The following is a 51,559-nucleotide window of genomic DNA, read 5'->3' on the forward strand; positions in this document are numbered from 1 at the left end:
TGCGCCCAGATAGGTTGCCATGGTGCGCTGCCCATCTGGCGTAACCATAACAATGCAACGTGCTGTTGGCAGATTATCAAAAACCTGCGTGTTCAACGGTGCAGATGGAAAGGTAATGCCATTGCCACGCATATCTTCGGTAAATTGCTTACCTGCATCATCGCGCGCAACTTTGCCCAGATAAGCAACGCGTGCGCCAAACTGAGCAGCCACAACACAGCTATTTGCCACAGAACCACCGCCCATAATCTGTTCTGGAGCAAGAAGAGCCTGCAATGTGTTAGCACGGTCAGCATCAATCAGCGTCATGCTGCCGGGGGTTAAGCCTTGTTTTTGCAGAAAAGCGGGTTCTACACGGGCAAGAATATCCGTAATGGCATTACCAATGCCGAGGATGTCATATTTTACATCTGAAACAGTCATGATAGCGGCAGATTTTCCTGAAAAATTTCACATACCAGCTGTTTCGCTACAGTGCTGCCATAAAAAGGGCAACACTAGGGCTTATGGAATGCTTGCCGCAGAACCGCCTGGCTGTATAAGAAAATAAGCACATGGCGAGACGGTTTGATGCGGGCGGGTGCTTGAGCAGTGGGGCCCGTCCAATAGTGAACAGCCAGCAAGGCGGGGGATTTTCTTGTTTAAAAGACGTAAGCCCGAAGATAATCGGCCATCTGAGCAGTCTGGTTCCGCCAGTCAGGCGGGCGCGCAGCGTTCCGCTGGCGGGTTTGGTTCCATTTTTTCTTCTAATCCAGCGGGAACGCCAGCAAAACCTGCGCCCCGCCCTGAGACAGATACAGTAAAGGAGACCTCATCCATGGGTCGTGCGCCTCTTCCTTCCGGTTCCCCTCTTCCTTCCGGTGCTGGTATGCCGCCTTTTCCGGGTGCGGCAGCAGCGCGTGGCATGCCGCAGCAACCTCAGCAGCCTAAAAAGGATGAGCCGGAACAGCGCACTTTGGTGGTTGGGCGTGGCATTAGTGTGCAGGGAACGGTGCAGGACGCAGAACGCCTTGTGGTTGAAGGCACTGTTGAATCCAGCATGATTACGGCCAAGGAACTGGTGGTTAAGCCCGGTGGCTTGTTCCGCGGTGGTGTGGAAGTGGAAAATGCAGAAATTGCTGGCACTGTTGATGGCACGCTGACCGCTCGTGGTAGCTTGACACTACAGGGCAGTGGCCGCTTGCTTGGCAAGGCAGCCTGCCACCGCCTGAAGGTTGAAGATGGTGGCCAGATTACTGGTCAGTTGGAAATGCTGAGCGGTGATTCTGCTTCTAAGCCTTCTTCAGCAGCGCCCGCACCAGAAAAGCCAGCAGCAGCCGAAGGCTGATTATAACGCCCCTGACTTGCCCCTGAAGGCTTATTTTATAAGGCCTTCAGGGGATGGGGTTTATTGATTTTAGAAAAATAAGATTTAGGCGACGTTATCGCGCCTGTCGCGCAGCCTTACATAGGCAATCTGCGCATGTTCCTCACAATATGGTTTGCCCGGTATCGGGGTGGCACCACAAAAATGGAAGCCCGGTGTGCCTGGGTCTCCGATCGGCCAGCAGCAAGATGGGCCACGGCGTTTTTGTGGTTCTGGATCAGAAATACTGCGCAAAGGGGCCTTGGGCTTGCTTTTGCTTGAAGCCGCAGGTTTTTCCTTTTTTGCAGGTTTTTCTTCTGCCGCAGGGGCAGCGGTTGCAGCCGGTGGTGTAGAACGTGCAGGAACTGGCAGTGCAGATGGCTGTTTTTCTGTTTCACCCATAGGAAGTGCTTCGGCCTGTTTTACAGGCTGGGCAGGTGCTGCCGTTTGTGCCGTAGCCGGAGTGGCTGCTGCGGGAGTATCGGCCTTTTCTGCAGTTTTGGGCTTGGCATTCCGTCGAATGGGGGATGGCCGTGGCGGCAATCCCAAACGATGCGCCTTTCCGACAACCGCATTTTTGGTGATGGAAAGACGCCTACCAATTTCTGCCGTTGAAAGACCTTCCGCCCATAATGCCTTGAGCTGGGCGATAATTTCTTCGGTCCACTCCATTTACGGCCACCTTACTATAAATATTGCATCGTTCACGGGTAAAATACCACGCTTTCAGTCAAGGATATATTACGGTGATGCCCGTTTCATCTCAAGAAGAAAGCCTGCAGGACAGGATGCACCATAAGAATAAGTTGGGTAAGGCGGCTAACCCTGCTTGTTTGGAGTATCTGATGTTCCCAGTAAATCATCTGTCAGGGTGATGGAAGATTGTGTGGGAGGAACAAGATGAATGGGTTTGTGGCTGAAGGCCTTCCAGCCCACAAATAGGATGATGGCCAGAATAGGAATACAGGCCACAGAGAATGATCCTGTTGGGTAATCAAATGCCATAAGCACAATGATGCTGCAAAAAAACAAAATGGTTGCCCAAGATGTAAATGGCGCACCTGGCATGGCAAATCCGGTAGGGGCAATGCGGCCTGCGTTGATGGCTTGCCGTAGCTTGATCTGGCTGAGCAGGATAAAGCACCATGTGCTGATAATCCCCAGAGAGGCCAGATTAAGAACAATTTCAAAGATTTGCGAAGGCAGCAAATAGTTCAGAAAAACGCCAACAAGATAGATACCTACAGTTGTGAGAATGGCGGCAGAAGGAACGGATTGTTTGCTCATATGCGTAAGGTAACGCGGAGCGGAGCCATTAAGTGCCAGAGCGCGTAGAACACGACCGGTGGAATACAGGCCAGAGTTCAGGCTGGAGAGCGCTGCCGTAAGCACCACAATGTTCATAATGGAATCCACGCCCGATATACCCAGATGGGAGAAAAATGTCACAAATGGGCTGGTGCCTGCCTGATAAGCAGACCAAGGCAGCAGAAGAACCAGCAGAGTAACAGTGCCAACATAAAAAATAGCAATGCGCCACATTACGTTATTGATGGCAGTGGGCAGAACGGTGCGCACATCCTGACATTCACCAGCGGCAGTACCGATCATTTCTATACCTGAATAGGCAAAAATAACCCCTTGAGTGAGTGCCAGTGCAGGCAAGATGCCATGAGGGAACAAGCCGCCATGCTGTGTAATCAGGTTCAAACCGGTTGTGTGATGATCTATGGGTACACGCAGGCCCAAAATAGCGCTTCCGATAATCAGAAAGAGAACCAGCGCTACAATTTTGATAAGGGAAAACCAGAACTCCATTTCCCCAAACCATTTCACGCCAATCAGGTTCATGCCAGTTATGAGCAAGAGTGCCAGCATGGCAAATACCCATTGGGGCATATGCGCAAAAGTGCCCCAGAAGTGCATGTAAAGCGCTACGGCGGTGATATCGACAATGCCTGTCATAGCCCAGTTGAAAAAAGACATGGCACCAGCAATGTAAGATGCCTTGGGGCCTAGAAATTCTAAGGTATAGGAAACAAAGCTACCGCTGGTTGGGTGATACATGACCAACTCACCCAAAGCACGCAGCATGAGAAAACAGAAAATCCCGCATACCAAGTAAATAAGAGCCAACGAAGGCCCTACTGCTTGCAGACGTCCACCTGCGCCTAAAAACAAGCCAGTACCAATAGCGCCCCCAATGGAGATCATCTGAATCTGCCGTTTATTGAGAGCGCGATGATAACCTTCTGATGTATGTGATGGCGTTGCGTGCGGAGTGGAGGTTTTGTCGGGCATACAAACATTCCATGCAGATAGAAATTCTGTACTTTCACAATAAATTGAAAATACAGAATCAATTTATACAGAAATGCAAAAGGTTATCTAAGTTCTTGCATATCAACCGTTATTTTAACGCAACATATAAAATCTGCGCTGTCAATCCAGCTTATAGGTAGAACCTTATCTTACGGAAGATTTGAGAAGATTTTGCCGTGTGAAATGTCCAACCCGAATTGTTCACCTTCAGAAATTTCTGTTGGCATTGGTGTTGTAATATCAAGTACCTTTTGGGTGGTCTGCACAGCATAGTGATACAGCCCATTGGGGTTGCGGCTGCGAGAAAGAATATGAGCAGCACCTTTGCCGCTTACAAACAGCACATCGCAAGGGCGGATAAATACTGTTGTTTTGCCAATCTTGTCAGTTACCGGAAATGGCAGGGCATCAGTATTTTCAGGGATAAACTGCCCATTCTGTATTTCTCCTGCAAATTCCAGTGTTTCACCCAGAAACTGCATGACAAACGGTGTTTGCGGAGATGTGTTGAGCGTGCCGGCATCAGCATCCTGCACAATGCGGCCGTCTTGCATGACTACAAGTCTGTCTGCAATATCCAGGGCTTCTTCATGATCGTGCGTAACCAGAATGGTAGTAAGCCCCAGCTTATCATGCAGTTCTCTTAACCAGCGGCGGATGGTGCGGCGTACAATCGGGTCCAGTGCTCCAAATGGTTCATCCAACAGGAGCAGCTTAGGTTCTGTTGCAAGAGCGCGTGCCAAGGCAACGCGTTGCCGTTGCCCACCAGAAAGCTGATCTGGACGGGCATCTGCCAAATGTGGAAGTTGAATAAGTTCCAGAGGATCTTGTACGCGGGCTGCAATAGCTGCGCGATCTGGGCGCTGCTTGCGTGGTAAAACATCAAGCCCAAAGGAAATATTGCGCGCCACACTCATATGCCTGAACAGTGCATAGTTCTGGAAAACAAAGCCAGTTTTACGTTTTGGAAGATCAGAATGACCGATGGGGAGGTCATCAATCAATAACTGCCCTTCATATACTGGGGAGAGGCCGCCAATAGCGCGGAGTAAAGATGTTTTGCCAGCGCCAGAAGGGCCAACCAATGCAATAAAGGCACCGTCTTCAACTGTCAGATTAATATCATCCAAAATCTTGCGGGAGGAACCAGGAGCATATTGTGTAAAAGAGTGCAGGTTAACGCTCATGAAGGCTGTTTCCTAAAAGAATGCTCAAATATTGTGCGAAGCAGAACTGTGCTCATGGCACATAGGGCAAGAAGTGCGGCCATGCTGAAGGCGGCTACTGTTTGGTATCCATTATAAAGTGTTTCGATATGCAGCGGCATCGTTTCTGTAACGCCTGGGATATGGCCTGAAACAACAGAAACGGCCCCAAACTCACCAATGGCACGGGCAGTGGTAAGCAGAATGCCAGATAGTAGCGCCCAGCGCGCATCTGGCAGGGTAACTTGCCACAAGGTTTGCCAGAAATTTGCACCTAGCAAAAATGCCGCTTCTTCTGCATCGCGTCCTTGTTGTTCCATGTAGGGCATAAGAGTGCGCGTGACATAAGGGAAGGTAACAAACAGGGTGGCCAGCACGATGCCAGGCACAGCAAAGGCAATTTGCATATTATGGGCAGCTAACCAATTGCCCCACCAGCCTTCCTGCCCAAACAGCAAAAGCCATATCAGGCCAGCAATGACGGGAGACACGCTGATAGGAAGCTCTATCAGCGTGATGAGAAAGCGTTTGCCCATAAAAGAATATTTTGTCAGGCACCATGCTGCGGCAATACCGCCGAGAGTGTTTGTAACGGTAACAATTACAGTAACAAACGCGGTTAACCGCATAGCAGACAGAGCGTCTGGTTCCAGCAATGCAGATACGGCAGCATGTACCCCTTGCCTGAGTGCTTCTGTAAAAATGAGCACAAGCGGTAGCAGAAGCATAAGCAGCACAACAGCATAACTGCACCCGCAGAGAATAAGGCGGCTTATGGAAAAGCGCGTGGTTGTCATTTGACATCTTCCATAACAAGCCCGCGTGAAACGCGTAGACGCAAGAAACTTACACCTCCTAGGCAAATCAAAGCGGTTAGCAGCAGCATCACAGCAATAGTTGTTGCGCCAGAATAATCGAATTCCTGCAGGCGCATAACAATGAGCAGGGGGACGATTTCACTGCGGAAAGGCTGATTGCCAGCAATAAAAATAACGGAGCCGTATTCACCAATGCAGCGGGCAAAGGCTAACCCAAACCCGCTTAATGTTGCGGGAAGAATGGCTGGTAGAATGACACGGTAAAATTTCTGAAAAGGTGTAGCCCCAAGCAAGAAGGCTGCTTCTTCTACCTCTGATGGAAAATTCTGTAATACAGGCTCAATAGTACGTACCAGAAACGGTAGGCCCACAAACATGAGGGCAATGACAATACCGGTTGGCGTAAAGGCTACTTGTAGGCCTGCATGTACTAACAGCTTTCCCATCCAGCCATTGGGTCCGTACAAAGTGGCAAGCGTAATGCCTGTTACTGCTGTGGGGATAGCAAAAGGTAGATCAATGCATGCATTGATGATTTTGTAACCCGGTGGACGAAGCCTTACCAATGTCCACGCCAACAAAATGCCTAAGGGCAGATCAAGCAAAGCAGCAAACAGCGCACAACCAAAGCTGACACGAAAGGCTGCAAATACCCGGGTATCATGCAGGGTTTGCAAGATGGCAGCCGTACCATCCTGCCAAGGGCGTACAATAAGGGCTAGCAGGGGCAGAATAACAAGCAATCCTACCCATAAAAGCGTGATGCCAAAGGTAAGCGGAAAGCCGGGCAGAGTATGGCGGCGCAGAAAAAACATAGGCAAGCAGATAAATCCATCGTGGAGGCACGTTATACGTATGATTTGTTTTGAAAATGGAATATGCCATGCGGCATACTCTGTGGGTCAAACCATGCTGGGTCTTCAGAGCCTTTCCTTACGCTGATGTTATTAAAACCTATCCCATCGCTGGAAATAACAAAATACGAAAAATATACGTGTTAAAAGTTTTCTGCGATTCTGTAGGGTTATGATCGGTGATGGAAAAATTTTTATAAGCGAGGAATTTTTATTAGTATATTGATTAATAAAGAAAAATTAACATGCACAAATTTTTGTTGTTAAAAAAAATAACCATTTTTCATGGTTTATTATTGCGCGGTTGTGTGTTTGCTCATAATGTCTCCCAAGTTACAACGCGTCAGAATCACAAAGGGTGATGCGCATATGTATCCGGTTTGTTTACGAATGTGCTGTGCGGTTCGATGTCGTGCAGCCAAGGCGCCTAAATATGCGCCTGTTTTCTTTTTCTGATCTAGCCGGATAATAAGTTGCCGGCTGGGTGTGTTCTTTATCCAGAGGCATTCAAATGCTGGAATCTCAGATTATCGAAGTAAATGGTACTTTTTTAGGTACTGTTATTCTGGAAGCAGACCGTTCTACGCGTCGTTTTTATGCGGCGCATGAAAGCGTAAAATCTTTACATAACAGCAGATTTACGCAGACAGATAATCCAATGTTGTCTGTTGCGTGCGTGTTTCGTCGTGTTGGCCAGGGGCGGGGTAGTATGCACGCTTAAAAATTAGGTTTGTGTATATTGCCACGGCCTAGTCTATCTATTGTATGTAAGCAGTAATAAAAACCTTTCTAAACAGTGTTTTATGTTTTGACAGGAAGGGGTGCTGCAAGCTAAATAGTTCTTGGTTCGAAATAATATACGTAAAATCGTATTCAAGTAAAACAACAAGTATTTCCCATGTGGGTTAAAAACAACCAAAGGGGTTGTTGGGGGCGCTTAATGACTGGTTCCGTTCGCTCTGGTTTTTTGCTGACAACAGCCATATCAGGTCTGTTTTTTCCATGCGTATTACATGCAGAAACATCAGAGGCTGAAGTTGCGGCCTTGCGGCGTGAAATGGCCATGATGCGCCGTGACATGCAGGGTGAAATTCATCGCCTGCAAATGCGTGTTGCACGGTATGAGCACGTTGCACAGGGTAAGGGAAATACCACCAAGGTAGTATCATCTGGTGCCTCACCCCCACATCTTGTGGCTGCTGGGCCAGAAGAGCCCCAGCCTGTGTTCGCAGAAGAACCTTCTCGCCCCGTGCATCATGGCCCCCGCACCGGGACGGAAGCGCACCCGGCTTTGCCTGAAGGCCCTGTTGCTTCGTGGGCAGAGTTCAAGGCTGCTTCGGCAAAGAAAGAAACAGTTCATATTGGTGGCATTCAAGTTGGTTTTCCAAAAGGGCGGCCAACTATTGCTTCAGATGATAAAGCCTACGCATTTTCCATTGGTTTGCTGGCTCAGGAAGATGTGGGCGGTTTTTTTGGCATGTCTCCACGAAATGGAGAAACCAAAGGCAATTTCAATTCATTAACACAAAATGCACGTCGCCTGCGGCTCTATCTTTCTTGGAGATATAAAGATTGGGTTGTTAACGTAACGCCAGATTTTGGATCCAGCAGTGTTGATGGAACTGTTGGCTTGTTTGAAGCAAATCTGAACTATACGGGGTTGCGGAATACAACGCTAACTGTTGGGTATTTTCAGCCGCGTATGGAAGAAGAAAGCGCGGAACGTTCAGGAGCTTTCGAGTTTCTGGAACGTCCAACTATTGTGGATCTGGTACGTAACCTTGCTGGTGGTGTGGCACGCTTTAGTGTTGGTGGTGAACATTACGAAAAACGTTGGCTTGTGTCAGGATATTTCACGGGTCAGAAATTTGGGGACCGCTCCAAGGATACTACGATAGTTGATAGCCAGACAGGTGCAGTTATCCGCGCGGCTGGTCGTCCTTATGTTTCAAAAGATATAGATGTGCATGTGGGTGCCGGGGCAACTTCTGTATTCAAGGTTAATGAAAACAGCAGCGACCGCCAGTTGAAATTGTCCGACAACATGGAAGTGCCACTGGGTGAAACCAGTCTGCTCACATCAGGAGCACTTACGGATGTTGCGCAAATCTGGGCTGCCGGCCCCCAGTTGGCTTTGCGTTGGAAGCGCTTTTTGCTGAAGGGTGAATACTACCATATTGGCGTGCAGCGTGATCATCAGGCACAAACAGTTCACCTCCCATCTTTGGGTTTTGATGGGTGGTATGTGGCTGCAAACTATACAATTTTGGGCACACCAAGATCTTATAGTGAGAAAACAGCAGCGTTTACCACACCCGGCGTAACGTATGACTTTGATCCGGCAACCGGCCACTGGGGCGCGCTGGAAGTAAGTGGGCTCTGGAGTGTGACAGACTTGTACGGTACGGAAAATCAGGGTGGAGAAGGCGTTAACGGCAACCAGTAAACAGTCTGGCAGGGTGGTTTCAACTGGTATCCTAATAGGCATATCAAGGTGATGTTGGATTACGCACACTTTATTGTCACGCGTTCCAAGGGTGTATCAGGTGGCGTTAATCTATTTGGGCGCGATGGAAATGCAGTTGTTGGCCGTGTGCAGGCGGCATTCTGAAAAACTGGTTTGAAGGTCTCATAATCATGAAAAACAAAGACTTTTCTCTTTCTCGTCGTCGTCTGCTTGTTGGAGCCGCGGCTTTAGGGGGCGGCGCCTTTTTGGGTATGCATGTGCAACAAGCACAGGCTGCCTCTTTCAACCTTCTGAATGTATCTTATGATCCAACGCGTGAGCTGTATGCTGAAGTAGACAAGGCTTTTGCAAACACATGGCATCAGGCACACCAGGAAGATAGCGTGACTGTTAAAACAGCGCATGGGGGATCGGGCGCACAGGCGCGTTCTGTGCTGGAAGGTGTGCCAGCAGATGTGGTCACATTAGGCTTGGCCTATGATATTGATTTACTTGCACAGAAAGGCCTGATTGCTACAGATTGGCAAACACGTTTGCCGCATAATTCTACACCTTATACAAGCACAATCGTTTTTCTTGTGCGCAAGGGGAATCCGAAAAACGTTAAGGACTGGCCAGATCTTGTGCGTGATGGTGTGCAGGTTATTACACCTAACCCCAAAACATCTGGTGGTGCCCGTTGGAATTATCTGGCCGCGTGGGGATGGGCGTTGCATCATAATAATGGCTCAGAAGATGCAGCAAAAACTTATCTAAAAAGCTTATTCAAGCATGTTCCCGTTTTGGATACCGGAGCACGCGGTGCAACAAACAGTTTTGTACAACGCCATCTGGGTGATGTTTTGCTGGCGTGGGAAGACGAAGCATTGATGGCCGCTCGAGATATCGGGCCAGATCAGTTTGATATTGTTGTACCTTCACAAACCATTCTTGCAGAACCTCCTGTTTCTTTGGTGGATAAAAATGTAAAGGCACATGGCACAGAAGATGTTGCCAAAGCATATCTGGAGTTTTTGTTTTGTCCAGAAGGGCAAAAAATTGGTGCCAAACATTATTTCCGTCCGGTAGATCCGGCAGTGTTGGCGGAATATGGGCAGGTGTTTCCGAAGGTGGAGACATTTGATGTTGCAAGTCTTGGTGGATGGACAAAACTGCAAAAAGGCCATTTTTCAAATGGCGGTATTTTTGACAGTCTTTATAGATAATTTTGCAGGTATAGAAAGAATTTTTGATATTATATGAAGGATGGCGCTGGCATGTATTGCTGGCGCCATGCTCGTGGGGAAACGCCGCTCCATTTGCGGAATGCTCTGCTGAACGCGCTGGTTTCAGAATATCCCAATAATCTGGCAATCTGGCTTATGTCATGCTCTGGTTGTTGTAGAAAAACACATGCCTGTTTATAGCGCGTGGTTTCCATCAAATCAGAATAAGATATTCCAAGGTCAGCCAGCCGCCTTTGCAGAGTCCAAACCGGCATATTCATGCGTGTAGCTAATAGGGTGAGATGCCCACCTTCTGGTAAAATCTCCTCAAGTGCTAACAAAACGTGCTCTTTAAAAGACATGTGCGGATGAGGTGTACTGTGCCCGTTGCGGGCGAGTGAGATAAGAGACGCTTTTACAATTTCCAGTGTATGCGGTTGTGCATCCGGCATTGCGTGTTCCAAACCAATATCGCGGAAAACAAGCGCATTGGTAGCACGGTTAAAACGAACGGTTGCCTGAAAGGCATCTTGGTGCTCGTGTGCCTGTTCGGGTTGCGCATGTGCAAAATGCACTTCTTCAGGCTGCCACGCAGGCCCTAAAGCATAGCGTAACACATTGCAGAACATGCCTAACGTAAGTTCTGCATCTTGCCGGCGTTCTGTAATGGTTGGATCTGTAATAGCGTATTCAAGCTGTAATAGATTGCCTTGCCTTACAAGGCGCGTGTGCGTACAGCTTTGATGATAAATAAAGTGCGTTGCAAGATTATGAATGGCTTCTTTTACCGTGGGTGAAAGAAGCGCCACAAACCCGATCAGCCCCAATGTTTGCGGTTGAAACTGCTGCCCAAACCACAGACCCAGATTGCCATGCTGTGTTTCTTTTGCTGCTTCAGTAAACAGGCGGCAATATGCGTTCAGGCTCAGCATATCTGTGGGCAGGGCTAATTTGCCCGGAGCCAACCCCGCTCGGCCAGCAATGCGGTCAATATCGCCCCCATGGCTTGTAATAAAGCCTTCTGCGCCAGAAGCGGCGGCGGCCATAACGCCAGAGGCAGAAAAGGCGAGCAGGGGAGACATTGCAATCCTTTGTCTGAAGCGAGTGTGTGATCTGCAGCCTTCTTTGTTATGAAATGTTAAAAATATGTAGCGAGCAGTCAAGTCGCAAATCATTTCCATATGATATCATTCCGAAGTAGATATGATTTTAATGCATGCAGAAAGTGAACCCTATCTCTTTCACGTGTAGCTAAGGAGTTCCTTCAATGGTGTATCGTTGCACTCTGGGGGGTGAGACATACAGCTTCGATGATCTGAAAACGTTGCTGGCAGTTGCATCATCCGAACGCTCGGGAGACCAGTTGGCTGGTGTTGCAGCACAGTCTGATGTGCAGCGTATTGCCGCACGTTATGCCTTGGCCGATCTACCATTGCAGACCTTTTTGGACGTTGCGCTTGTTCCATATGAGGAAGATGAGGTGACGCGCCTTATTATGGATACGCATGATAAGGAAGCCTTCGCACCCCTGGCGCATATGACAGTTGGGCAGTTTCGGGATTGGCTGCTCTCGCACGAAGCTGATACCGCAACACTGGCTGCCGTTGCGCCGGGTATCACGCCAGAAATGGCTGCGGCAGTTAGCAAGTTGATGCGCAATCAGGATTTAATGAGTGTAGCGCGCAAAATTCGTGTGGTCACAGGTTTTAGAAATACTATTGGTTTGGAAGGGTGTTTGTCTTCCCGCTTGCAACCTAATCATCCCACGGATGATCTTAAGGGAATTGCTGCATCAACACTGGATGGTTTGCTGTACGGTATGGGGGATGCTGTTATCGGCATTAATCCGGCTACAGATAGTGTGGCAAATGGCATGGCCTTACTGGACATGTTAGATCATGCGCGCCAGCGTTATGATATCCCTACCCAGACTTGTGTGCTTACGCATGTGACCAATACACTGGAAATTATGAATAAGGGCGGGGCGGTAGATCTGGTTTTTCAATCTATTGCGGGCACACAAAAGGCGAATGAAGGGTTTGGGATTAACCTTTCTATTCTGGCAGAAGCGCAAGATGCTGCGGTAGCGCTTAAGCGTGGCACTGTTGGCCAGAATGTCATGTATTTTGAAACGGGTCAGGGTGCGGCTCTTTCAGCTAATGCGCATCATGGTATGGATCAGCAAACAGCAGAGGCACGGGCCTATGCTGTTGCGCGTGCGTATAATCCCTTACTGGTAAATACAGTTGTTGGATTTATTGGCCCTGAATATCTGTACGATGGAAAGCAGATTATCCGTGCTGGTTTGGAAGACCATTTCTGCGCCAAGCTGTTAGGTGTGCCAATGGGGTGTGATGCCTGTTACACCAACCATGCTGAGGCCGATCAGGATGATATGGATAACCTGATGGTGCTTCTTGGCACAGCGGGCATTACCTTCCTGATAGGTGTGCCGGGCGCTGATGATGTGATGCTGAATTATCAAAGCCTTTCGTTTCATGATATTCTGACATTGCGCAATTTGTTGGGTCTAAAGCCTGCTCCAGAATTTGCTGCGTGGTTGGAGCAAATGGAACTGTACGATAGCAAGCACAACCGCATGCGGGAACTTGCACCGGGGCAAACCCGCCTTGGGCAGTTGGTAGGTGCCGCATGACAGATAAAAAGCTGCTTTTTACAGGCGCAACGGCCCCGGAAAAACGTGAGGGCTGGCAAGGATTGCGCCAGTTTACACGGGCCAGAATTGGTTTAAGTCGTTCTGGAAATGCACAATGCACAAAAGATGTTTTGGCATTTCAGGAATCTCATTCCAAGGCGCGAGATGCTGTGCATATTCCTTTGGATATTGCGCATTTACAGGCAGAAATGGGAGATACCCCTGTTATCTGTGTTTCCAGTCAAGCCCCAGATCGGCAAACTTATTTGCGCCGTCCAGATCTAGGGCGCAGGTTGAATGCTGAATCACTTGCGGGTTTGTCTCATGGGGCATGGGATGTGGTGTTTGTTGCGGCTGATGGACTGTCTTCTATCGCAACACAGAAGGAAGCCTTGCCGCTGTATCGGGCTATGTGCAAGCGGTTGTTAGGGTGGCGTATTGCACCTTTGGTTGTGGCAACGCAAAGCCGAGTAGCTCTGGGTGATGAAATTGCCCAGAAAATGGGTGCAAAAATTGTTGTTATGATGATTGGGGAGCGCCCCGGCCTAAGTGTTGCTGACAGTATGGGAGTGTATCTGACATACGCGCCTTATGTCGGCTGTCCAGATTCTTCCAGAAACTGTCTTTCAAATATTCATACATATGGTCTTTCTACGTCTGCTGCTGCCGACAAACTCACTTGGTTGATGCAGGAAGCCATGCGTTTGAAAGAAACAGGAATTGGTTTGAAAGATTCTTCCCCAGAGAATGGAATAATCGAAAATACACCGAAAATTTCTTGATAATTCTCTGACACAAAAGGATGTACTGAAGCATGGGCGAGGGTTCAACGCATCTCAAAAAATCTCTAAGCACGTTCCATTTATGGGGTATTGCTGTTGGTCTGGTTATTTCCGGGGAATATTTTGGCTGGAGCTATGGCTGGGGCACCGCTGGAACTTTAGGGTTTTTGGTAGCCACAGTTTTTGTGGCCATTATGTACACTGCTTTTATCTTTAGTTTTACAGAACTAACCTGTGCTATCCCACATGCTGGTGGCCCATTTGCTTATAGTTTTCGTGCATTGGGGCGCTGGGGTGGTTTGTTGGCAGGACTTGCCACGCTGGTTGAATTTATTTTTGCACCACCAGCTATCGCATTGGCTATTGGTGCGTACCTGAATGTGCAGTTTCCCAACCTCTCCCCTAAAGTTGCGGCATTGGGAGCATATTTGGTGTTCATGACACTGAATATTGTGGGTGTGCATATTGCTGCAACATTTGAATTGTTTGTAACAATTGCAGCTATTATCGAGCTTCTTGTGTTTATGGGAGTCGTTGCTCCTGCATTTTCATGGCACAATTTTCTTCAGAACGGCTGGGGTATTGCTCCGCATTTTGGCTGGACAGCTATGGGCGGCATTTTTGCGGCCATCCCATTCGCAATCTGGTTCTTTTTGGCCATTGAAGGCGTTGCCATGGCGGCAGAGGAAGCAAAAGATCCGCGGCGTTCTATCCCTATCGCTTATATTGCGGGTGTGCTTACGCTTGTTTCATTGGCGTTTGGTGTCATGCTTTTTGCTGGCGGTGTAGGGGACTGGCGAACCCTCGCTAATCTGAATGATCCTTTGCCTCAAGCCATGAAGGCCGTAGTGGGCAGCAACAGCGGGTGGTTGCACATGTTGGTGTGGCTTGGGCTGTTCGGGCTGGTTGCCTCTTTGCATGGTATTATCATGGGGTATGGCCGGCAGATCTTTGCATTGGCACGCGCAGGATTCTTGCCTGCTGTGTTGGGCAAACTGCATCCGCGTTTCAAAACGCCTTATACGGCCACGTTGGCTGGTGGCAGCATCGGGATTGCAGCTATCTTTTCGGATGATATTATCTCTATCAACGGGCAGTCTTTAACTGCCACATTGGTAACCATGTCTGTTTTTGGTGCTTTGACCATGTATTTGCTAAGCATGGTAAGCCTGTTTCGCTTGCGCCTGAAAGAACCAGCTTTGTCTCGCCCTTATCGGGCACCATTGTACCCGGTTTTGCCAGCAATTGCGTTGCTGGGTGCCATTGTTTCACTTGTGGCGGTTATCTACTACAATCTTACAATATTTTTCATATACGTTGGGTTTATCGCGATTATTACGTGTCTTTTCATGGCGTTTTCGCGCAAACCACAATCAGGCCTTTAATGCCGTTAGAGATTATACGATTAAAGCGTTTCTAGATTAGATTGTATTGGTCATTTACTGCAGTGTTAGAGCCCTTTTGGAAATTCACGGATGAGCGTTTCGGCGTAGCATGAGGCTTCCCATGGCGATGTGGATCATGGCCTCTGCGACGTCGATCCGCTGTTCGTAGTCCTTCACAAGGCGACGCCAGCGGATCATCCAACCGAAGGTCCGTTCCACAACCCACCGACGCGGCAGGATTTCAAACCCTTTTGCTGTCTCTGACCGCCGGATGATCTCGACTGTGAAGTCGAGAAAAGTGGCCTTATCCATCAACTGGAGGCGGTCATAGGCTCCATCGGCAAACAGGTGCTTCACCCAAGGCCAGCGTTTACGAATGGCATCAAGGATCATCTGTCCTCCTGCACTGTCCGAAATATCGGCTGTTGTCAGCTGGACCAGGAGAAGGCGGCCATCCGTATCAACTGCGATGTGACGTTTCCGACCGACGATCTTCTTGCCTGCGTCATAACCACGTGTCTTTGCGTGGGGTGCCTTGATACTCTGGCTATCAATGACACCACCCGATGGACTGGTTTCGCGTCCTGCCGCTTCACGATCGAGCATCAGACAGACATCATGAATGGTCTGGAACAGGAAACGGCGCATCAGCCTGCGGAACCACCAGTAAACCGTTTGCCATGGGCCAAAATGAACCGGAAGCATCTCCCAACCGCAGCCTGAGCGCACGAGATAGCGCAGAGCATTGATGATCTCACGGAAATCGGTTGTCCGTTTCCGACCACGCCGGTTCGCAGGGGGCATCAGAGGCGCTATGCGCTCCCATTCCTCATCTGTCAGATCAGACGGATAGCGTTTCGTCTTGCGTGTAATTCCGGCCATGCGGCCTCGTTGTGCTGGCGTCCACATCCTGCCTTTGAATCACGCTCAAAACCTCTTGAAAACCTATCATAGCGAATTTCCAAAAGGGCTCTTATAACGTTTGGATATATTCAGGCGTTATAACATATTTTATTTTTAATCACTTTATTCTTGCGTAAATGAGAATGTAAATGCATCTCAAGCCTTGCATGTGGTGTCATGCAAAGGCATATAATCACGCAAAAGTGATCATGACACGACAAGATGCAGGCTGCTATGCCGGAAGTTCCTACGGCGTGTCGTCAGTTAAGCCCTGAGAGTGGCACGTGAGGGTTGTACTTTGTGTCTGCGTGTGCTGACTGTTTTCCCGTTTTTTTGGGGAGACAGACAGATGCGGCGCTATAGTTTACGCGATGACCAGTGGGAGCGGATAAAGGATCTTCTTCCTGGTCGAGAAGGCTATGTCGGCGGCACTGCGGTGAACAACCGTCTGTTCGTGGAGGCGGTGCTGTATCGCTATCGCGCGGGTATTCCATGGCGCGACCTTCCTGCCCGTTTCGGTGACTGGAAAAACGTGCACCGGCGTCTGCGCCGCTGGTGTGAAAGCGGCGTCATCGAACGGATATTTCGTTATCTGGCCGCTGATTACGACAACGAATACATGATGATCGACAGCACAATTGTCCGAGCGCATCAGCATAGTGCCGGAGCTCTCAAAAAAGGGGCACGGATCAGGCCATCGGACGATCACGAGGCGGGCTAACTACAAAGATCCATGCCATCTGCGACGCTCTGGGCAATCCAGTGGAACTCGGCATCACACCGGGACAGGATGCCGATATCACCCAGGCAGAACCACTTCTGGAAAACATCGAACCGGATGCTTTCCTTGCTGACAAGGCGTATGACGCGGACAGGTTGATCGATCGGCTGATACAGCGCGGGATTACCCCGGTCATCCCGCCAAAACGCAACAGAACGACACGACGGAAAACCGATTTTTCTCTCTACCGCGAACGGAACCTTGTTGAGAGGTTCTTCAATAAACTCAAGCAGTTTCGCGCTATCGCAACCCGCTACGATAAACTGAAATCGACCTTCCTCGCAGCCGTGCAGTTCGCCTCAATCATCATCCTGCTTAACTGACGACACGCCGTAGAGTCCGGTAGGATTGTTGCGTTTCAGGCAAGCCAGATATGAATATAGTGTTTGACAAGCCGCAGATTTATGCAAGAAACAGGACTAAAATGATCTTGTTTGCGCGGTTTTGAATTGTATTCTGAATGGCTTGCATTGTTCAGGTAAAACATGTGGTTTTTTGCAGGTACAGGGTGAGTAAGATGTTATTTTAAAACAGTATCTGCAGATGTTGGAGCAACGATTATTTCAAAATTTCTTAAAAGGATTCCCTAATGAAGCGGGAAGTCAGTAGTTTAACCCATGCTGCTGTTGTGGGTGTGCTCATAGGGCTGTCAGGATGCGATCAGAAGGCATCTACCCCTGAAATGCCGCCGCAAAGTGTGCAGGTTCAGGTTATGAAAAAGCAGTCTGTTGCGGTGCATACCACTCTTCCCGGTCGTACGGATGCTTTTGAAATTGCACAGGTTCGCCCGCAGGTTACAGGTGTTATTGAAAAGCGGCTGTTCCGTGAAGGCGCTGATGTTGTTGCAGGCCAGCAGCTGTACCAAATTGATCCTTCACGTTATAAAGCGGTATATGACACAGCGCGTGGGCAGTTGGCAGAAGCTCAGGCTGCCGAGGTTACGGCGCGTGCCAAGCTGAATCGCTATCGTGGGCTTGTACAGTCTCATGCCATTAGCCAGCAGGATTTCGATGATGCTCTGGCCGCGGAAAAGGAAGCTCAAGGGCGTATCCTAAATGCACAGGGGCAGGTAGAAAGCGCACAGGTGAATCTGGGCTATACAAAAATGTATGCGTCCATTTCCGGTCGGATCAGCCGTACGCTGATAACCGTTGGCGCGTTGGTTACGGCAAACCAGACAGACAATACGGCCATTATCACGCGGCTGGATCCTATATATATTGACGTTAATCTACCTGCCATCACGCTGTTACGCCTTAAGCGCGAACTGGCGGAAGGACGTATTCAACGGCAGGAAGATGGCAAGGTTCCGGTAAAGGTCACGCTGGAAGATGGCTCTGTCTATGAACACACAGGCCAGATGGCGCTTTCTGAAGTGAACGTGGATACCGCTACGGCCACTGTTATTGTACGTGCCATCATGCCGAACCCGGATAAAATGTTGCTGCCTGGTATGTATGTACATGCCCAGTTGGATGAGGGCGTGGACCCCGCCGCCCTTGTGGTGCCGCAGGATGCCGTAACACGTAACACACATGGTGACCCGCAGGTATGGGTGGTTAAACCCGACAACACGGTTGATCTACGCCAGATCACCACTGGGCAAACCATTGGCACCAGTTGGATTGTGACATCCGGGCTGAAGGAAGGCGAACGCATTGTTGTGGAAGGGCTGCAAAAAGTAACGCCCGGAGCTAAGGTTGATCCGCATGAAGAGGCCCCACAACCTGCAGCCAATGCCGCCAGCCCCGTAGATCAGAACTCTCAAAAGAGCCAGTAACCAGCATGAGCCTTTCACGCTTTTTTATTGATCGGCCAATTTTTGCGTGGGTGATCAGTCTTATTATTATGCTGGTTGGGGGGCTGTCCATTTTTCGGCTGCCTATTTCCCAGTACCCCAGCATTGCGCCGCCGCAAATTGCCATCAGTGTGACGTATCCGGGTGCTTCGGCTGATACGGTGAACGATACTGTTGTGCGCCCGATCTTGCAGCAGATGTTCGGTCTGGATCATTTGGAGTACATTTCGGCGCAGTCTTATGCCTCGGGCCAGATGGAAATTGATCTGACCTTTGCGCAGGGGACAGACCCCGATATTGCGCAGGTACAGGTACAAAACAAGCTCCAGCTTGCGCAGCCAAAACTACCAACAGAAGTCACTGCTCAGGGCTTGAGCATTACCAAGGCAGTTAAGAACTTCATGCTCGTGGTGGCTTTTATTTCCACCGATGGCAGCATGAACGGCGGTGATATTGCTGATTATGTGGCGTCCAATATTTCAGACCCGCTCAGCCGTGTGTCCGGCGTGGGTGATCATACGCTGTTTGGTTCTGAATATTCCATGCGTATCTGGATGGACCCGGCCAAGCTGTTCAACTACGGCCTGACCGTAAGAGATGTTGAAACAGCCATTCAGACCCAGAACATTCAGCTTTCATCCGGTGAGCTTGGTGGTTTGCCTGCCACCAAGGGTATTCGGTTGGACGCCACTATTATTGGCCCGCAGCGTCTGACATCTCCGGAAGAGTTTGAAAGAATTCTGCTGAAAGTGCAGCCTGATGGTTCTCAGGTGCGTATTCAGGATATCGCCAAAGTTGAACTTGGGCCGCAGACTTACAACACCAATTCCTATTATAATAACATGCCGGCTTCCGGTATGGCGCTTAAGCTGGCACCGGGTGCAAACCAGATTGCAACAGAAGCCGCAGTGCGTGCTCAGTTGCATGAGTTGGAACAGTTTTTCCCGCCGGGTTTGAAAACCGTTTATCCGCTGGATACCGAACCGTTTATTACGCTTTCTATTGGGGAGGTGGTTGAAACACTGCTGGAAGCCATTGGCTTGGTCTTTTTGGTCATGCTGGTGTTTTTGCAGAATTTCCGTGCCACGCTTATTCCCACCATTGCGGTACCTGTTGTGTTGCTGGGTACGTTCGGGCTGCTGAATCTTTTGGGGTATTCTATCAATACACTTACCATGCTGGCCATGGTGCTGGCTGTTGGCTTGCTGGTGGATGATGCCATTGTGGTGGTGGAAAACGTTGAGCGTGTGATGACGGAAAAGCAGCTTTCTCCGCGGGAAGCTGCCCGTGTTTCCATGGATGAAATCTCTGGCGCGCTGGTGGGTATCGTGCTGGTTCTGTCTGCGGTGTTCTTGCCTATGGCGGCGTTTTCTGGGTCCGTCGGGGTTATTTACCGGCAGTTTTCTATCACCATTGTTTCGGCTATGTGGCTTTCCGTGTTGGTGGCTATGGTGCTTACGCCAGCTCTGTGCGCCACCATGCTAAAGCCGGGGCAGCATGAAAAAACCAAAGGCGTGGCCGGGTGGTTTAACCGCAATTTTACAAAGCTAACCAACGGCTACCTTGGTGGCGTAAACTATCTTCTGCGGCATTTTATGCTGGCAATGGGGGCTTTTGTTCTCATTACAGCCATTGTGGTTGTTCTGTTTCTACGGGTGCCCGGTGGCTTTTTGCCGGATGAAGATCAGGGGCTGATTTTTGGGCAGATCACCATGCCGCCCAATGCTCCCATGGAAAAGACAGCCGAGATTAACCACGCTGTTGCAGATTATATTCTCAAGACAGAAGCTGATTCTGTTGAATCCGTTTATTCTGTAAACGGGTTTAACTTTGCTGGGCAGAGCCAGAACTCTGGCGCGTTCTTTATCCGTTTGAAGGATTGGTCTGTCCGCCCCAAAGCATCACAATCTTCTGCTGCTATTGCCATGCGGATTATGATGCACTTTTGGGGCAGCCCCAAAGCGCAGATTCTGGCCTTTAACCCGCCAGCCATTCTTGAGCTAGGTAACGCAACGGGCTTTGACCTTGAGTTGGAAGACCGTGCGCATTTGGGCCATCAAAAACTTCTGGAAGCTCGCAATATGGTGCTGGGCATGGCTGCTCAGGACCCAAGCCTGCTGGCGGTACGTCCGAATGGCATGGAAGATGCTGGCCAGTACCATCTGGATATTGACCGGGAAAAAGCAAACGCTCTTGGCGTAACAATTGATGATATCAATACCACTATTGAAGGGGCATTGGGGTCTATTTACGTTAACCAATTTACGCGGAACGACCGTGTAAAGCAGGTATATATCCAAGGCGTTGCCAGTTCCCGTATGCAGCCGCAGGATCTGGATAAATGGTATATCCGCAACTTTACGAACACATTGGTGCCGCTTAATGCTTTTGTAAGCGCCCACTGGATTTCTGGCCCCCAGAAGGTTGAAAACTATAACAGCTTCAATGCTTTTGAAATTTTGGGGCAGCCTGCCGCAGGTTACAGTTCTGGGCAGGCACTGGCGACAATTACCAATATCTTGAAAAAACTGCCTGCAGGTATTGGCTATGAATGGACTGGTCTGTCTTTCGAACAGAACGCGTCTGGGTCTTCTACAGGGCCGCTTTATGCTCTGGCTATGATTGTTATTCTGCTGTGTCTGGCAGCGTTGTACGAAAGTTGGGCTATTCCGCTGGCGGTTCTTCTGGTTATTCCGCTGGGGGTTGTTGGTGCAATTATTGCAACGTTGATGCGTGGCTTGGCGAACGACGTCTATTTCCAAGTAGGGCTGCTTACGACTGTTGGGTTAGCTGTTAAGAACGCCATTCTGATTGTTGAATTTGCCAAAATGGGCTTTGAGCAAGGCAAGACCTTGGAAGAGGCCGTTCTAACCGCTGCGCGCGAACGTTTGCGCCCGATTTTAATGACATCCATTGCCTTTGTGGTGGGGGTATTCCCGCTGGCTATTGCATCCGGGGCAGGGTCTGCCGCGCGTGTTGCCATTGGCACGGCTGTGGTAGGCGGTATGGCTTCGGCAACGTTGCTGGCTGTTTATTTTGTGCCTGTGTTCTTTGTGGTTGTTCTTCGGCTTTTCAAGGTGAAGCGCATTAATGAACGCACAGACCCACACGCCCAGATTATGAATTCTGACGGACACGAGTAAAACTATGACGCATTTTTCCGCATCACGTCAGTCGCGCTTGTATCGTCAGGTTGCATGTTTCGCAGTGTCTGTCGGGCTTTTGGGTGGCTGCACCATGATACCCAAATACAAGCGACCACAACCGCCGCTTGCACAAACATGGGCAGATTATCAGCACACAGATAATGCCATGTTGCAAAAGGCTGCATCCGATATCGGCTGGCGGGACTTTTTTATAGACCCGCGTTTGCAGCAGCTGATTACAATTGCCCTGCGTGAAAATAGAGATATCCGGCAGGCTGCGGCCAGCATTGTAGAAGCTCAGGGGCGTTATGATATCCAGCATGCAGGCCTGTTCCCCAGCATTGGGGCAACAGGTGGGCCGATGTATCAGGCCCCATCAGATGCTGCGGGTTTGAGCTTTGCACCTGGTTTGGATACAGCCCAGACAGGTACAGGCATGGCGCGTAATCCATTCCGTTTCTATCAGGGGGGAATTGGATTTTCGGCCTACGAAATTGATATTTTTGGCCGTATCCGCTCCCTTAGCCGAGAGGCGGCAGAAGAAACGCTAGCCCAGCAGGAAAACCTGCGTGGTGTTACCATCAGTATTATTGCACAGGTTGCTAATGCCTATATTGCGTGGCTAGGCGATAAGCAGGACGTCGTACTTGCGCAAAACACGCTGAGCAGCCAGCAAGGCACATTGCAGCTAATCCAAGATAAATATAACCACGGGGAAGCTGATCTGCTGACTGTCCGGCAGGCAGAAACGCAGGTTGCACAAAGTGCTGGCCTGCTGGCTGATTCTCAAAGAAGGGTGGAGCAGGATGAAAATCTTATCAGCTTGCTGATAGGGGCACCCATTCCTGCAAACTTGCCGCCCCCTTCCAATTTGGGGCAGCAAACTGTTCTGGCGGATGTACCTGCAGGTTTGCCGTCTGACCTTCTGAATCGTCGGCCGGATATTGCGCAGGCTGAACATGATCTGTTGTCTGCGCAGGCGGATATTGGTGCAGCGCGTGCAGCGTTTTTCCCGCGCATTACACTTACGGCCAGTGATGGTATTTCCAGCTTGCAGTTTCATAAACTGTTTACATCTGCGGCAACCACTTGGGGCGTTAACCCAACCATTCAGATTCCCTTGTGGACATGGGGCCAGAATTCAGGAAACCTAAAAGCTTCCAAAGCGCGTCGGGATAGCAAAATTACGGCTTACGAAAAAACAGTGCAGACAGCATTTCGGGAAGTTGCAGATGCGCTGGCTGGTAGAAAGGCGTATTTGGATGAGCAGAAAGAAGTAGATGCCTTGGTAAGTGCTTCAGGGGATGCTTATCGTCTTGCAAAAATGCGTTACGAAGCAGGGATAGATTCCTATTTAACAACATTGGAATCGCAGCGAGCCTATTTGCAGGCACAGCAAAATCAAATCTCAGTAGATGTATCCAGATATCAAAATCTGGTCACGCTTTATCGTTCAATGGGTGGTGGCTGGAAAGAAAAAGGATAATTGGATATTTGAAAAAACGGCAAATAAAAAGCCGCCCTAAAGGGCGGCTTTTTACAGCATCAAATGCAGCTTAAAGCAATTAGATTGCTTTAATGCTTACTGCAGATGCCTTGCCGTTACGGCCAGCTTCGAGCTCGTAAGAGACCTGCTGACCTTCGGTAAGGGTATGCATACCGGCGCGCTCAAGCTCAGAGATATGAACGAACGCGTCCTGTCCCCCATTGTCCGGCTGAATGAAACCAAAACCCTTTGTAGGGTTAAACCATTTTACGGTGCCTGTTGCCATAACAAGGCTCCTTTTTTACAACTGCGGTCGTGTACAAAATACACACGAAATCATAACTTTTAAGGAGAAAAACTGACGCAACATGCGCCGATGACTCAGATAAAAGCATCCGCTTGCGCTATCAATGTGCGCAAAACAAAAGGAATGCAAGGATAAACTGATGGCTACCAAAAATTAAATTATTATTCCCAAGCCAACACGCTGTATAATAACACTTTTTAGTATTTTTATTTTTGAATTTATAAAATTAAATAAAGTGTCTGCATAAAATTTGAAGCAGATACTATTTATGTTTCAGGATGGTGGATGGGCCAGACGATCATTCCTGATATAGACGGAAGATCCCGCACGCATTTGGGTATAATCTGTGTGCAGAATATCAACCACGCAGGACATGAACTTTTTTGGATCATGCACACCCCAAATAACCCAGCTATCAAAATAAATGGCTGGAGGTTTATCTTTGGGTAAATCAACACATAAATCGCGATCATACCCATGCCACGGGTGGGCGGCGTAATCCGCTTCCCATGGGAGATACGCATGATATTTCTTTATGGGTAAACGGTGGGCCAGAAGATATACATCAGGGCTATACGGAACAGCCAAAATCCATTCATCGGGGCGTGTATAGGCACGAATGGTTCTGGCAAAATCAACAGAGTCATTTTGCGTCAGATGCCACCCAGCGGCGTGTCTTTGCGCCAGTGTCTGCCCCCAAGGAGAAGAGAGGGCGTGTTGGGAGACTAGAAATATTCCTCCAACGCTACCAAATGCTAAGAGCGATAAAATATTAGGGCGATTTTTTAAGCAGGCTGTGGCCGTCAAGCTTGCCAAAGCAAAAGCGGCCATAAGGAAAGCTCCGTTTTGAAAGACATCCATACCTCGTATCTGAAGTGTCAGCAGACCGCAGATAGCTAGAAGGGCACAGAGTTTATAGGTGCTTTTCCAGATAAGAAGAAAACTACCGAGACCAATGGTGATGACAGGCAGTGTTTCTAGAATGCGATCAGGCGCAAAGGAAAGCGCCATGCCGTGCAGAAAGGCATCTATGCCAAAGGGAATGTAATGCACATACCATTTTTGGTTGGCGATAATATGGAAAGCAATCATGCCACCAATATCACCATAGAGCGCGAGCCATAATGCCATAACCAAACAGGCACAAAGGCACCCCAGCGTAATTCCTTTTATGGTTTCTTTGTAAGCTGAGCGATGAAACAACCAAATCAGGCAAGGAATGGCGTAAAAGAAAATGGCGAGTGGACCAAACGCATAGGCTGCGAAAGGCAAAAGTGCTGTGGCAAAACCACCACAAAAAGCCTGAGGCATAGATACAGACTTATTAAGACATAGTGGCACTACAAAAGTAGCCATGCTGATAACAGTTAATGCACCGCCAATGGGCCAATAACTATCCAGATTAAGGCCTTGTACAGTCCAGACAGATGCAATGCCTCCTAACCACATGGTAGTGGCCAGGTAACGCTGCCAATTAACAGTAAAAAGAGATGTACAAAAAATGGCCAGCCCGGCAAGGCTGGCCATAAGGGTAGAAACAAACCGGAAAATCCAAAGGTGCGAAGTACCCGCAACAGGGCCAAGTATCCATGAGAGCATGAAAACAAGAGGCCCATGTGCATCAATATAGTCTCGATAAAGCCGATCACCATGCTGCATGGCGAGAACACCTAGAATGTGCCCGGATTCATCGCTGAAAGGCAGGCCGCCAAAGCCTTCTATATTTCTGAATATGAAAAAACTTATGCAGATGGAAAATAGAACCGGCGGAGTTATCAGTCTATTGGTAACACGCATGTTGGTTCTATTTTCCCTGCGTTTGATTATGCGGAAAAGAGTATCAGAACTCCGCAGAGAAAGTGAAGTGATAAACACGTGGTAATCCGGCATATAGGCTGGATGCAGCGCCGGATGTGCCACTTGGTGCGCCTGTATAAACAGAGGCCCAGTAGCGTTCATTTGTCGCGTTACTCACCCCAAAACGTACAACCCACGGAAACTGTGCCACATGGAATGCGTAGCGCGTGCCCAGATCCAACGTGGTGTAGGACCCGGTATGGAGCGTGTTGGTAACGTTGGCTGCACGGTTGCCCATATAATGCACATTGGCATTGAAGGCCCAACCAGATGCAAATGACCCCATAGAAGCCGGCAAGCGATAATCTAGCAGCATGTTGGCCTGCAAGGGTGCAGCACCAACAATTTCCTTATTGTTGAGCGAGGAGGATGCTGCATGTACCAGTTCTGCATCCAGCCATGTCATGCCAGCAAGTACAGAAAGATTAGGCAGCACTTCGCCAGAAATTTGCGCTTCCACACCATAGTTCCGCTGCGTGCCACCATATTGATAGGTCTGGCAATTTGTCATGGCTGCACAACCCGCATCCGGGTTTTTTGCGGCCACATACATGGCGTAAGGTGATGTCATACGGAAACCGGCAACGTTAAACTGCATTGTCTTGTAACGCAGTTTGTAGCCCACTTCATATTCTTCAGAATGTGCAATGGGCAGCGCCATGTTTGTGTTAGTGTAGCTTGCACTATTAGGAGTAACAGGCCCTGCTTCAACAGAGCGACCATAGGTGAAATAGATGGTCTGGTTATCTGTTGGTTTGTACATCACGCTGGTCGTCGGGCTAAAAGCTGCGGATGTATCAAATGTTTTTCTCAGAGGGCTTTTAGAATTCAGCGCACTTTCCTGATTGATCCAGCTCCATGCAAGGGTGCCCATAATAGACCAATGTTTGTTGATGCGCATTGTGTCACCCACAATAAAAGACTGGCTGGTGACACTGCTGGATTTATAACGCCCGTGATAATAAGGCTGTGTGCCGCTGGAAGGGGAAGCGCCGGAAAGATTATATACCCCCAAGTTCTGCGCACTTGTTACAGCACCTGTGGGGTTGTAATTGCCCATCATGTAACCGTTGGTGCCAATTACCAGATCATGCTGCAAGGGGCCGGTGTGAACGCGTCCGTTAAAATAGGCCATGTTACTGCCTACACGGAAATCATTCGCCGTGGTTGTGGCTGTTGCTTTGGAACTAAACCAGCCATCGCTACCAGTTAGACCACCACAGGTTTTGCTGCCATCGCACAATGTATCTGCCACACCAAAGGATTGTCTGGCGGCATCCTGATACAGGCCGCCGAGTGTGAAGCTCCAATCCTTGTTGATCTGGTGCTTAATGTTGGCAAGAAACGTATTGGTTTCCATATTGTAGCCGCTCCATTCAGGAGCCAGCCGCTTGCTCAGATCCGGCGCTTCGGGAAGTTTGTCTCCGCCTACGCCGGTTGCTAGAATACCAAAACCCGGAGCAGTGCCGCGTTGGTCAAAAGTATAATGGCTGGCATCAATTTCGATAACCGTCTTGTCATCAAGATAGATATCAAAATCACCGCTAACCATTTCGCGGCGTACCATACTGCCTTGTGTATAAGCTGTGCCGTTGGCATGCAGCATGTTCAGGCGGTAACCAAACCAGCCATTCCGCCCTAAACGGCCAGAAATATCGCCATTAACGGTTGGCGTGCCAATGGAATCAACACCAACAGAAAGGCGTTCAGTACGCCGATCCGTGGGGCGTTTAAGTGTATATTCAAAAACACCGGCCGGGTTTTCTGGCCCATACATTGCGCCTGCAAGGCCGTTCAGAACTTGCAAGTTGTCTACCCATTCTGCCGCATAAGGCGTAGTGGCAACAACGTTAAGCCCATCAAGGCGAGAGTTGGAGATCACATCAGCTTCAAACCCGCGGGATTGTGGGCGAGATGTGTTGGGGTCACCACGAACTTCCAATTGCACGGAAGGCAGATATTGCGCCATGTCGTTGAGGTTGCGGATCTGCTGGTTCACCACAACATCGTGCGGAACACCCATGACGGAATAAGGTGTATCCAGAGTATCTCGGTTACCTAATGGGCCCAGATACACAATTTTGTTCATATATTTGGCAGCCGTACCATCGGCTGCATGGTGGCCATGAACATTCACAGTTTCACCATTGGAGCCATCCAATATCCCTGCAATGGGGGCTGCGGTGGCTTGTTTTTTTGGTGCTGCTGTTTTGATAGCGGCTTGTTTGTTGCCCGTGTGCGGCTTTGTAGAAGTAGGCGTTGCAGCCAGTGCCGAAGTTGTCAACAAAAGGGCGCCAAATGTTCCGGCGGCGCAAAAAGTCTGGAAACGATCGTGCATAGATCTGGCAGGTCCGGGTTTAAAGTAAAGAACAAAGGGGTGAGCTTCTTTTGCCGGGCCTGATATCAGCTTGTCTATATATATTGGTACATAAATCTATATATGTGTGAATATGGATAGAGAGTGATGCCAAAATAATACAGTTATGCCGAAGGGGCTGCGGAGCGATAAGCGGGAATTGATAGGCGCAGTGAATGCAAGAAAAAATAATTGTGGAACAATAAAAAACAGGCTCTACCCAAAAGAGTAGAGCCTGCATAGAAATAAGTATTATATCAGGCCGTTCAGGCAGAACGTTTGGTATCTACTTTATTCTCATTATGGGCCAGAAAAGGCCCTGCTGCGCGAATAGTTATGGATAGAATGCCAATATTGCCGTGGGAGAGATAACCTTCCAAAGGCAGTACAGCGTTACCATTGGTCCATGCGCAATCAGTCCAATCCGTATCATGCCAACCGCCTGGTTTTTTAGCCTGAAGGTGGGAGGTAATTTCATACTGATGTTTGGCAGAAAGAAGATGTACATCTCCCACAGCAACACCCATCAGGCGACGGTCATTTACAAATGGACCGATGACATCTGTCGGGCGGTTGGCGCGGGAAACAATGCGCACAGAATTTGTGTTGGCTGGCAGCATGAAGCTGTAGTGCTGTCCATCCTGCCGGATAGGGTGAAGCGTAGTTCCGTTTTCTGTAAAGAGGTACAGATTAGGATCATATGTTAGTTCAGCAGATACTGGCGCCTCGGCGGAGCTTCTGTTCCGTGCTTTTAGCTTGTGGAACAAGGGTTCAACAAAAACACGATCTACGCACAAAGGTGCACCGGCATCTTCTTCCCAATTACGATGGGTGCCACGTAGGCGGATAACCGTACCTTTCTGACAGAAATTACGACGGTTGCCTGTATCCAGATAGCTTTCTGTTAGCATACCATCTGCAATGATAACGGAATGCTGATCTGTTTCCACATGATAATAATCATAGGAGGTAATGGACTTATCGTAAAAAATGGAAATTCCGTTTACCAGCATACGTACGGGTACGAACTTACCATCAAAGAACAGGCAATGTTCTGCGGTAATCAGCATATCCTTGTAAGGTATACCTTCAGCAAGGGCATTTTTGCACACACGTACAGGATACCCGGCTTCATCATCAGGTAGGTCAGGGCGAACATTGCATTGGGCCTTACCTATCCACACAACCGGGCGCGTTGTTTCCTTATTGTTCTGCCAATCAAAGGTAATAACTTCTGTACCAACAACAAGGTTTTCAACAGGAATTTCGCCTTCAGAAGTGCGAATCATGCTGCCGCTTAAGAAACAAACCTCGTAAATTAGGTTGCCGTCATTCCCAACAACCAAGGCATTGCCATGCTGCGATACACCATCGACGCGGAAATCTCACGGAAGGGTTGTACATCGAGTTAGATTATGAAAAAGTCTATTTTGTGTAAAAGAAATTTTCGTAAGCTATAAGAAAACCCGATGCAGACAGAGTGTAGCGCAGGCGCGTATGAGTTTCCAGCCTCCTGTGGACGGCGTGTTGTGGCCCGTTTTGACGGGGGTCGCATGAGTTCGGATGGGGGCGTCATTCTGGTGAAGCAGGCTGATGACATTCTGGGTCTCAGCCGCCGCTTTGCTGCCTGTTTTCGCGATAAGCGGCATCCCGGCTTTGTGGAATACCGGGTTGAAGACCTTGTCCGTCAGCGGATCATGGGCCTGGCACTGGGCTATGAAGACCTTAGGCTCAGGACCCATTGATTTGATTGCGGAAATCTGATTCAGCCTCTGTGAGGAGACTGAAGATGAGTGACCTGTATTGGCTGACCGAGGAACAGATGGATCGTCTGCGGCCCTTTTTCCCGAAGAGCCATGGCAAACCTCGCGTTGATGACCGTCGTGTGTTGAGTGGGATCATTTTCGTGAACAGAAATGGTCTGCGCTGGCGTGATGCCCCCCGGGAATACGGTCCACACAAGACGCTCTACAACCGCTGGAAGCGCTGGAGTGCTATGGGGATCTTCATCCGCATGATGGAGGGATTGGCTACTGGCAAGGCAGAGCCTCAGACAATCATGATTGATGCGACCTATCTCAAGGCCCATCGCACGGCTTCGACGCGGAAATCTCACAGAAGGGTTGTACATCGGGTTAGATTATGAAAAAGTCTGTTTTGTACAAAATAATTTTTCATAAGCAATAAACGAACCCGATGCAGACAGAGTGTAGCGCAGGCGCGTATGAGTTTCCAGCCTCCTGTGGACGGCGTGTTGTGGCCCGTTTTGACGGGGGTCGCATGAGTTCGGATGGGGGCGTCATTCTGGTGAAGCAGGCTGATGACATTCTGGGTCTCAGCCGCCGCTTTGCTGCCTGTTTTCGCGATGAACGGCATCCCGGCTTTGTGGAATACCGGGTTGAAGACCTTGTCCGTCAGCGGATCATGGGCCTGGCACTGGGCTATGAAGATCTCAATGATCACGATGCCCTGCGGCATGACCTGATCTTTGGTCTGGCCTCGGGCCGTCTGTCAGGAGGCCGGGCAAACTGCGCAGCATTGGCTGGCAAATCTACACTGAACCGGTTGGAGCGCAGTGGGCACAAGGCAGATCGTTACTGTCGGATCATTGCTGATCATGAGGCCCTGGCTACCCTGTTCGTCACGCTCTACATGGACCGGCATGATCGGGCTCCTGCCCGGATCGTTCTGGACGTGGACGCGACCGATGACCGTATCCATGGCCATCAGGAAGGCCGTGCCTTTCATGGGTATTACGGCCATAACTGCTATCTTCCCCTGTATGTCTTCTGCGGGGATCATCTCCTCAGCGCTACCCTGCGCACGGCAGACAGGGACCCGGGGAAGGAAGCACTGGCAGACATCCGCCGGATCGTGGAGCAGATCAGGAGCCGCTGGCCCCGGGTGCGTATCCTGGTGCGTGGGGACAGCGGTTTCGCCCGGGACAGTCTGATGACATGGTGCGAAGACAACCACGTTGACTTCCTGTTTGGGCTTGCAGGCAACACCCGCCTGTATGACCGGATTGCCTCTTTGTCCGCTGAGGTTCGTGACGAAGCCGCCACGACAGGCAGAGCTGCGCGCGGTTTCGCCTCCTTTGACTGGATCACAAAGGACAGCTGGACGCGCCGCAGGCGGGTCGTGGCCAAGGCCGAATGGCGCCACGGCAACCGCTATCATCGCTTTATTGTCACCACGCTACCGCAGGGAATGTCCGACCCCCGCCATCTCTACGAACAGATTTACTGCGCACGCGGGGATATGGAAAACCGCATCAAGGAATGCCAGATGGATCTGTTCTCAGACAGGACATCCTCCCATACCATCCGCGCCAACCAGCTCCGGCTGTGGTTCTCGGCCGCAGCCTATGTCCTGCTCACCGCTCTGCAAAAGATGGCCCTTGGCCAGACCAGCCTGGAGACGGCGACCTGTGGCACCATCCGCGCACGACTGCTCAAAATCGCGACACGTGTAACGCTCAGCGTCCGTCGGATTGTCCTGTCCATGCCGGACATGTTCCCCTGTCAGCATGAATTCGCCCTCGCTCATGCACGATTGCGAAGGCTCCGGCAGGCCGTCTGAAGAAACAGACAGTGCACAGACCACATAGCTTCCACCAACACTGCCTTCTCAGGCCGTGACACCCGCACTGCGTTCAGAACCCGCCGCCAGAAGCAGAATATCGTCAATATTCCAGATCGGGCTCCTGTGGGATGACTGAATTCTACAAAATGACCCGAAATTGCCTCAAGTGTGAGATGGGGTGGTTGCCGTCCTCCCCGCACGGCATCGCAATGTGCCAGAATGGTCGTTGGAAGAAACGACTGCGCGAAAGGACGGCAGATGAAGGATACAGTGATAGGCGTTGATCTGGCAAAGAACATTTTCCAGGTTCATGGAGCTTCGCGTGCGGGCGAGGTGATGTTTCGCAAAAAGCTGCGTCGTCAGCAGTTTATGCAGTTCATGGCCACGCAGCCGCCTGCTCTGGTCGTTCTTGAAGCGTGCGGGAGCGCGCATTACTGGGCTCGCGAACTGGCAGGAGCTGGTCACGAGGTCAGACTGATCGCTCCGCAGTATGTGAAGCCTTTCGTGAAGCGCCAGAAGAACGATGCTGCTGATGCGGAAGCGATTGTCATTGCGGCCCGTCAGCCGGAAATGCGCTTTGTCGAACCACGCACTGAAGCGCAGCAGGCGCGTGGCGTTCTTTTCCGGGCCCGGCAGCGTCTGGTGCACCAGCGCACGGAACTGGTGAATGCCCTGCGTGCCGTTCTGTATGAATTCGGTCTCGTCGTGCCACAGGGGATTGCGCATATCAGACACATTGAAGCCATGCTGGATGAGGCGGTTCTGCCAGAGGCTGTGAAGCAGGAATGCCTTGATCCGCTGCGACAGATTTCGGAGCAGAGTGTGCGGATTGATGTCAGAACAAAGAAGATCAGGATGCTTGCCCAGGAAAGTGAAAACACCTGCAGATTGCAGAGCATGCCTGGAGTGGGTCCTCTGACCGCTCTTGCGATTGAAGCTTTTGCGCCTGACCTGCAGAGCTTCCGGCGCGGGCGCGACTTTGCTGCGTGGCTGGGGCTGGTGCCCCGTCAGTTCTCATCTGGCGGAAAGGAAAGGCTGGGGAAGATATCAAAAGCCGGGCAGGCTGATATCCGCAGGCTTCTCATCATGGGCGCCATGACCCAGGTGAACTGGGCCAGCCGTAAGGCCCCTGCACCGGGAAGCTGGCTGGCACGGATGCTGGCCCGCAAGCCCCGTATGCTGGTAGCCATTGCGCTGGCCAACAGGATGGCACGAGCCATCTGGGCCATGGCAACAAAACAGGAGGATTATCGGGATCCGGCCCTGTCCGTGGCAGCCTGAGCGATGGCTCGGCTCCCGCGGATGGAACCGGTAGGGGTGTGAGAGGGCGATGACCTGAATGGGCGCATGATCGTCTGATCCGGATCGGAAAAACCAGTGGATTTCTCTGTGCTTTAAAGCACGCCTGTGAGATTTGGATCTGATCCGCTGATCACCATACTGGCCAGTGGCTTCTGAAAGGCCACATCAACAGGCCTTACAGAAGACCGCACACGATCACACGTCAATATGGGTCAGAAAACTCTTGCATAACGGACGGCAACCATATGTGGACGGCTCCCCCTTGCAAGGGGCTAGGCAAGAAAATGATCGGATCTTTGCTTCCATATGTCCGGCCTGTTGATGCGGCCATAGGGTCGCTGGCCAAGATGGCTTCCGCAGCGTGAGCCCCAAACACAGAAGCGGTCTTTGATGACCACTGGTTGCCACGGGTTTTCTCACGCCATGGATCGATCGATCACACCATCTGCTCTATTACTTGCAAGCCACGACCTCAGCTCGGCACGAGAGCGTCAAATGTCAGCGCATCGTGCCAGGCTAAGCTCAAACAGCAGCTGCGCCGGGTTGCTGCAGAAGGCGCTTATAGTGTTCGCCGCTGACCATCAGTTTCCAGGCAATCCGCGCAATCTTATTGGCAAGGGCCACCGCTGCGAGTTTCGGTTTTTTGCGCTCCAGCAATTCACGTAACCAAGATGAGGCATTCTTCCCATTGGTCCGCCGGGCATGCGACACGACTGCGGTCGCGCCAACCACCAGCGTGCTTCGCAAGACCTCATCGCCAGCGCGTGTGATTCTGCCAAGCCTTGTTTTTCCACCGGTTGAGTGATCCCTGGGCGTCAATCCGATCCAGGCCGCAAAGGCTCGACCCGATTTGAACAGATGCGGATCAGGCGTTTTCATCATCAGCAGCGCTGCGCCGATCGGGCCAACGCCCGGAATTTTCGCAAGACGCTGACTGCATTCGTTGGCGCGGTGCCATGCCATCACCTTGCCCTCAAGCTGTTCGATTTCACCTTGCAATTCAGCATATTCCTTTGCGTGAAGGGCAAACAACTCGCGCGTCAATGTGGGCAGGCTTTCGTCCGCAGCGATCCGATCAAGGAGTGCCTCAATCCGGCACATGCCTTTGGGCGCCGTGATCCCAAACTCGGCAGCATATCCCCGGATCGTATTGGCGAGCTGTGTGCGGTTCCGGATAAGTCGTGCCCGCATTCCAATCAGCATCAACGCTGCCTGCTCTTCCTCGCTCTTGAGCGGGACGAACCGCATTGTAGGCCGACTCATCGCTTCACAGAGGGCTTCCGCGTCGGCGGCATCGTTTTTCCCGCGCTTGACATAAGGCTTCACGAGCTGCGGCGCGATCAGCTTCACTGTGTGTCCCAGACACGAGAGCACCCGCCCCCAGTAATGGGAGGCGCCACAGGCCTCAATCGCGATTTCAATCGGGGGCAGTTTCTCAAAAAACTTTACCATCTCCCGGCGGGATAGCTTCCTGCGCAAAACAGGCTGCTCCTTCGCGTTTACACCGTGCAATTGGAAAACACTTTTTGACGTGTCCATGCCAATACGGATAATTTGTTCCATGGGTGGCCTCCTCTGTGAATTCTGCAACGACTTCACCTTGGCACATCGCGATGCCGTTGGGAGCCGTCCACCCCATCACAGAAGAAATCCGCGTCGAACGGATATTTCGTTATCTGGCCGCTGATTACGACAACGAATACATGATGATCGACAGCACAATTGTCCGAGCGCATCAGCATAGTGCCGGAGCTCTCAAAAAAGGGGCACGGATCAGGCCATCGGACGATCACGAGGCGGGCTAACTACAAAGATCCATGCCATCTGCGACGCTCTGGGCAATCCAGTGGAACTCGGCATCACACCGGGACAGGATGCCGATATCACCCAGGCAGAACCACTTCTGGAAAACATCGAACCGGATGCTTTCCTTGCTGACAAGGCGTATGACGCGGACAGGTTGATCGATCGGCTGATACAGCGCGGGATTACCCCGGTCATCCCGCCAAAACGCAACAGAACGACACGACGGAAAACCGATTTTTCTCTCTACCGCGAACGGAACCTTGTTGAGAGGTTCTTCAATAAACTCAAGCAGTTTCGCGCTATCGCAACCCGCTACGATAAACTGAAATCGACCTTCCTCGCAGCCGTGCAGTTCGCCTCAATCATCATCCTGCTTAACTGACGACACGCCGTAGAGCCCTTTTGGAAATTCACGGATGAGCGTTTCGGCGTAGCATGAGGCTTCCCATGGCGATGTGGATCATGGCCTCTGCGACGTCGATCCGCTGTTCGTAGTCCTTCACAAGGCGACGCCAGCGGATTATCCAACCGAAGGTCCGTTCCACAACCCACCGACGCGGCAGGATTTCAAACCCTTTTGCTGTCTCTGACCGCCGGATGATCTCGACTGTGAAGTCGAGAAAAGTGGCCTTATCCATCAACTGGAGGCGGTCATAGGCTCCATCGGCAAACAGGTGCTTCACCCAAGGCCAGCGTTTACGAATGGCATCAAGGATCATCTGTCCTCCTGCACTGTCCGAAATATCGGCTGTTGTCAGCTGGACCAGGAGAAGGCGGCCATCCGTATCAACTGCGATGTGACGTTTCCGACCGACGATCTTCTTGCCTGCGTCATAACCACGTGTCTTTGCGTGGGGTGCCTTGATACTCTGGCTATCAATGACACCACCCGATGGACTGGTTTCGCGTCCTGTCGCTTCACGATCGAGCATCAGACAGACATCATGAATGGTCTGGAACAGGAAACGGCGCATCAGCCTGCGGAACCACCAGTAAACCGTTTGCCATGGGCCAAAATGAACCGGAAGCATCTCCCAACCGCAGCCTGAGCGCACGAGATAGCGCAGAGCATTGATGATCTCACGGAAATCGGTTGTCCGTTTCCGACCACGCCGGTTCGCAGGGGGCATCAGAGGCGCTATGCGCTCCCATTCCTCATCTGTCAGATCAGACGGATAGCGTTTCGTCTTGCGTGTAATTCCGGCCATGCGGCCTCGTTGTGCTGGCGTCCACATCCTGCCTTTGAATCACGCTCAAAACCTCTTGAAAACCTATCATAGCGAATTTCCAAAAGGGCTCTTAACACAATTATGCACGTTTTTGTGAGCTTGATGCTGCGATAAGCCAACCAACGAACATAAAAATCCATCCCGCTGTGGGAAAAGAAAAAACAGCACTGGTTGAAGTAATGGGCCATAACAAAATGCAACAGGTCACAAATAGCATGGCTTGCTGCGGATGATGCTCTACATTTAGCGCTCTCCACCCAGTGCGCAACCATTGGAAAGCCAGCGCTATAAACAGCACAAGGCCTGGTAAACCGGCTGTTGTGGCAATTTGCAGATAATAGTTATGAGGGTGAATGTTACAGCCCCGATCCGTATCATTTGTAAGCGTTTCTATGCCCAGAAAAGATAAGGCATGAGTTTGGATAGGAACGTGGCAGAAATTTCTAAAGCCATCCATACCCAGCCCCATCCAAGGATGTTGGGCAACCATAGTAATGGCAGAGCGGAAAAGCTTACCATAATCGCTTTGGGCGAAATGATGCAGTTGATCTGAAAATTTCAGAACAAGCTTGGCGTAAACGGGCGGAGAGATCACAGGCAGGCTGGCAATCAATCCACCGGCACAAGCAAGAATGAGGCCAAAGGGCAGGCGAAAACGAGGGAAGATAAATGCTGTAAGAGACAGGCCAAAAAAGAGCAGCACACAGCTCATGCGTTGGCCGATAAGCACCATAGTTGTAACGCTCAGCAACAAGAGCGCGCAGCCAAGAACCCAATATTTCAGCTTATTGTGGCGTAACAGGCGTAAAACGCTCGGCATAATGCCGGGAAAAAACAGCATCAGCAGCGTAAAACCCGCACGGGGCTTTATGAATGGCCCTGTCAAGCTGCCATCACCCCAGCGCGGCATACCCATCAGATTGGTGCCGGTTAGATACTGTTGCCAGCATTGGCTTATCAACCATAAGGCCGCCAGTAAGCAGATGCGCTCCAGCCATATGCGCCGTGCTTCAGTGGCAAGAAGCCAGCATTGCAGTGCTACACAAAACAGAAAAATCCGAGGTAGGCAGAGCGCCTGAACCCATGCTCCCGTAATGCCAACATGTATGGAGGAAAGCAAGCTGAACCCGCAAAATAATGCGGCCAGTTTAAGCCAAGGTTGTTTAACCCATTGCCAGTTCTTCAACAGGTAACAGTGCAGAAGAAACAGCCCACCAATAACAGAAGCAAACGTGTCTGAAAGGGCGCGGCTATAGAATAGAAAAAATGGGAAGATGCTCAGACACACCAAACCTACTGCTGTCAGATATCCAGCCAGCTTGACACGGAGTGGGGAGGAAACAGCAGGAGACATGTCTGGAATGGATAAGGCTGGCCACCCGATATTGCAGCCAGCCTCCAATCAGTTTGAGTGATTAGAACGGAATTTCGTCATCAAGATCTCCGTTGCCGCCAGAAGCATCCCAGCCGCCGGAGTTATTGCTACCGCTGCGCTGTGCTGGCGGCTGGCGTGGAGCGGATGATGGGGCGCCATAACCACTGCCGCCGCCACTATTATAGCCGCCATAGCTGCTTCCGCCGCCAAAGCCACCGCTGCCTTCACCTTCGCCTTCGCCACTATTGCGGCTATCCAGCAGCACCAGCTCACCACGGAAACGGTCAATAATCACTTCCGTCGTGTAGCGTTCCTGACCGCCCTGATCTGTCCATTTTCTGGTCTGCAGGGAACCTTCCAGATAAACTTTGCGGCCTTTGCGCAGGAAACGTTCGGCTACATCAGCCAGACGTTCATTGAAAATGACCACGCGATGCCACTCTGTGCGTTCACGTCGTTCCCCAGATGCGCGGTCATTCCATGTGTCGCTGGTAGCCAGAGAGAAGGAAACAATCTTTGCACCGCTCTGGCTGGAACGCACTTCGGGGTCCTTGCCCAGATTGCCGACCAGAATAACCTTGTTAACGCTGCCAGCCATAAATGCCGTTACCTTCTATTTGCGTAAAATCCATTTTCGTTCTGCCTATGTAGCGCACCAGCCGAACGGGTGAAAGCTTAAAGCCGCCAGATGGAGAATCGGGCTGCACCATGTTGGCGTTCTGCTAGAAAAGCAGGTGTGTTTGCTGTTTCTGGCGCTTCTTCCGTGTTGGAAAAAGGCAAAGGTTCCTCACGCCCAGTTTCAATGACCGCAATGGTATTTGGGGCAATCCAACCTTTGTTTTGCAGAGCCTTGAGGGCGCGCTCAGGCAGATTCTGATGATATGGCGGGTCCAGAAACACCAACCCAGCCGGGGAAGTGCAAGCCGGCGGTGACGTCACATCCCGCGCAATCACGGTGCAGCTATCTTCCCACTTGCAGGCCTGAATGTTGGCCCGTAGCGCGGCTAGGGCAGGGCGGCTCGTTTCGAAAAAAGTGGCATGCTTTGTCCCGCGAGAAAGAGCTTCCAGCCCCAGTGCGCCGGTGCCAGCAAAAGCATCTAGCACATGCGCACCAGAGATAAGCGCAGGCCCGCCCCAGGGTGCATGCAGCAGCATATCAAACAAGGCTTGTCGTACCCTGTCTGCAGTGGGGCGTGTGGTCTGTCCTGCTGGGGCTGTTAGCAACCGCCCTTTACGGCTGCCAGCAATAATCCGAACCATTAGTCTGCCTGTTTTGCGGGTGCGCGCTGGGCTGGGGGAGCCTTTTCTGTTGCTTTGGGCAACTGATCACGCAACACGCGCGGAGAAACTTCCTCCAGTTCACGGCGCAGCAAGGTGCCAAGCTGGAAAGGCCCATAGCTGGTGCGTATCAGGCGGCTGACGTGTAGGTTCATGCCCGCCATGACCTTACGAATTTCACGGTTTTTCCCTTCCTTGAGGGAAACTGTCAGCCACGCATTATCACCCTTGCGCGAATCCAGAGCAGCATGGATAGGGCCGTAACGCACGCCATCAAACACGCTGCCCTGAGCCAGATTTGCCAAGCGTTCTTCATCCACCACGCCAAAGACGCGCACACGGTAGCGGCGTAGCCAGCCGTTGGAGGGAAGTTCCAGCCTACGTGCCAGTTCGCCATCATTGGTGAGCAACAGCAGCCCTTCACTGTTCAGATCAAGCCGCCCAACGCTGATAACGCGTGGCATGCCTTCTGGCAGGGAGGCAAAAACCGTGGGCCGGCCTTCTGGGTCTTTATGTGTTGTCACCAAACCATCTGGTTTATGGTAACGCCACAAACGTGTGCGTTCTGGGGCAGAAACGGGTTCCCCATCAACCTGCACAATATCGCCATCTGTTACAAAAGTGGCGGGGTGCGTAACGGGTTGGCCATTTAGACGGATACGGTTTTCCTCTATCATGCGCTCCGCATCACGGCGGCTGGCCACGCCACTGCGGGCCAGCCATTTTGCTATGCGTTCCCCTCGGGTTTCCTGCGTCACGCTGAATCTCCTGCTGCCTGTATGAAGGCCTTGAAAAGTGCTTTGTCTGCGGGGTCTATGCCAAATTCCGGGTGCCATTGCACCCCAAGGCAGAAAGAATGTGTGGGATCTTCAATCCCTTCAATAATACCATCTTCTGCCACGGCGTTAATAATGCATCGGCCTGGTGTTTTGACAGCTTGATGATGGGAGGAATTAACGCCAATACGTGCAGGGTTGCCTATGCTACGTGCTAATAAGGTATCAGGCGTTACTGTGACACTATGGCTTGCTTCATTCCGTGGGTTTGGCTGCTCATGCGGAAGGGCTGTTGGGCATTCTTCCGGGATGTGTTGGATCAGGCTGCCACCAAGGGCTACGGCTATAAGTTGCATGCCACCGCATATTCCCAAAACCGGCATATCACGTTGCAGGGCTGCGGTTAGATAAGCTGCTTCTGCCTGCGTGCGGCGAGGGCGCAAAGTTATGGTGGGGTGAACATGTGTTTCCCCATACAAAGTGGGGTCAATATCAAACGCGCCCCCCGTTATAATCAATCCATCCAACAGGTGCATGTAATCGGCACAAAGCTGCGGAAACAAAGGGAGCGCAATAGGTAAGCCACCAGCGGTGGAAACGGCAGACATATAATTTTCCCGTATGGCATACCATTTAAAGCGGGAATAACGGTCTTCACCGCCATCCTCCAAATCAAGCGTAATACCAATAACGGGGCGTTTTTCTATCATATGCCACTATCCTGAAAGAACGGGAGGAAGAGGGATAAAAGACCGTTCTTTCAGGGGGTATGTAGCAAAGTACTGGCGCGGGAAACAAAAACCCGTGTGGCTAATCTGTTTCTGGCCTGCCTATTAGCGGGATAGAAAGGAAGGAATACTGATAGGGAGCGTTTTGGTAGCGGTAGGGGGCGGCGCCAAGGTTGCTGGCTCGTAATTGACACCATCTGCAATGGCGAGACCAAATCCAATGGCCGCAGCAGCCAGAATGAAAGACAGGCTATGCATGTTTCTGACCCTCCTCGCTCGGGTTTGGTATGATTGCAAAAGAGCAATCCCAATAAGGTGGCCTCACGCTCTGTTACAGAACGGATTAAGGCTCCTTTAAGGCAGGATGACAAAAAAGCATGCATGATTGCAAGAAAAATCTGGATGTTTTCTGGCACATAAAAGCGAAAAAAACCTGAACGTTTCGGATCGTAGAGAGTAACATTTCGTGAGCACACGGCATGACTAAACAAAGTGGCATGGCACTGGCGTTGCAGCAGGCCCATCTGGCTGCTGCAAATGGAGAAGTGCCTGTGGGGGCCGTGCTGTTAGATAGCACCGGAAAAGTGCTGGCGCAGGCTGGTAACCGAGTGGAGGAATTGCACGATCCATCAGCTCACGCTGAAATGTTGGTTATGCGCAAAGCCGTACAGCAGCGGCAGGGCCAAAAGCTGGCGGATTGCACTTTATTTGTATCACTCGAACCATGCCCCATGTGTGCGGCAGCTATGGCGCATTTTCGGCTGGGGAGGGTGGTGTTTGGTGCGTATGACGCCAAAGGCGGAGGCGTAGAGCACGGTGCACGCTTGCCCCATCGGCCCGAAACCTTACATCGTATGGAAGTTATAGGCGGGGTAAGGGAGCGGGAAGCTGCAGAAATGTTGAGGGCTTTTTTCCAGAAATTGCGCTGCCGATAACATCTTGTGAAATTATGAAGATACAGCTTTTTTTTTCTTGGTTAAGAAACCATGTTAGCGTTGTAGGCGTAAAGCACTGTAAACTCTGGGCAATCTGTGGTGGCTGCCGGAGCTGGGTGTTTGGACCGTCCGGGAATTGTCCTGTCGGGATAAAACAAGGAACAGTCGAAGTCGTGATGTCGGGAAAATCTGTGACAAAAGTTTGGGCGCGGAACAGACGCCGTAATTGGATGTCAGCCCTTCTGGCAAGCTGTGTATTGGTAACGGCAGCCGCTCCATGGTGCAGCACGCCAGCACGCGCAGAAGCTGATAGTGTTATTAAGCCAAACACCCCCACTTCTCAGCGTATTCCAGATTTTGTTAGTCTGGTTAAGCAGGTTAAGCCGGCTGTGGTGTCTATTACATCCATGATCCGGGCAGATGCAGTGGAAGGTGATGGTGGCGGTATGGGCGGAATGCCTTTTCCGTTCCCGTTCCCTTTCCAGATGATGCCCCAGCCTTCACATCAGACGATTGAGGCCAGAGGCTCTGGCTTCCTGATTTCAGCCGATGGTTATGTGGTAACCAACAACCATGTGGTGAAAGGCGCCACCAAGGTTACGGTCATACTGGATGATGGCACAACGCTGCCTGCCAAAGTGGTGGGGCGTGATGGCAAAACCGATCTAGCGCTGCTGAAAGTTACAACCTCCGAAAAACTTCCCTTTATTGAGTTAGGGGAATCGGACGATGTGCAGCCTGGCGAATGGGTGATTGCCGTTGGTAACCCGTATGGCTTGGGCGGTACTGTTACCGCAGGTATTGTTTCTGCGCGTGGCCGAGACATTAACGAAGGCCCTTACGACAACTTCATTCAGGTTGATGCGCCCATCAACCGCGGGAATTCTGGCGGCCCACTGTTTACGCAGGATGGTAAGGTTGTTGGGGTTAATACCGCTATTCTTTCTCCCTCCGGCGGGGGGTCCATTGGTATTGGGTTTGCGATTCCATCGGATACCGTGCGCAATGTGGTCGAGCAGCTTCGCAAAACCGGACATGTGGTGCGCGGCTATCTAGGCGTAAATGCACAGGTTATTTCTCCGGTTATGGCGCGTGCGCTTGGGTTGCCTGCACCAGCTACGCCGGGGGCACAGCCAATTGGTGCGCTGGTGGCAAGCGTAAGCCCCGGCAGTCCGGCTGAAAAAGTTGGCCTGAAATCGGAAGATGTGATTACCGATTTCAACGGGCAGAAGGTCAGCAACCCACATGATCTGGCTGTGCGTGTGGCATCTATTGCGCCGGGTAAGCAGGCTACAATCGGTTATTTGCGCGGTGGTAAAGCCCAAACAGCTACCGTTACAATCGGAGATTTGAAAACCGCTTCCAGCGATGGCAGTAGCGGAAGCAATGCTGATGTTGCACGTGGCCAGCGGCTTGGTATTGCCTTGGCACCGCTTTCTCGCGATGTGCGCCAGCAATTGGGGCTTTCAGCGGATGTGCGCGGCGTTGTTGTGAGTGATGTTGATCCCGGCTCTCCGGCAGATCAGGCTGGTATTCGTCCTGGAGATGTTATTCAGGCAATCGGTAGCCAAGCTGTGGATTCCCCGCGTGCGGTGGTTGCCAGCGTGAAGGCGGCACTGGCTGCCAAAAAGCCTGTGCTGTTGCGGGTTATGCGGGATAATCAGTCTCTGTTTATCGCGATCTCTCCAGATGGCGGAAATAACGCCCCACCATCTGATGATGGCGGTGATGATGACGATAACTAAAGGGTTGAAGTAACCCGAATCATTGGAAAGGCTGGTTCAGAAATGGGCCAGCCTTTTTCTTTGGCAGGCTAAATAGATTTTAGGCCGTAAGCGATGTCTTGTAGATTGGGCAGGGAAAGAATGCGGATGCAATGATTCTCAGTGCCAGAGATAACTTTATCGCGGCGGAGGGCGCTGATAGTGCGGCTTACAGTTTCAATTGTTAGGCCCAGATAGTCTGCAATATCCACACGCGTCATGGGCACAGAAGCCGTGGTTTGCGCATCAGGATCGTGTGGATGTGTGCGCTGATATTGCTTGATACGGTCTAGCAGAAAACTGGCAACTTTTTCTTTGGCGGTTTTGCGCCCCAAAAGCAGCATCTGTTCCTGCGCATCAGCTAGCTCGTGCGTGACTGCGGAGAGAAGATGATGGGCGAATCGTGGGTATTCTCCCAATAGATTTTCTATTTGTGTATGTGTGCAGCGGCACAACAACACAGTGCTTACGGTTTCCGCCCCAAAGGAATAAGTGCGCGAGTTGCTAAGGCCAACAAACTGCCCTGCATCGGCAAACCCGGTAATCTGGCGGCGCCCATCTGGTAGAGATTCAAAGAGTTTAACGGTGCCGTTGATAACGTTGAAAAAGGCAGATGCTGGTGTGCCTTCCTCAATAACCGCCGTACCCGGTGGTAGAGAAACCTGACGCGTGGCGTGCGCCAAAACCGCCACATCCTGATCTTCTATGCTGCTGCAAAGGTTGTACTCGCGCACCTTACACATCAAACATCGTGCAGTATCGGTATCTGCACGCCCAGTGCGTTTGCCAGCGGAATGAAGTGCCTGAGCGGAAGGAGAAGGTGGCATGGGAGCAGAATCCGGAAAACCCGGTACCTTCAGCATTAGCATTATGGCGAACGTGCTGAACCGGAAAGAAAGGGAATGTGTTGCGTAAATATTATGTCATTGTTGATATAAATCAATAATCGGCAGATGTCTGGGGCGGAATTGGTTACAATTTGCCTTGGCTATAGGCCTTAAAATGCGCTGTGATTAAAATGACACAGTAGTGTCGCATATGAGGCGGAGATGCTTGGGATTTGATCTAAATCAAGGCTGGAAGAACGAGCGCGTGATTTTTTCCGCTTCAGATTATCGTTCTCTGGCGCAGTGGAAAGACACACAGACATGGTCAAGTTCCGTTCCCTTTTTACGGCAGTGGTGGCTGGCGTTGCCGCTCTGGCCGGTACCGCCAAAGCTCAGACAACAGCTCCTAACGCTGCGTATGTGAATGCGCCGGTCATGCAGCGTATTCCCGATGCACCAAAACCGGGTGCAGGGCATTGCGGCCTGTTTGAAACCTGCGCTAGCACCAAGATTGGTCTGGGCCGTGGTGACTTCATGATCCGTTTGTCCGGTGTGGGCGTTCTGCCGCAGGACCGTGACAGCAAAGCTTGGCTGACAGCACCGGGCCTTGGTCTGAACCATCTGCCACTGAACAACACGCACCTTTCCACCACTAATCAGGCCATGCCGGAACTGACGGTGGAATACTTCATCACAGATAACCTGTCTGTTGACCTGATCGCCACCAGCACTCGTCATGAAGTGGCTGCTCTGGGTAGCGATGTTCCTTCACTGGGTGGGCCCCGCAAGCTGGATGTTGGTAGCGCATGGGTTTTGCCCCCTACGCTGACATTCGCTTGGCATTTCCGCCCGCATAAGCGCTTCAACCCGTATGTGGGTGTAGGTGCAACGGCTATGTGGTTCCATAACATGAACGGCAACCGTGGTTCTGCTCTGGGTCTGACTAAGCTGAACGCAGGCTTTACCGGTGGTCCTTCTGTGAACGTTGGTTTCGATTATCAGATCGTCGGCAACTGGTTCTTCAACGCAGACGTCAAGCAGATGTTCGTGCGTATGCATGCTTGGGTTGAAAACCCAGCAGAAAGCCTGAAGGTGAAAGCACACGAATCTCTGGATCCGACAGTGGTTTCCGCTGGTATTGCTTACCGGTTCTAAGAGATATTATGGGCGCGGCATCCGTATCTGATCTGATTTCCCGCTACGGCGGGAATCTGCCGCGCTATACAAGTTACCCGACCGCAGCCAGTTTTACGGAAGCGGTCGGCCTCCAACAGGTTGCAGGTTGGCTTAAAGCCTTGCCTGAGAATGAACCTGTCTCCCTCTATTTCCATGTTCCTTTTTGTGATGAACTCTGCCGGTTTTGTGGGTGTAATACATCCGTCATGCGGCATGAGGATGGGCGCTTAGCGTACGGTGACCTCCTACGTGAGGAAATGCGCCGTATAGTGGCCCTTGTGGGGGAACAACGCACAGTAAGGCATGTGCAGTTTGGTGGCGGCACGCCGACCACTCTGCCTCCGCACGCTTTGCGGCAGATTATGCGTTCTATCCGAACATTCTTTCAGATTGATCCACAGGCCGAGCTGGCTATGGAGCTTGATCCACGGCATGTGCCGCAAGATTACCCTGCTTTGCTGGGTGATCTGGGGTTTACCCGTATCAGCCTTGGTGTGCAGGATCTGGAACCTCGGGTGCAAGAAGCGTGTGGACGTCATCAGACCTTTGAGCAGACAGAAGCCAGTATTCAGGCAGCACGTGCTGCGGGCGTATCTGGCGTTAATATTGATCTGATTTACGGCTTACCCTACCAGACGGTTGAAAGCGTGGGCGCAACTGCGCTGAAAATTGCATCATTACGGCCAGACCGGTTGGCTGTATTTGGGTATGCTCATGTGCCGTGGAAGCAAAAACGGCAGCGTCTGATCCCGGAAGCCTCTTTGCCGAAGTCTGATGAAAGACTGGCGCAGCGGGCGGAAATAGATCGGGTTTTGCAGGAGCAGGGCTATCAATCCATAGGGTTGGATCATTACGCTTTGCCAGAAGATGGTTTGGCTCAAGCCGCTACAGCAGGCACGCTGCATCGTAATTTTCAAGGTTATACAACAGATCCCTGTCCTGTTTTGTTGGGAATGGGGGCTTCTGCTATTTCTATGTTGCCTGCCGGATTTGCCCAAAACATTACAAGTGTAGCCGCATATGCGCGCGCAATGGCTGAAAATTCCGATTCTCTTCCGGTTGCGCGTGGCGTTGCTTTTACAGAAGATGACAAATTGCGTGGAGCCATTATCGAACGCATTATGTGCGATATGGCTGTTGATCTTGCCGCTTTAGGGCAGGAGCATGATTTTTCTGAAGAACTGGCACAACTTCATCCATTCGAGCAGGATGGATTGGTGAAGATTGATGGCCAGAAAATCAGCGTTACGGTGTTTGGTAGGCCTTTTGTAAGGCATGTGGCTGCAGTGTTTGATACCCGGCGGCGTGCTTTGCAACAGCAGGCACAAGGTGTTGGGCAAGGTCCCACTCCACAGTTTTCTGCTGCCCTTTAAGTAGAACCAAGCCTTGATTGTGCCAGTATTTTGGCGCAAGGAAGGAAAGCTCTCCGTGAAAGGGAGCTATGCAAGACAACCATAGAGCTGTCTTTTACCCAGCCGATATTCTGTGACAGATGAAGGATCGGACGCCATGAGTCCTGATGCCACTGCTCCCGATCAGAGCGTGACGTTCTCTCTGCCAAATCTGTTGGCGCAAACGCCAGTGGCTTCTGACCCTTTTCCACATTGGATGTTGGAAACCGTGCTGGAGCCAGATGCCTGTGCGGCACTATTGGAATGGGATCCCGGCGAGTCGGCTATTGCAGGAGATGTGGGCGGTCGGCGTGAGACGCGGAACAAATCTCGCGTGTTTGTTGATCCTGCTGTTCGGCAACAGGATGAACGCCTAAACCGTATGGCGCATTTGCTGGATAGTGATGCCATGCGGCATACTTTTGAACGTATCTGCGATGTGCAATTGGATACAGCAGCTCTGCGGCTGGAATTATGCCTGGATTCGGATGGTTTCTGGTTGGAACCACATACAGATATTGGGGCCAAAAAACTTACCCTGCTTATCTCTCTTTCCACCGGAGAAGGGGCTGATGAACTGGGAACAGACTTGATGACTCCAGATGGCAAATCAGTTGCGCGTGCCTCTGGAGCATTTAATTCGGCAGTGCTGTTTATTCCGTCTGACAAAACATGGCACGGTTTTGTAAAGCGGCCCATTAAAGGCACGCGCCGCACATTGATTGTTAATTTTGTTGATCAGAACTGGCGTGCAGTGCACGAACTGGCGTTTGGGCCGCGTTCTGTTCAGCACTGATTTTTCTGACATGGCTGTTTCTGGCAGAACGGGCCTGCGTGCCCGTTTTTGCAATTCTGCGCCAAATCGGGTTTAGGGAAGCAGCATATCTTTAAACGGGGATGAAACGGGAATGAGCGAGCCTGTGCGGGAATCGATGGAATTTGATGTCGTTATTGTTGGGGGCGGCCCGGCTGGGCTGGCCGCGGCAATTCGGCTACGCCAGCTTTCTCCAGATCTGAGCGTTTGCCTGATTGAAAAAGGCAGCGAGATCGGAGCGCATATTGTTTCTGGGGCCGTTATTGAACCCCGCGCACTGGCAGAACTGATTCCTGATTGGAAAGAACGTGGTGCACCGCTGAACACGCCGGTGACATCAGAAGATATGCTGTATCTGACCGAAACCGGCAGCTTGCGCGTTCCTTTGCTGGATAAGGTTATGCCGCATATGGCAAACCACGGGAACTATATTGTCAGCCTTGGGGAAGTTTGCCGTTGGCTGGCTGCGCAGGCAGAAGAACTGGGCGTGGAAATTTATCCGGGTTTTGCCGGTGCCGATGTCCTTATTGAGCGCAACCGCGTGGTTGGCGTTGTTACGGGCGATATGGGTGTGACCAAAGAAGGCACGCCCGGCCCCAATTACCAGCCCGGTATGGAGTTGCGCGCCCGTTACACCTTGTTTGCAGAAGGGTGCCGTGGCTCTCTGACCAAGCAGGTAATGGCGCATTACGATTTGCGCAAAGATGTGGACCCGCAGACATACGGCCTTGGCATCAAGGAAGTATGGGAAATTCCGGCAGAAAAACATCGTCCCGGTTTAGTGCAGCACAGCTTTGGCTGGCCGCTGGATGACAGCACCTATGGCGGTGCATGGTTGTACCACTTTGGTGAAAATCTGGTGTCCTACGGCTTTGTGGTGGGGCTGGATTACGCCAATACGTGGCTTTCTCCGTTTGAAGAAATGCAGCGCATAAAGTTGCATCCGGCCTTCCGCCAGCATCTGGAAGGTGGTCGCCGTATCTCTTACGGTGCACGTGCCCTTTCTGAAGGTGGGTTGCAGGCCATTCCGCGCCTTACCTTCCCCGGTGGCGCACTGATTGGGGATTCTGCTGGCTTCCTGAATGTGCCTAAAATCAAGGGCACTCATACAGCCATGAAGTCCGGCATGTTGGCAGCAGAAGCTGTTGTAGAGGCCATTAAAACAGACCGTGTTGAACCCGGTGCATTTACAGAAAAAGTGCGGCGTTCATGGTTGTGGCCAGAACTGCGGTCTGCCCGTAATATTCGTCCGGCTTTTGCGCATTTTGGTGCCAAGGGTGGTGCTGTGTATGCCGCCATTGATGCCATGCTGCTCCGTGGCCATGCCCCGTGGACACTGCACTTCAAGCATGAAGACAGCGATACCCTTAAGCCTGCTTCCTTGTCTGAAAAACCCTTCTATCCGAAGCCCGACGGCAAGCTGACATTTGATCGTCTTTCCTCTGTCTTCCTGTCTGCTACCAATCATGAGGAAGATCAGCCGGTGCATCTGCGCCTGCGTAACCCCAGCCTATGGAAGCCGGTGAACTGGGATGTTTTCCGTGCGCCAGAAAGCCGGTATTGCCCAGCAGGTGTGTATGAAGTGGCAGATGAAGCCACAAACCCACACTTGCAGATTAACGCGCAGAACTGTGTGCACTGCAAAACGTGTGACATTAAAGATCCCGCCCAGAATATAGACTGGACCACGCCAGAAGGTGGTGGTGGCCCTAATTATCCGGCCGGTATGTGAATTTGGAGTAAAGTACGGTAAGGCTGCGTCCGAACCATCCTGCGTCTGCAAGCGAAAGAAGTCATGAAGATACTTGTACCTGTAAAGCGGGTTGTTGATTACAACATCAAACCGCGTGTGAAGGCAGATGGCAGTGGTGTTGATACCACTGGCGTCAAGATGTCCATGAACCCGTTTGATGAAATCGCGGTGGAAGAAGCTGTGCGCCTGCGCGAAAAAGGCGCTGCTTCCGAAGTTGTTGTGGTTTCTGTTGGTGTTCAAAAGGCGCAAGATACACTGCGCACTGCCATAGCTATGGGCGCTGATCGCGCTATTCTGGTTCTGTCAGAAGAAAGCCCTGAACCGCTGGCCGTAGCCAAGGTGCTGCGCAAGCTGGTGGAAAAGGAAGAACCGGGTCTGGTTATTCTGGGCAAGCAGGCCATTGATGATGACATGAACGCTACAGGCCAAATGCTTGCTGGTCTGCTTGGTTGGGGGCAGGGCACGTTTGCCAGCAAGGTAGAAATTGCTGATGGCCATGCACGTGTCAGCCGTGAAATTGATGGTGGCACGGAGGAGGTTTCCCTCACGCTGCCCGCTATCATCACGGCCGATCTGCGCCTGAACGAACCACGCTATGCCTCTTTGCCGAACATCATGAAGGCCAAGAAGAAGCCGCTGGAAACCATTGAAGCCGCTGAACTGGGCGTGGATATGAAGCCCCGTCTGAGCATTGTTTCTGTGGCCGAGCCGCCGGAACGCAAAGCTGGCATCAAGGTTGGTTCCGTTGGGGAACTGGTGGAAAAATTGCGTAACGAAGCAAAGGTGATCTGATCATGACCGCTCTTGTTCTTCTGGATCATGAAGAAGGCCAGATCAGAAAGGCCGCTCTATCTGCTGTAACGGCAGCCGCCCAGTTGGGTGAAGTGCATGTGCTAGTAGCGGGTGATGCTTCCATCGCACAGGCTGCGGCTGCTGTGCCTGGCGTTGCCAAGGTGCTGCATGCAGCAGATGCACGCTATGCACACGAGCTAGCTGAACCTCTGGCTGCTCTTATTGTTTCTCTGGCTGGTCAGTACGATCACATTGTTGCGGCTGCGGGTGCCACGGGCAAGAACGTGCTGCCACGTGCAGCCGCTCTGCTGGATGTGCAGCCTATTCCAGATGTTATCCGCATTGTGGATGCAGAAACATTTGTGCGCCCCATTTATGCGGGCAATGCTCTGGCTACAGTTAAGTCATCAGACGCCAAAAAGGTGCTGACGGTGCGTAACGCCGCCTTTGATGCAGCCGCATCTACGGGCGGCAATGCTCCGGTTGAAGCTGTGGACGCAGTTGATGCACCAGCAGTTTCCAAGTTTGAAACTGTTCAGTTGTCTGATTCCGAACGTCCAGACCTGGAAACAGCCCGTGTGGTTGTGTCTGGTGGTCGTGGTATGCAGAGCGAAGAAAAATTCCATACTCTGGATCCGCTGGCCGATGCCTTGGGTGCAGCTATTGGTGCATCTCGCGCTGCTGTGGATTCCGGTTTTGTGCCGAACGAATATCAGGTGGGGCAGACAGGTAAGATTGTTGCGCCTGAACTGTACATGGCCTTTGGTATTTCCGGCGCTATCCAGCATCTTGCCGGTATGAAAGACAGCCGCGTGATTGTGGCGATCAACAAAGACCCAGAAGCTCCCATTTTCCAGGTTGCAGACTATGGAATGGAAGCTGATTTGTTTGAAGTTGTGCCGCAGTTGGTTGAAGAGCTGAAGAAATAACCCTTCGCTTCTAAACTATTTGCTGAAGCAACCCCGCATACAGGCATGTATGCGGGGTTTGTTTTTTAATGGGAATTATGTGCCGTAAGTGGCCAGAAACATGCTTACAGAGGCATGAATAACTTTTTCTTCGTCTTCAGCCATATTATCGTAAGGCATGTTAAAGCGCTTTCTATGCGCGATCCGTGTCTGACAAAGTGAGAAAAACTGTTCTGCAGCAAAAACAGGATCATCTGTTTTTAATGTGCCGCGCTGGGTTTGTTCGCGAATCCAGTTAGACAAAGTTTCAATGGCAATTCGCGGGCCGTGAGACCAAAAAATGGTTGCAAGCTGAGGAAAGTGCGGAGCCTCAGAAACAATCATTCTGTAAAGCATCAAACTTTCAGGCTGGGTAATCAACTGCACCATGGCGCGGGCTACGGCGGTAAGTGTTTCTTTAGGTGAGGCTTCTTTTTGTACCGGAGCAAGAGCTGGAGGTAGTTTTTCCCGGCAGCATTTTTCTACAAAAGCCCCAAAGAGATCAGCTTTATTGGTGAAATAATTATATAATGTGCCTTTAGAAACACCTGCCTCACGCGCAATGACAGACATACTGGCGCCTTCGTAGCCGTGTTCAGCAAACACGTTGTAGGCCCCTGTTAAAATCTGCTCTCGCTTTGCTTCTGATTCCCCCGTGCAGGCAGAAGTGAGGGAGGAAATGGAGGAAGGTTCAGACATCAGGATTTCAGACTTTAAAGATCAGGCGATTGACGCACAGAGGAAAGAAGGTAGGTTACCATGCTGACCGAACTGGTCGGTCAGTGCAAGGGCTGGTATTTTCTATCAGGCATATAATTTTCGGTGAGGGTGAACGGGTGGCAAAACGGAATGCACAGCGCACAGGCGCGTTGGCGCTGGTTTTCATGCTGGCGGGGTGCATGGTGGGGCCAGATTATAAAAAGCCAGATACATGGTCTCCCTCTCAGTGGCAGCGTGCAGCAGATAAAGATACATCACAGTTGCTAAGTGTGCCCACTACGCAAGCGCCCGATCCGCAATGGTGGGATATTTTTAATGACCCCGAACTGACCTCGCTTGAAAAGCGTCTGGCAGATCAGAACCTTGATGTACAGCAAGCGACCGAACAATTTGCGGTTAGCCGTGGGCAGTTGCTGCTTGCTGGTGCAGAACGCTTTCCAGATCTTGCGGCTTCCGGTTCATATCGAAGGGCGCAGTATAGCAGCAAGCAGTTGCAACGCATTGTAGAGCGTATTGGCCAAAATGCTGCCGGAACAGGAATGGGGGAAATGCTTTCGACTCAGTCCTCATCCATCTCTATTCCTCTGCTGAACCAGTGGCAGGATGGACTGCAGGCGAGTTGGGAGGTGGATCTGTGGGGGCGTGTGCGCAGGCAGTACGAAGCTGCCAAGGCGTATATGAAAGCTACT

Annotated in this window: 42 protein-coding genes and 5 pseudogenes (2 of these 47 running past the window's edge); 25 read left to right on the top strand and 22 right to left on the bottom strand. The window is 51.1% G+C overall.

The window, feature by feature from the left end; all coding sequences use genetic code 11:
* Positions 1-423, bottom strand: the 5' portion of a protein-coding gene (locus tag A4S02_RS12820) for an adenosine kinase (protein ID WP_070323997.1). Its footprint begins 576 nt before the window's first position; the window shows 423 of its 999 coding nt (coding positions 1-423); its start codon is at positions 421-423; its stop codon lies off the left edge, out of view.
* Between the two features lie 157 nt (positions 424-580).
* Here A4S02_RS12820 and A4S02_RS12825 point away from each other — a divergent pair, with 157 nt between their 5' ends.
* Positions 581-1,327, top strand: a complete 747-nt coding sequence (locus A4S02_RS12825; protein WP_082246843.1) for a bactofilin family protein — start codon at positions 581-583, stop codon at positions 1,325-1,327.
* Positions 1,328-1,411: 84 nt separating this feature from the next.
* On the opposite strand, the gene A4S02_RS12830 is transcribed toward A4S02_RS12825, so the two are convergent.
* The 5 genes from A4S02_RS12830 to cysT all read right to left on the bottom strand — a co-directional run bounded on the left by A4S02_RS12830 (position 1,412) and on the right by cysT (position 6,505).
* The gene (locus A4S02_RS12830) at positions 1,412-2,017 is read right to left on the bottom strand and encodes a GcrA family cell cycle regulator (RefSeq protein ID WP_019087802.1); all 606 of its coding nucleotides are present in this window, start codon (positions 2,015-2,017) and stop codon (positions 1,412-1,414) included.
* Positions 2,018-2,164: 147 nt separating this feature from the next.
* Positions 2,165-3,646 carry an amino acid permease gene (locus A4S02_RS12835; protein WP_070323998.1) on the bottom strand — a complete coding sequence of 494 codons (1,482 nt, stop codon included), beginning with the start codon at positions 3,644-3,646 and terminating at the stop codon, positions 2,165-2,167.
* A 170-nt stretch (positions 3,647-3,816) separates the two neighbouring features.
* Entirely contained in the window at positions 3,817-4,854 is a 1,038-nt protein-coding gene (locus tag A4S02_RS12840; RefSeq protein ID WP_070323999.1) for a sulfate/molybdate ABC transporter ATP-binding protein, read from the bottom strand.
* Positions 4,851-5,669, bottom strand: coding sequence for a sulfate ABC transporter permease subunit CysW (gene cysW, locus A4S02_RS12845; RefSeq protein WP_070324000.1), 819 nt, complete (start codon positions 5,667-5,669; stop codon positions 4,851-4,853). Before cysW ends, A4S02_RS12840 begins: the two co-directional genes overlap by 4 nt.
* Positions 5,666-6,505: a sulfate ABC transporter permease subunit CysT gene (gene cysT, locus A4S02_RS12850; RefSeq protein ID WP_070324001.1), complete on the bottom strand. Its 840-nt coding sequence runs from the start codon at positions 6,503-6,505 to the stop codon at positions 5,666-5,668. The genes cysW and cysT overlap by 4 nt, the downstream gene beginning before the upstream one ends.
* 550 nt (positions 6,506-7,055) lie before the next feature.
* Here cysT and A4S02_RS16190 point away from each other — a divergent pair.
* The 3 genes and pseudogenes from A4S02_RS16190 to A4S02_RS12865 all read left to right on the top strand — a co-directional run bounded on the left by A4S02_RS16190 (position 7,056) and on the right by A4S02_RS12865 (position 10,216).
* Positions 7,056-7,265, top strand: a complete 210-nt coding sequence (locus tag A4S02_RS16190) for a hypothetical protein (RefSeq protein WP_070324002.1) — start codon at positions 7,056-7,058, stop codon at positions 7,263-7,265.
* A gap of 219 nt (positions 7,266-7,484) precedes the next feature.
* A pseudogene (locus A4S02_RS12860) lies at positions 7,485-9,155 on the top strand (OprO/OprP family phosphate-selective porin).
* 26 nt (positions 9,156-9,181) lie between these two features.
* Entirely contained in the window at positions 9,182-10,216 is a 1,035-nt protein-coding gene (locus A4S02_RS12865; RefSeq protein WP_070324003.1) for a sulfate ABC transporter substrate-binding protein, read from the top strand.
* Between the two features lie 29 nt (positions 10,217-10,245).
* On the opposite strand, the gene qhpR is transcribed toward A4S02_RS12865, so the two are convergent.
* Positions 10,246-11,391: an AraC-like transcriptional regulator QhpR gene (gene qhpR / locus A4S02_RS12870; RefSeq protein WP_208858946.1), complete on the bottom strand. Its 1,146-nt coding sequence runs from the start codon at positions 11,389-11,391 to the stop codon at positions 10,246-10,248.
* Positions 11,392-11,483: 92 nt separating this feature from the next.
* Here qhpR and A4S02_RS12875 point away from each other — a divergent pair, with 92 nt between their 5' ends.
* The 3 genes from A4S02_RS12875 to eat are packed head-to-tail and all read left to right on the top strand — an operon-like array spanning position 11,484 to position 15,039.
* Positions 11,484-12,872: an ethanolamine ammonia-lyase subunit EutB gene (locus A4S02_RS12875; protein WP_070324005.1), complete on the top strand. Its 1,389-nt coding sequence runs from the start codon at positions 11,484-11,486 to the stop codon at positions 12,870-12,872.
* Entirely contained in the window at positions 12,869-13,654 is a 786-nt protein-coding gene (gene eutC, locus A4S02_RS12880; RefSeq protein WP_070324006.1) for an ethanolamine ammonia-lyase subunit EutC, read from the top strand. Before A4S02_RS12875 ends, eutC begins: the two co-directional genes overlap by 4 nt.
* Before the next feature lie 32 nt (positions 13,655-13,686).
* The gene (eat, locus tag A4S02_RS12885) at positions 13,687-15,039 is read left to right on the top strand and encodes an ethanolamine permease (RefSeq protein WP_019088681.1); all 1,353 of its coding nucleotides are present in this window, start codon (positions 13,687-13,689) and stop codon (positions 15,037-15,039) included.
* Between the two features lie 84 nt (positions 15,040-15,123).
* Here eat and A4S02_RS12890 read toward each other — a convergent pair whose 3' ends face one another.
* Positions 15,124-15,948 (bottom strand): IS5-like element IS12528 family transposase, encoded by an 825-nt coding sequence (locus A4S02_RS12890; protein WP_011251455.1) that lies wholly within the window; start codon positions 15,946-15,948, stop codon positions 15,124-15,126.
* Between the two features lie 343 nt (positions 15,949-16,291).
* On the opposite strand from A4S02_RS12890, the gene A4S02_RS15375 reads away from it, so the two are divergent.
* The 4 genes from A4S02_RS15375 to A4S02_RS12915 all read left to right on the top strand — a co-directional run bounded on the left by A4S02_RS15375 (position 16,292) and on the right by A4S02_RS12915 (position 23,153).
* Positions 16,292-17,046, top strand: a protein-coding gene (locus A4S02_RS15375; protein WP_087651418.1) for an IS5 family transposase whose coding sequence is annotated in 2 segments (ribosomal slippage) — positions 16,292-16,631 and positions 16,631-17,046 — 756 coding nt in all. Because the reading frame shifts where the segments join, the coding sequence is not laid out codon by codon here.
* A gap of 266 nt (positions 17,047-17,312) precedes the next feature.
* A complete protein-coding gene (locus A4S02_RS12905) occupies positions 17,313-18,503 on the top strand; it encodes an efflux RND transporter periplasmic adaptor subunit (protein WP_070324007.1) in 1,191 nt (396 codons plus the stop codon).
* 5 nt (positions 18,504-18,508) lie between these two features.
* Positions 18,509-21,664 carry an efflux RND transporter permease subunit gene (locus A4S02_RS12910; protein ID WP_070324008.1) on the top strand — a complete coding sequence of 1,052 codons (3,156 nt, stop codon included), beginning with the start codon at positions 18,509-18,511 and terminating at the stop codon, positions 21,662-21,664.
* A gap of 4 nt (positions 21,665-21,668) precedes the next feature.
* Positions 21,669-23,153 (top strand): efflux transporter outer membrane subunit, encoded by a 1,485-nt coding sequence (locus A4S02_RS12915; protein ID WP_070324009.1) that lies wholly within the window; start codon positions 21,669-21,671, stop codon positions 23,151-23,153.
* 79 nt (positions 23,154-23,232) lie between these two features.
* On the opposite strand, the gene A4S02_RS12920 is transcribed toward A4S02_RS12915, so the two are convergent.
* From A4S02_RS12920 to A4S02_RS12935, 4 genes and pseudogenes are all read right to left on the bottom strand, one after another.
* A complete protein-coding gene (locus tag A4S02_RS12920; protein WP_070324010.1) occupies positions 23,233-23,439 on the bottom strand; it encodes a cold-shock protein in 207 nt (68 codons plus the stop codon).
* A gap of 294 nt (positions 23,440-23,733) precedes the next feature.
* Positions 23,734-25,257, bottom strand: a complete 1,524-nt coding sequence (locus A4S02_RS15880; RefSeq protein ID WP_070324011.1) for a hypothetical protein — start codon at positions 25,255-25,257, stop codon at positions 23,734-23,736.
* Between the two features lie 43 nt (positions 25,258-25,300).
* Positions 25,301-27,655, bottom strand: coding sequence for a TonB-dependent siderophore receptor (locus A4S02_RS12930; RefSeq protein WP_070324012.1), 2,355 nt, complete (start codon positions 27,653-27,655; stop codon positions 25,301-25,303).
* 284 nt (positions 27,656-27,939) lie between these two features.
* Positions 27,940-29,049: pseudogene (locus A4S02_RS12935) on the bottom strand (Hint domain-containing protein); the annotation flags it as partial.
* Positions 29,050-29,142: 93 nt separating this feature from the next.
* Between A4S02_RS12935 and A4S02_RS12940 the strand changes: the two are divergent.
* From A4S02_RS12940 to A4S02_RS12955, 4 genes and pseudogenes are all read left to right on the top strand, one after another.
* Positions 29,143-29,400: pseudogene (locus A4S02_RS12940) on the top strand (transposase); the annotation flags it as partial.
* A gap of 62 nt (positions 29,401-29,462) precedes the next feature.
* Positions 29,463-29,777 (top strand): annotated as a pseudogene (locus tag A4S02_RS12945) (transposase); the annotation flags it as partial.
* A gap of 92 nt (positions 29,778-29,869) precedes the next feature.
* On the top strand, positions 29,870-31,255 hold the full coding sequence (locus A4S02_RS12950) for an IS1380-like element IS1380A family transposase (RefSeq protein WP_070324015.1): 1,386 nt from the start codon (positions 29,870-29,872) through the stop codon (positions 31,253-31,255).
* A 261-nt stretch (positions 31,256-31,516) separates the two neighbouring features.
* Entirely contained in the window at positions 31,517-32,539 is a 1,023-nt protein-coding gene (locus tag A4S02_RS12955) for an IS110 family RNA-guided transposase (RefSeq protein ID WP_070323524.1), read from the top strand.
* Between the two features lie 543 nt (positions 32,540-33,082).
* On the opposite strand, the gene A4S02_RS12960 is transcribed toward A4S02_RS12955, so the two are convergent.
* Positions 33,083-34,123: an IS110 family RNA-guided transposase gene (locus A4S02_RS12960; protein ID WP_012813095.1), complete on the bottom strand. Its 1,041-nt coding sequence runs from the start codon at positions 34,121-34,123 to the stop codon at positions 33,083-33,085.
* A 95-nt stretch (positions 34,124-34,218) separates the two neighbouring features.
* Here A4S02_RS12960 and A4S02_RS15390 point away from each other — a divergent pair.
* Positions 34,219-34,748: pseudogene (locus tag A4S02_RS15390) on the top strand (IS5 family transposase); the annotation flags it as partial.
* A 28-nt stretch (positions 34,749-34,776) separates the two neighbouring features.
* Here A4S02_RS15390 and A4S02_RS12975 read toward each other — a convergent pair.
* The 7 genes from A4S02_RS12975 to A4S02_RS15885 all read right to left on the bottom strand — a co-directional run bounded on the left by A4S02_RS12975 (position 34,777) and on the right by A4S02_RS15885 (position 40,010).
* On the bottom strand, positions 34,777-35,601 hold the full coding sequence (locus A4S02_RS12975) for an IS5-like element IS12528 family transposase (RefSeq protein ID WP_082246844.1): 825 nt from the start codon (positions 35,599-35,601) through the stop codon (positions 34,777-34,779).
* Between the two features lie 73 nt (positions 35,602-35,674).
* Positions 35,675-36,949, bottom strand: coding sequence for an O-antigen ligase family protein (locus A4S02_RS12980; RefSeq protein WP_070324018.1), 1,275 nt, complete (start codon positions 36,947-36,949; stop codon positions 35,675-35,677).
* A gap of 61 nt (positions 36,950-37,010) precedes the next feature.
* Entirely contained in the window at positions 37,011-37,568 is a 558-nt protein-coding gene (gene ssb / locus A4S02_RS12985) for a single-stranded DNA-binding protein (RefSeq protein ID WP_070324019.1), read from the bottom strand.
* 77 nt (positions 37,569-37,645) lie between these two features.
* Positions 37,646-38,230, bottom strand: coding sequence for a 16S rRNA (guanine(966)-N(2))-methyltransferase RsmD (gene rsmD, locus A4S02_RS12990; protein ID WP_070324020.1), 585 nt, complete (start codon positions 38,228-38,230; stop codon positions 37,646-37,648).
* Positions 38,230-39,006, bottom strand: a complete 777-nt coding sequence (locus tag A4S02_RS12995; protein ID WP_019088908.1) for a pseudouridine synthase — start codon at positions 39,004-39,006, stop codon at positions 38,230-38,232. Before A4S02_RS12995 ends, rsmD begins: the two co-directional genes overlap by 1 nt.
* Complete coding sequence (locus A4S02_RS13000; protein ID WP_019088907.1) at positions 39,003-39,734, bottom strand: gamma-glutamyl-gamma-aminobutyrate hydrolase family protein; 732 nt, start codon at positions 39,732-39,734, stop codon at positions 39,003-39,005. The genes A4S02_RS12995 and A4S02_RS13000 overlap by 4 nt, the downstream gene beginning before the upstream one ends.
* A 123-nt stretch (positions 39,735-39,857) precedes the next feature.
* On the bottom strand, positions 39,858-40,010 hold the full coding sequence (locus tag A4S02_RS15885) for a hypothetical protein (protein WP_003626506.1): 153 nt from the start codon (positions 40,008-40,010) through the stop codon (positions 39,858-39,860).
* A 221-nt stretch (positions 40,011-40,231) separates the two neighbouring features.
* On the opposite strand from A4S02_RS15885, the gene A4S02_RS13005 reads away from it, so the two are divergent.
* A complete protein-coding gene (locus A4S02_RS13005; protein ID WP_070324021.1) occupies positions 40,232-40,687 on the top strand; it encodes a nucleoside deaminase in 456 nt (151 codons plus the stop codon).
* Positions 40,688-40,863: 176 nt separating this feature from the next.
* Positions 40,864-42,432: a Do family serine endopeptidase gene (locus A4S02_RS13010; protein WP_070324022.1), complete on the top strand. Its 1,569-nt coding sequence runs from the start codon at positions 40,864-40,866 to the stop codon at positions 42,430-42,432.
* A gap of 68 nt (positions 42,433-42,500) precedes the next feature.
* Here the strand turns inward: A4S02_RS13010 and A4S02_RS13015 are convergent, their stop codons facing one another.
* Positions 42,501-43,313 (bottom strand): Crp/Fnr family transcriptional regulator, encoded by an 813-nt coding sequence (locus tag A4S02_RS13015; protein ID WP_070324277.1) that lies wholly within the window; start codon positions 43,311-43,313, stop codon positions 42,501-42,503.
* Between the two features lie 285 nt (positions 43,314-43,598).
* Between A4S02_RS13015 and A4S02_RS13020 the strand changes: the two genes are divergently transcribed.
* The 6 genes from A4S02_RS13020 (at position 43,599) to A4S02_RS13045 (ending at position 50,132) form a co-directional block, all read left to right on the top strand.
* Complete coding sequence (locus A4S02_RS13020) at positions 43,599-44,432, top strand: OmpW/AlkL family protein (protein ID WP_019088903.1); 834 nt, start codon at positions 43,599-43,601, stop codon at positions 44,430-44,432.
* A gap of 8 nt (positions 44,433-44,440) precedes the next feature.
* On the top strand, positions 44,441-45,826 hold the full coding sequence (gene hemN, locus A4S02_RS13025; protein ID WP_070324023.1) for an oxygen-independent coproporphyrinogen III oxidase: 1,386 nt from the start codon (positions 44,441-44,443) through the stop codon (positions 45,824-45,826).
* 136 nt (positions 45,827-45,962) lie between these two features.
* Positions 45,963-46,640, top strand: a complete 678-nt coding sequence (locus A4S02_RS13030) for a 2OG-Fe(II) oxygenase (protein ID WP_070324024.1) — start codon at positions 45,963-45,965, stop codon at positions 46,638-46,640.
* Positions 46,641-46,752: 112 nt separating this feature from the next.
* On the top strand, positions 46,753-48,390 hold the full coding sequence (locus A4S02_RS13035) for an electron transfer flavoprotein-ubiquinone oxidoreductase (RefSeq protein ID WP_070324025.1): 1,638 nt from the start codon (positions 46,753-46,755) through the stop codon (positions 48,388-48,390).
* A 63-nt stretch (positions 48,391-48,453) separates the two neighbouring features.
* Positions 48,454-49,203: an electron transfer flavoprotein subunit beta/FixA family protein gene (locus A4S02_RS13040; protein ID WP_070324026.1), complete on the top strand. Its 750-nt coding sequence runs from the start codon at positions 48,454-48,456 to the stop codon at positions 49,201-49,203.
* Between the two features lie 2 nt (positions 49,204-49,205).
* A complete protein-coding gene (locus tag A4S02_RS13045) occupies positions 49,206-50,132 on the top strand; it encodes an FAD-binding protein (RefSeq protein WP_019088898.1) in 927 nt (308 codons plus the stop codon).
* Between the two features lie 75 nt (positions 50,133-50,207).
* On the opposite strand, the gene A4S02_RS13050 is transcribed toward A4S02_RS13045, so the two are convergent.
* A complete protein-coding gene (locus tag A4S02_RS13050; RefSeq protein WP_070324027.1) occupies positions 50,208-50,849 on the bottom strand; it encodes a TetR/AcrR family transcriptional regulator in 642 nt (213 codons plus the stop codon).
* Between the two features lie 83 nt (positions 50,850-50,932).
* On the opposite strand from A4S02_RS13050, the gene A4S02_RS13055 reads away from it, so the two are divergent.
* On the top strand, positions 50,933-51,559 hold the start of the coding sequence (locus A4S02_RS13055; protein ID WP_070324028.1) for an efflux transporter outer membrane subunit. It continues 963 nt past the right edge of the window; the window shows 627 of its 1,590 coding nt (coding positions 1-627); the start codon lies at positions 50,933-50,935; its stop codon lies off the right edge, out of view.

The organism is Acetobacter ascendens (assembly GCF_001766235.1).
GTDB lineage: Bacteria > Pseudomonadota > Alphaproteobacteria > Acetobacterales > Acetobacteraceae > Acetobacter > Acetobacter ascendens.

Excerpts from the sequence above, each read along its gene's own strand:
- A4S02_RS13050 (WP_070324027.1), bottom strand. The coding sequence starts at position 50,849 with ATGTCTGAACCTTCCTCCATTTCCTCCCTCACTTCTGCCTGCACGGGG.
- A4S02_RS12905 (WP_070324007.1), top strand. The coding sequence starts at position 17,313 with ATGAAGCGGGAAGTCAGTAGTTTAACCCATGCTGCTGTTGTGGGTGTG.
- A4S02_RS13010 (WP_070324022.1), top strand. The coding sequence starts at position 40,864 with ATGTCGGGAAAATCTGTGACAAAAGTTTGGGCGCGGAACAGACGCCGT.
- A4S02_RS13030 (WP_070324024.1), top strand. The coding sequence starts at position 45,963 with ATGAGTCCTGATGCCACTGCTCCCGATCAGAGCGTGACGTTCTCTCTG.
- A4S02_RS13040 (WP_070324026.1), top strand. The coding sequence starts at position 48,454 with ATGAAGATACTTGTACCTGTAAAGCGGGTTGTTGATTACAACATCAAA.
- A4S02_RS12930 (WP_070324012.1), bottom strand. The coding sequence starts at position 27,655 with ATGCACGATCGTTTCCAGACTTTTTGCGCCGCCGGAACATTTGGCGCC.
- A4S02_RS12960 (WP_012813095.1), bottom strand. The coding sequence starts at position 34,123 with ATGGAACAAATTATCCGTATTGGCATGGACACGTCAAAAAGTGTTTTC.
- qhpR (WP_208858946.1), bottom strand. The coding sequence starts at position 11,391 with ATGATTTGCGACTTGACTGCTCGCTACATATTTTTAACATTTCATAAC.
- A4S02_RS13035 (WP_070324025.1), top strand. The coding sequence starts at position 46,753 with ATGAGCGAGCCTGTGCGGGAATCGATGGAATTTGATGTCGTTATTGTT.
- A4S02_RS13015 (WP_070324277.1), bottom strand. The coding sequence starts at position 43,313 with ATGCTGAAGGTACCGGGTTTTCCGGATTCTGCTCCCATGCCACCTTCT.
- A4S02_RS12975 (WP_082246844.1), bottom strand. The coding sequence starts at position 35,601 with ATGTGGACGCCAGCACAACGAGGCCGCATGGCCGGAATTACACGCAAG.
- A4S02_RS15885 (WP_003626506.1), bottom strand. The coding sequence starts at position 40,010 with ATGCATAGCCTGTCTTTCATTCTGGCTGCTGCGGCCATTGGATTTGGT.
- rsmD (WP_070324020.1), bottom strand. The coding sequence starts at position 38,230 with ATGGTTCGGATTATTGCTGGCAGCCGTAAAGGGCGGTTGCTAACAGCC.
- A4S02_RS12875 (WP_070324005.1), top strand. The coding sequence starts at position 11,484 with ATGGTGTATCGTTGCACTCTGGGGGGTGAGACATACAGCTTCGATGAT.
- A4S02_RS12950 (WP_070324015.1), top strand. The coding sequence starts at position 29,870 with ATGCAGACAGAGTGTAGCGCAGGCGCGTATGAGTTTCCAGCCTCCTGT.
- hemN (WP_070324023.1), top strand. The coding sequence starts at position 44,441 with ATGGGCGCGGCATCCGTATCTGATCTGATTTCCCGCTACGGCGGGAAT.
- cysW (WP_070324000.1), bottom strand. The coding sequence starts at position 5,669 with ATGACAACCACGCGCTTTTCCATAAGCCGCCTTATTCTCTGCGGGTGC.
- A4S02_RS13000 (WP_019088907.1), bottom strand. The coding sequence starts at position 39,734 with ATGATAGAAAAACGCCCCGTTATTGGTATTACGCTTGATTTGGAGGAT.
- A4S02_RS12955 (WP_070323524.1), top strand. The coding sequence starts at position 31,517 with ATGAAGGATACAGTGATAGGCGTTGATCTGGCAAAGAACATTTTCCAG.
- ssb (WP_070324019.1), bottom strand. The coding sequence starts at position 37,568 with ATGGCTGGCAGCGTTAACAAGGTTATTCTGGTCGGCAATCTGGGCAAG.
- A4S02_RS16190 (WP_070324002.1), top strand. The coding sequence starts at position 7,056 with ATGCTGGAATCTCAGATTATCGAAGTAAATGGTACTTTTTTAGGTACT.
- A4S02_RS12830 (WP_019087802.1), bottom strand. The coding sequence starts at position 2,017 with ATGGAGTGGACCGAAGAAATTATCGCCCAGCTCAAGGCATTATGGGCG.
- eat (WP_019088681.1), top strand. The coding sequence starts at position 13,687 with ATGGGCGAGGGTTCAACGCATCTCAAAAAATCTCTAAGCACGTTCCAT.
- A4S02_RS12910 (WP_070324008.1), top strand. The coding sequence starts at position 18,509 with ATGAGCCTTTCACGCTTTTTTATTGATCGGCCAATTTTTGCGTGGGTG.
- A4S02_RS12915 (WP_070324009.1), top strand. The coding sequence starts at position 21,669 with ATGACGCATTTTTCCGCATCACGTCAGTCGCGCTTGTATCGTCAGGTT.
- A4S02_RS12865 (WP_070324003.1), top strand. The coding sequence starts at position 9,182 with ATGAAAAACAAAGACTTTTCTCTTTCTCGTCGTCGTCTGCTTGTTGGA.
- A4S02_RS12980 (WP_070324018.1), bottom strand. The coding sequence starts at position 36,949 with ATGTCTCCTGCTGTTTCCTCCCCACTCCGTGTCAAGCTGGCTGGATAT.
- A4S02_RS12890 (WP_011251455.1), bottom strand. The coding sequence starts at position 15,948 with ATGTGGACGCCAGCACAACGAGGCCGCATGGCCGGAATTACACGCAAG.
- A4S02_RS13045 (WP_019088898.1), top strand. The coding sequence starts at position 49,206 with ATGACCGCTCTTGTTCTTCTGGATCATGAAGAAGGCCAGATCAGAAAG.
- A4S02_RS12920 (WP_070324010.1), bottom strand. The coding sequence starts at position 23,439 with ATGGCAACAGGCACCGTAAAATGGTTTAACCCTACAAAGGGTTTTGGT.
- A4S02_RS15880 (WP_070324011.1), bottom strand. The coding sequence starts at position 25,257 with ATGCGTGTTACCAATAGACTGATAACTCCGCCGGTTCTATTTTCCATC.
- A4S02_RS13020 (WP_019088903.1), top strand. The coding sequence starts at position 43,599 with ATGGTCAAGTTCCGTTCCCTTTTTACGGCAGTGGTGGCTGGCGTTGCC.
- A4S02_RS13005 (WP_070324021.1), top strand. The coding sequence starts at position 40,232 with ATGACTAAACAAAGTGGCATGGCACTGGCGTTGCAGCAGGCCCATCTG.
- A4S02_RS12835 (WP_070323998.1), bottom strand. The coding sequence starts at position 3,646 with ATGCCCGACAAAACCTCCACTCCGCACGCAACGCCATCACATACATCA.
- cysT (WP_070324001.1), bottom strand. The coding sequence starts at position 6,505 with ATGTTTTTTCTGCGCCGCCATACTCTGCCCGGCTTTCCGCTTACCTTT.
- A4S02_RS12840 (WP_070323999.1), bottom strand. The coding sequence starts at position 4,854 with ATGAGCGTTAACCTGCACTCTTTTACACAATATGCTCCTGGTTCCTCC.
- eutC (WP_070324006.1), top strand. The coding sequence starts at position 12,869 with ATGACAGATAAAAAGCTGCTTTTTACAGGCGCAACGGCCCCGGAAAAA.